Source organism: Mesorhizobium sp. AR07 (assembly GCF_024746815.1).
Taxonomy (GTDB): domain Bacteria; phylum Pseudomonadota; class Alphaproteobacteria; order Rhizobiales; family Rhizobiaceae; genus Mesorhizobium.
Genome location: NZ_CP080525.1, coordinates 5,702,562 through 5,760,232 on the forward strand (window position 1 = coordinate 5,702,562; position 57,671 = coordinate 5,760,232).

Sequence of the window (57,671 nt, forward strand, 5' to 3'; positions counted from 1 at the left end):
TACTCTATTGCACGGCTAAAGAACCCGGGTTAAGCGCTGGCCCAGAGCCTCTCGCGACCATGACGCTCGCGGCGACAGCCTGGCCCGCGGCTACCTTTGCGGCCTTGTAGTCGCCCTCCCATGGCAACGTGTTAAAGTCCGGTTGATAGTCACCTTCGCGATAAAGGTTCTCCGCAACGTAAATGCCTTTCACCCCATCCACCACACATGCCCAAGGCGGGTTTCCCGGGCATCGGTAAAGGCCCACTGCTGCCATCAGTGCTTTCTCCGTGAAACGCACCTATCTCACTCTAAGACATCGTCCTACGAACCCTTGCTAGTGTCGCCCTCCGTTCTGATGAAGGCGCCCACGGGCGCTTGGCGTCTTCCGAAGCAATCGGTCTCGTCCCGCTTTGGCACGATTTGATTGGCATCTGAATTGCTCATTCAGACTCGCCAGACTTAAGGCCGGAGCGCAGGCGAAGGAGGGGATGACAATGAGTTTAGCCGAAAACTTGTCTGATGTTGCGTTCACATTCGATTGTCCGGATTGCTCGCATCCGACCGTAAGGAAGGGCTCCGCGCTAAGAACGATCGCGCACTTTAGATGCGAATGGTGCAAGGCAAAAGTGCGGATCACTTATTCGCAGAAGCTAGCGATCTTCGAGAGGCATGGCCGTCTAGCCAATCGATAGCAGTCCACCACATCCTCATCTGGCCGCCGGGGGCCTACGGATGAGCGACGAACCAGCCAGGCTTGCCGAAGGCATGACGGCAGTGCCGCGCGAGCGAGCCCGGATCTAAAACCACGTCTGCGAGCATGGTCTTGTGTAAATGGCTCAGCTCATATGTGCAGCCGAAAAACAAAGTGATTTCTTGCAGCCCTAAATCGTCCAGAATCGAGGCGTTTGTCAGCTAGATTCGAGACGATGGAGAGGTCGATGAAATTGTCGGTTCTTGCCTTGGCCAGCGCGATGTTGTCGCTGACGTTTGGCACTCAGGCAGCGCCGCTGTCGATTGGCGCGCCGGCCCACGATGGTCTCGTCCAACAGGCGCGTGTGACGTGTGCATACCTGACCCGGGACGGCTACTGCGTCCGACCGCACAGGGTGCAGAAACACAGGGGATATCGGCATTATTACCGGCCCCATCGCTACCACCACTATAGGCGGATGTATCGGACCTACGAGCCGCCATACTACGAGCGCTACTATCGCCCGCCGATCATCCGGGTCATTCCCAACTATCCACCGTTTTATGATGATGGCTGGGACTATTGAGAAGTTGAGAGGGGCGGCGCAAACGTCGCCCCGCATCGTTTTAGAGGAGCGTCGCCTCCCCGTGGCCAGCAGCCTCACCATCGCCTAGGTCGCCAAAATAACCCGGCGTCGAACGCTGGTTGGAGTATCTCATGAACATTCGAATTCTTATCGCCGCAGGTTCCCTTGCGTTTGTTAACCCATTCGTGGCTCCGGCAAACGCGCAAGAGACGTTCTATTGTTGATTTCCACTAGGAACTGACCCGGCGTTTCCACCGAGATTTGACCCGCCTTTTATGTATGTTTCGGGTCTGGTGTGGTGGTCAAGTTCCTGTTTTTCTCCTTCGCGTTTTTCGGTTCATGAGCTGAGCTATTCTTGAAGCGGAAGCTGTCGTTTCCGGTTTCGAGGATGTGGCAATGATGCGTCAGTCGGTCGAGCAGCGCGGTCGTCATCTTGGCATCGCCGAAGACGCTGGCCCATTCGCTGAAGCTGAGGTTGGTGGTGATGATGACGCTTGTGCGCTCGTAGAGCTTGCTCAGCAGATGGAAGAGCAATGCGCCACCTGATGCACTGAACGGCAGGTATCCGAGCTCATCGAGAATGACGAGATCGGAATGGACAAGCCGGTTGGCGATCTGTCCTGAGCGACCCTGTGCCTTCTCCTGCTCGAGCGCATTGACCAGCTCGACCGTGGAGAAGAAACGAACCCGCTTGTGATGATGCTCGATCGCCTGGATACCCAAGGCGGTCGCAACGTGGGTTTTTCCAGTGCCGGGTCCGCCGACCAGAACGATGTTGTTGGCTTCGTCGAGGAAGGCGCAACGGTGGAGTTGGCGAACCAGAGCCTCGTTGATCTCGCTACTAGAGAAGTCGAATCCGTTCAGATCACGATAGGCTGGAAAGCGTGCGGTCTTGAGCTGATAGACTGTCGATCGGACCTCGCGTTCTGCCGTCTCGGCCTTGAGGAGTTGCGACAGGATGGGAATGGCGGCTTCGAACGCCGGCGATCCCTGTTCGGTGAGTTCACCGACAGCCTGCGCCATTCCGTGCATCTTCAAGCTTCGCAACATGATGACGATTGCGCCGCTGGCAGGATTATGGCGCATGGCGCACCTCCGAGGTCTTCCTCAAGGCATCGTAGCGTTCGACATTGGCCTTCGGCTCGTTGGTAAGCGTCAAGGCCTGTGGCGCGTCGATCGGCGGCGGCGTGGAGGACTTTCCGTCGACCAGGCGATGCAGCAGGTTCAGCACATGGGTCTTGGTCGGAACGCCGGATTTTAACGCCATGTCGACGGCCGACAGCACGGCCTGTTCGTCGTGCTGAAGCACGAGCGCCAGGATATCGACCATCTCACGGTCGCCACCCGGCTTTTTGAGCAGTTGCTGCTGCAGCATTCTGAAGGCTTCGGGAAGCTCGGTGAACGGTGCGCCATTGCGAAGAGCACCGGGCTTGCGCTGCACGACCGCCAGATAGTGCCGCCAGTCGTAGACTGTCTGTCCCGGCCGATCATGCGATCGGTCGATGATGCGTCGGTGCTCGCAGATGATCAGACCTTCCGCGGCGACAACGACACGGTCCGGATAGACCCGAAGACTCACCGGCCGATTGGCAAAGGATGCCGGAACGCTGTAGCGGTTGCGTTCCAGATGCACGAGGCAGGTCGGGGTAACCCGCTTGGTATATTCGACAAAGCCGTCGAACGGTCGGGACGTCGGCATGAGAGCCTGCACTTCCTCAGCCCAGATATCGGCGATGGTGCCGCGCATTTTGCCATGTGGGGTCTGCGCCCAGAACTCTTGGCATCGAAGCTCCAGCCAGTCATTCAGGGCTTCCAGCGAAGGAAAGCGTGGCACCGGCTGCCACAGTCGATGGCGAGCATCCTGAACATTCTTCTCGACCTGGCCCTTCTCCCAGCCAGACGCTGGATTGCAAAACTCGGGCTCGAACAGGTAGTGGCTGGCCATGGCCATGAAGCGGACATTGACGTCGCGATCCTTGCCACGCCCGACCTTGTCGATGGCGGTCTTCATGTTGTCGTAGATGCCGCGCCCAGGCACGCCACCTAAGACGCGGAAAGCATGGTCGTGGGCGTCGAACAGCATCTCATGCGTCTGCAGAAGGTAAGCTCGAACGGTGAAGGCCCGGCTGTAACTGAGCTTCGTGTGGGCCACCTGTAGCTTGGTGCGTTCATTGCCGATGATCGCCCAGTCTTCCGACCAGTCGAACTGGAAAGCCTCACCCGGATCGAAGGCTAGTGGAACGAAAGTCCCACGCCCCGAAGTCTGTAATTCTCTCTGCAGATCCGCCTTCCACTCCCGAGCAAAAGCAGCAACACGACCATAGGACCCCTCATAGCCGAGGCTCACAAGATCGCATGCAACTGCTTCATCGTGCGTTTCTGCTTGCGGTTCTTTTTGGCTTCCGTCTTCAGCCAGGCTGACAATCGGTCGGCAAAAGGATCAAGCTTGCTAGGCCGCTCGGGAACCATGAACTTCGGCTCCACGCCGCCCAGGCGAAGGTATTTGCGAATGGTATTCCGAGACAGGCCGGTCCTGCGGCAAATCTCCCGGATCGATAAATGCTCTCGAAAATGCCAGCGTCGGATCACGCTCAATAACGCCATGTCGATCACTCCGTAGCCCCCGCTGAAAAACGCGGGGCAAGGTTCAAACATGGGTCAATTCTCGATGGAAATATCCTGTGTTGCCGGGTCAGTTCCTAGTGGAAATCAACAACGTTCTATGGCTACGATTGCACTGATGGCTGCTCAAGCCATCAGGCGGGGTACGATTGGGCGCAAAGGAACGACATCACCGACGAAAGCGATTGCGACGGGAATAGCCGGTCTTTCAACGAGGGCTGCCAGGCGTACGTCGACGAGCAATCGACCGAACCAGTTCAGCGCTATCAACCCAATGATGATGGAGGGGACGAAGACAGCGGCGAATGAGGTTCTGCGAGCCACAACGAAGAGCCCCGCCAGTCGAAGCCAGCGGGGCGAATGTGGGGGTGGTGAGTAAATCGCGGGTCGCGAGTGGGATCGCCGCCGACTACTGCGGTTGCTTTTCGTTCTCAGCGGCGCGGAAACCCGAGGCGGTTGCATCGGACTCGCAGATGTAGGCGCCCTTTTTTGTGTTCCCGTAGTTCCTGCTCCCGGCGAAGTGGAAAATCTTCGACTTCAGGTTCACCCACACCACAATGCCGGCCGGGCAACGAGCTTTCGCCTGCCCCTCGGTCGCGAACTGGTTGGCACCCGTCGGTATGGCGGTTCCAGATGGTGCCGGCGAGTTCTTGGGCCGAGTTGTGGTGGTGACCGGTGCCGTCGTTGTGGCCGGCGCCGGCTTCGAGGGCGTCGGGGTTGTGGTTGTGCTCTGCACACCGGGAATCACTTCGGTTCCGGCGCGGCACGCAGCGACGAAATCCTTCTTGGTTTCGCCAGATCCTTTGATCGCGTCTTTGTTGGCTGCGTACTCGGCATCGCAGGCCTTTGCCGTTTTCACGTTTCCGGCACCAGCCGCGCTGGTGGTCGGCGCCGGAGCCGTTTTCTTGGTGGGAGCCGCTGTAGTAGCCGGCGCTACGCCGCCAGGGATGACCTCAGTGCCCGCGCGGCATGCTGCAATAAAATCCGCTTTCTTCTCACCAGAGCTCTGAATGGCGGGTTTGTTGGCAGCGTATTCGGCATTGCATTCTTTCGCGGTCTTGGTGGCAGCCGTTGCTGCGCTCGGCGCAAGCGCCAGAATGGCCGTAACAGCAGCAATTGAAAACATAGGGGCAAACTGCAATCGCATCGCAAACTCTCCGTTTCATCGGGGTTTGGCCCCCCTAATAAGCTGCCGAAACGCAAAGAGTCAGCTGCTCACCACATTTCATAGCAGTCTGGATTGGGCTGAGCGACTTACGGATTCGTAAACACCTTGAACGGCCGCCGACCGTACATTTCACCAATGGCGAAGTGCCGGACATGGAGTAGCGCTATTCCGCGACACCAGCATCATGATGGACGATTGCGTCCAAGACCGTTTCGTAGACGCTGCCCGTCTCTTCCTCGATTTCAGTGCTGCTGATGCCAATCGCCTTGGCGTCGGCGAACAATTTCTGGATCGCCTCAGCAACGGAGATCAGATCGGCGTTGACGATGCCGGACAGATTGTTGCTCAGCCATTGGTCGAGGAAGTTGATGCCGCGCGTGCTCATATCGGCATAAGCTCGCCGCGGCGGTTAGGTTCCTTGGATTACCAGTTCGGCGGCCAAATCGGCAGCCTTCGCCGAGAGGAGCAAGACGGCGATCAGGAGGCGCATCGAGAGCCCCTCGTCTTGCGAGGCTCCTTGGTCGTCGGATGCGCTGCAAGCCACGCCTCGTCCTCAGCAATGGCTTGGGCGATCTGTTCCGAGCTGATCGGCAGATAGCGGTCTTTCGCCGCCTGCTTCTTCCATTTCACCGAAACCTGATCCGGGGCCGGGGTCAGGATTTGCACTGCTACCGCCGCTCGATACCGTTCCACCCAAAGCTGGTGCCTATCCCCTATGGCGGAATGGATGGCCTCCAAACCGACGAGGGGTCCATGCCAAAAGACCTCTGCCAGGTCGCGGACAGCACGATAAGCTTCGGTCAGCCTCCTCGCCTTCCGCCATTCATTCCAGCGAGCATGACGCATTGTGCTGTTGTACGCGGTGTCCACCAGAATGGCGGCAGGGAGAGGATCAAGGCAAGCCTCAATGAACGCCGATAGTTTCTTCTGTTGCAAGAGGTCAGCCATTGCGCTGCCCTCCCGACTTTTCTTGATGGCCGTTTGCGACGTGCTCGGGGTGGTCGACCAGTGCCGCGGCTTCGCGGATCAAACCCGATCCGAGACCCCACTTGTCGCCAGCCATCTCGTCATAGTTGCCGTAGGTCAGCTTTGCGGCAAAGTCCTTGGCATCGATCGGCGGCAAGGCAGCGATCTGGATCATGAGATCGTCCGTCTTTTGACAGAGGCTTACGAACCCCTCTTCGTCATCCTCGTGTTCTTCCGCATAGCGGTCAGCGGCATCACGCGCCGCGTTCCATTGTTGAAACAGCGTCATGATCGGCGAGGTCGCCGTTGGCGACGGCGTCAGGGCTTCGATCAACTTGATCCGGTCGAAGTTATCCCACTCGAAAAAAGACCGGCAACCGGCCATGTAGGCCGCCTTGCGGCTAACCTCGTCCAGCGTGGCGGGACGGTGCGCCGGCATCGCCTCTTGCGCCGCATCGAGGCGCGCATCGATCCGCTTGGTTGCGGTGCTATCCCAAGTCTCGTCTGGAATGGCATCCCAAGCGGCAAGCGCGGCCAAATGGTGGGCGACGGTGTCTCTACAATATCGGATTTGCGATGATCTTCAGCTTCGGTCCGACGATGCTTGTCGAGCGAGGTTGGTCCAGTTCGAGCGCTGGATCGACGATCAGCATCGTGCTCTGGCTGGCCGCGTTTTCGGTTCCCTTTGGTGGCTTCCTTGCTGATCGAACCAAACGCGGCGATGCCATCCTCGTCGCAGGTTGCGTCGCCTTCGCACTTCTGATGCTTTTTCTGTCGCGAAGCGGACCGGTGCTCCCCTTCGTCATCGCCTTGGGACTCGTCTGCGGCTTGCCCGCGGGCGCTATCATGAGCCTGCCGCCACGTGTGCTGGAGCGTAAGACGCGACCCATCGGAATGGGGTTGTTTTATACCGTGTACTATGCCGGCATGCTGGTTGGCCCAGCGATCGGAGGAAGGATCTCGACGTCGGCCGGCGCAGCGAGCGCCGCCCTCGACTTTGGCGCCATTGTGCTCCTGCTTTGCCCTGTCATCCTGTGGCTGTTCCGCCGTATCGTCGCCAGCCAATTTCGGTCGGCGGTTTCATCGACGTGAGCGTGTGCGTAGAGTTTGGCGGAGCGGCGTTTTGAACAGTAGCGGATTATGTCGGCTCTCGACCAACAAGTAGTCGGGTGCGCAAGTTTCATCATAAATATCAGATAGTTAGCTGATGATGATTTTGACAATTGTCCTTGCAGTTTGCGCGGATGCACAACGGAAGCACAAGAGATCGTACCAATTTCGACGCACCCTCCGTAGAAAAACTGCCATTGACGTCTACTTGAGGATAATGCGGTGACCGATGGTCGCCCTTTTGGGACGGATAGGATGCTTCGGCTCATGAGATTGACGTGGTTGATGATGGTAGCGCTCGAGCGCTCCCACCTTTCCCCACACTCATTGAAGTACCGGTTTCGGCTTTCCTGCCATAGCTGATCGCAGCAAGTCTATCTTAACTGCACTTCTTGGGGCTCAATGCCTTGGTCACCGAAGGTAGAGCATCGTCGCCGATCAGCGGCCGGACTTTCGAGAACCGGAACTGTGCGCTATCTCCGCCAGTCAACTTTCATCCTGATGCAGACATGCGGACCGCCATGGACGGGAACAGTCGGTCCCGCGTCCCGTCCTACGGCCGGCGCTATGCTGACGCTCCTACGGCTGTTCCGTTCACCGCCCGCGACGGGGGCGAATCGTGATACGGTGGAATTGAACGATATTAAGCTAGGATAATTCTTATATTTGCCGACTGCCTCGATCTTCGATGGAAAGACCTTGTAATGATCAAAGTAGGTGACGATTCTGGATGATGAACGGTAATTCTCGGATAGCTCCAGCTCTTTAAGCTCGATCCCTGCCAATGTCCGAATCTCGTTTGCTGTGATGGCGTAACCGCCAAGTGAGTCATAGATCGCTTGGTTGGGATCACCGACGATGAATGTTCTGACTCTGCCTTTGCCCGCCTTAAGAATTGCGGCGATGATCGCGTCTGGATCTCCTTTGTGTCCAAGGCCATACCTTGCTCAACAACGCTATCAAGATGGTCAATGTAAGAAGCCAAACTCCTAGATATAGGACAAACTTATTGAACCGGCTTTGTTCGGCCGTTATGTAGACGAGGACGGGTCTGGTATAATAGGGAACGGTTTGACCGGTTTCAGGATTAGGGAGTTTCGGAAACGTCAAGTAATAGTTATTTATCAGGATGTGCAATAGTAAGACAATAGCGAAGCTCTTTGCCGAAATTTTTAAGATAAATTGTATCAGTTTCATTGTAATGTCACGACGACCGGGAAATTCTCGTAAAAAAAGATTCTGTTCATGGGTCGGTCTGTCAACATGTATGCATAGGGCAAATCGCTCCTCGTACTTGCATTCTGGTAAACGACTGCATGAGAGTAGGTTGAGATTCCACGACGCTCTTTGTGGGTGGCGACATGCTGGACAGAGAGTAGCCTATTCCACCGAGCCGCCTTCGCAGTGAAAGGCAACTTCCGTACCTTGACTTCCTGAGTATATTAGCAATCCCTTGACAATCAAGCGCCCCGCTCCAGACTCCTATCCATGGCGCGGGAGATCAATATCGGAGACAAGGTGGCGGTCATCGCCACTGTGGGCAAGCGCATCGAGGGTCGCGTCACCCTGCACATTCCGACAGCCAATTTCCCCTAGACGACTATGCCCTCCTGAATACCAACGCGCCCGCCTTCGCGATATCGCGAGCGAAGCCAGGCTCGTTGCCAAAGTTCGACGCGGGCTTTCTGCTGAAAGCGGCTTGTCGAGACAAATGCGGAAGAATACCAAGAAAGAAAAAGGGGAGCGCGACATGACGGCCGCCGTCCAAGATCATGGGCAACGTCGCGCCAGGGCGGCGACTGCCCTTGCCTGCATGGGGATCGTTTTCGGCGATATCGGTACGAGTCCCCTTTACGCGCTGCAGGTCGCAATCAATTCGGCTACGCCAGCGGGCAGCGGCCCCGCCCCACAGGCGATCATCGGCATCGTTTCGCTGATCTTCTGGTCGCTCATCGTCGTCATTTCGATCAAATATGCGATCCTGATCATGCGAGCCGACAATCACGGCGAGGGCGGCATTCTCGCGCTGCTTGCACTGGTCAGCCCGCAGCGCGCCAAGCAGAGCCGCGCGCGCGCCCTGATGGTGATGGTTGGCCTCTTCGGCGCGACCCTGCTCTACGGCGACGGCGCAATCACGCCCGCCATGTCCGTGCTCAGCGCGATCGAAGGTCTCAAGGTCTATGCGCCGCAGACGGAACATGTCGTCGTCCCGCTGACCGTCGCGATTCTTGTCGTTCTGTTCTTTGTCCAGAAGAAGGGCACGGGCTGGATCGGCGGCATCTTTGGGCCAATCATGCTGGTCTGGTTCGCGGTTATCGGTCTTCTCGGCATCAGCGGCATCATGGAAGGGCCGGCGATTCTCGCAGCCCTAAGCCCGTGGCCCGCCATCGACTATCTCTGGCACGCCGGGCCGCTGGCCTTCACGGTAATCGGAAGCGCCTTCCTCGCGGTTACGGGCGGTGAAGCGCTCTATGCGGACATGGGCCATTTCGGTCCTTTCCCAATCCGTGTTGCATGGTTTGGTGTGGCGCTGCCGTCGCTGACGCTGAATTATTTCGGGCAAGGTGGGCTGTTGCTGGTTAATCCGTCGGCCATCGAAAATCCCTTCTATCACCTTGCGCCCGCTTGGTCGCACTACGGACTGATTGCACTGGCGACGGCGGCGACGGTCATTGCCTCGCAGGCGATCATAACGGGTGCCTATTCGCTGACGCAGCAGGCGATCCAGCTTGGCTTCCTGCCGCGCATGAACATCATCCATACTGCCGGGCACGAACGTGGGCAGATTTACATCCCGCTGGTCAACTGGACCCTGGCCGCTGCCACGCTCACCGCCGTCCTTGGCTTCCGCTCGTCGGATGCGCTCGCCGGCGCTTATGGCATTGCTGTGTCGCTGCTGATGGTCATCACTACGGTTCTTGCCGCCTTCGTAGCGCTGCATTGGAAGCACAATCTATTGATTGTTCTTGTCGTGAACGGCGGCCTCTTCCTGCTCGAACTCCTCTATTTCGCATCGGCCTCGACGAAGCTGCTGGACGGCGGCTGGTTCCCACTGACGATTTCCCTCGTGATCGCTTTTCTCATGATGACCTGGCGCCGCGGCCAGGAGATTCTGGACAAGGCGCGCCTGGCTGTTCGCCAGACGGTCGCCGACTTCAATGCCGACATCAAAGCGAACCCGCCCTTTCGCATCCCCGGCACCGCAGTCGTGCTCGGCCGCTTGACGAAAGGCATTCCGCTCGCCCTCTCGCACAACCTCAAGCTCAACCATGTGCTGCATGAGAGGGTGCTGCTGGTCGCGATCGAAGTCGCGGAGACGCCGCGCGTGCCCGATGAGGAGCGGGCCGTCATCCGGAAGATTTCCGATGACATTTCCCGTGTCGAGCTTCGCTACGGCTTCATGGAGAATCCAGATGTGCCCGACGGTCTGAGGACGGCGCTCGCACGCGAGCAGATCGACAAATGCGAATTGTCGAAGATCACCTACTACACTGGACACGAGACGATCATCGCCGGGGGACTGACGGACGGGATGGCGCGCTGGCGCGAGCGTCTCTTTGCGCTCATGCACCACAACGCGCAGCGGCCTGGCGCCTATTTCAGCATCCCAGCCGAGCAGGTCATGGAAATCGGGGTCGAATTCAAGATCTGACCGTGACCTGGGCTTAGGAGCGATTGTTCAGAGCCAAGAGATGACGGCTGCCGGTCCCCTGGAGGCAGCACATCCCGGTGTTGCGACACCAATACAGAATTGATCGAACCCGCTCTCGCTAACGTTGGGCTCAATGACGACTTCGATCGGACCTTTAGGACGACGAGAGAGGCACCGTCGACCCGACGCTTAAGCGCCGAGTCTGTCCGCTGTGCACCGGGCATCGTCACCGATCTGTTCGATCTCAGGCTTTGCAACGACTCTACGATTGGCATCCAAGAACTAAATTAGCGACAGTCCGTGATCCTTGAAGTAGCGGCTTAGCAACTCCGGATCCTGCTGCTCGGCCGCGAGCGCGACGTACGTATCAGGGCGAAGAAGATACATCGCATTCTGAGCGAGGCCCTTCTTTGCGTAAGCTTCCTGCCAAGCGAAGGCATGAAGGGCGAGACCTCGACGCGTGCACCAGTCGCCTAGGTCGGCGCTTGAGGTGCCATACACATGGACTTGCCAGCCGATTGTCCCCAATGTCTCGAAGTTGTCGTCGCTCGGCGTCGGCGCCCAGGGCAGGCGGTCGCCGCCGTTGACATCGCCGGCCTTGCCTTCGCTGATCGCGCTGTCGCGGTAGTTTATGACGATCTGGGACACGGCACTGAACAAGTAGTCGCGAACCGCTTCGAATTTGAAGAGCGTGGGCACGAGTACGGGGACAATGCGCGTGCGAATGAAGTCCGCCGCCCATCCTTCGGCCGTCGCGAGTGTAAATCCTCTGTCGGTGGTTGCCACGAGCTTTAGCGCAAAGGCCCGGCGCTCGCTTTCGTAGGTATCCAGGAGAGCGTCCGATGCCTGATCGGCCAGAACGGCTTTCAATTTCCAGGCCAGATTGATGGCGTCGCCAATGCCTGTGTTCATGCCCTGGCCGCCGGCCGGGCTGTGAATGTGCGCGGCATCTCCCAAGAGGAAGATACGGCCTTTGCGGAAATGCTCCGTGACGCGGTGATGGACGCGGTAGGTCGAGAACCAGTTGACCGTTCGAATCTGTACTTTCATGTGCTGGATGGCGCGATCGCTGACATCTTCGAACTTCAGGCTATCGGCCTGCGCCGCCCGCTCGTCGCGGACGGTTCCGATCAGCCGCGCGCGACCTTCGCCTTTCAACGGAAAGACCGCGAGAAAGTCGGCCTCGTCCAGGTCGACGTGCAGCTCGCCGTCCAGCGCTGGACCTGAAGCATCGACGTCGGCGACGTAAAACACCTGTTGGTAGGTACCACCAGGAAAGCCGATGCCCGCTGTCTGCCGGACGATGGAGCGCGCGCCGTCGCACCCGGCGAGGTAATTTGCCTCGCACGGTTCTTCCTGGCCGTCCGCACGGCGCAGGGTTGCAACAATATGATCGCCGGCATCGCTGAAACCGAGAAGCTCGGTGTTTCGTTCGACCGATACGCCGAACGCCTCGAGATGCTCGATAAGCAGGCGCTCATGTTGATCCTGCGGGTAGATGAACGGCCCATAGGGCGTGAGATCTGCGGCGATGGTTCCAAAGGGGACACGTGCCTTCTTCTCACCTTCGACCCATAGGTTGATCCCAGGGACCTTGTGACCTTTTGTCAGGATCTCTTCCGTCAGATCGAGTTGACGGTAAAGTTCGAGCGTTCGCGCCTGTACCGCGAGCGCGCGTGACGTCGTGCCCGGCCCATCCGTCTTGTCGATGACGCGGACTTTCACGCTCTGCTTGGCGAGCCAAAGCGCCAGTACAAGGCCGGTCGGTCCGGCGCCGATAATCAGGACATCGCTACGGCGCATCTTACTCTCCACCATCTTCCGCCAGAAAGAACGCTATCAGGTGGCGGTGAATTAGCTCGATACAGGTCCCCGTCGCCGAAGGCGATGCGCACTCGTTCCCAGTGTGCCCACGCGGATTGTGCTTTCTGTTCTAGGCATATCAAGCAATGTGGGCGGAAATCTTCAGTGCGGTCAATCGACACCAGGCCTGATTGTGTGTCCGCAAGGTGTCAGGGGCTGAACGGGGCGCCACCCGCTTAGTCCTTCCTGAACCCCAACTGAACACCGTCTTCAGCATCGGTTCGAATGGCATCTCCTAAAAAGAAGCCGTTCAACTCGCGGTCCCGTCCGCCAAAGGAGACGCTCTCATGATCCGCATTTCTTTCATCGCAACCGCGCTCGCCGCTCTTGTCGGTATTACCGTCGCCGCCCCGGCCATGGCCAACGACGTGAGCATCGAGCAATATGGCTGGTCGAACTCGGCCGGCGGCGCCCAGAACGGCTTCAAGAACCGTATCCGGGTCTACCAGGACGGCCGCTTCAACACGGTGATCGGCCAGCAGCGCGGCCGCCACAACCTTTCGGCCATCGGCCAGGAAGGGGTCGGCAACTACGGCGCCACCTATCAGAACGGCAACCGCAATGTGGCCGGCGTCGCCCAGTTCGGCTCCAACCACACCACCATCCTGACCCAGGACGGCAACGGCAACATCGCCGCCGGCGTGCAGGTGGGCCATGGCTGCGATGCCAATGTCAGCCAGGGTGGCAGCGGCAACGTCGCCGCTTTCGTCCAGGCCTGCCCGTAGACAGCAGTGCCGGCCGGGTGGCCGCGGAACGATTTCGCGGCCACGGCCACCGAACGCCAAGGAGACGAACCATGCCCCGCATCGTCAAGCATTCCCGCTCCGTCATAACGGCACTCGCCCTGGTCTTAGTCTCGGCCGGCGCGCTGGCGACCATGGCCACCGCCGACCAGTCCGTCGAACCGGTGCGTTGCGAGATCCGCGCCGCGCCGGAAGGCGGCATGGTCTTGCTGGAGGCGCTCGCCCATGCCGACAGAAAGGTGAGCGGCACCTATTCCTTCCATGTCGAAAGCGCCGGCCGGTCCGGCGGCACCAATATCGAGCAGGGCGGCGCCTTCAGCGCCGCGCCCGGCAAGCCTGCGACGCTCGGCACCGTCATGCTGGACGCAAAGGGCGTCGTCTACGACGCCAAGCTCGAGGTCACGGTCGATGGCAAGAGCATCGGCTGCGCCGAGCAGGTCGGCGGCGCGACCTGATCGCATCGCTAGATTTACGAACAGGGCGTCGGCGGTCGGCGCCCTTTTTATGTGCGCCAGGCCGGGAGAAAAATGACTGAACGACAGCTGAACGAAGGATTCCGGCAGCGTTCAGCCACGAGATGAGAAGGTTGGCCATAGGCTGAGGCAGCCGGAAAATGGAGATCAAGATGACCCGCAATATGTTCAAAACCCTTACCGCGGCTCTCGTTGCCGGCGGCATCGGCCAGGCGGCGCTGTCCGCACCGGCTTACGCGGGCGGCTGGGTTTCGGTGACATTTGCTCCTGACAACGCCCGCGACGCCGGCGCCCTGGCGACTGGCCTGCGCGTCTATTCGCTGTATCGCGGCCTGCGCGGCGCCAGCATCCGCCAGGTGGGACACGGCAACGCCGCCGGCATCGGGCAAAACGGCGGCGGCAATCTGGGCATCATCCAGCAGGAGGGTAACGGCCATTCCGCCACCCTGCAGCAGAACGGCAATGACAACGCCTACGGCATTTTCCAGTTCGGCAGAAACACCGACGCCAACGTCGTGCAGACCGGCGATGGCGGCGGCGGCGCCACCTTCAGCTACGGTTGGTAGCAGGCGAAGACCAATCGAGACTCGGGCCCGGAGATCATCGTTGCGCGTCGCCAGCGGCTCGCTTGCCTGTGGCGGCTCAGCGCCGACCTCAAGGGGCCCCCTCGCTATCCAACTTGGAGCATGAAGGTGCACCTGTTGAAGCCCTCGGAATTGCTCGAACGGGGGTTATAGCTTTTGATGATGGCGCCGTTCTTCACCGACGCGAGCATGAAGACGATGAAGCCGGAAGCCGATATGAAAAAGGCCTGGGCCGGCATGGCTAAGGCCGATCAGGACAAGATGATGAAGGAATGCAACGACGCGGCGATGAGCAAGCCTCACGCCCGCCGGAGTTGGTACCGGAGCGCACTACCACCTTTCCTTACATTCTTCAGGAGGGGTTCATTTTGAACCTTTTTGACCGTGAGCGATCTTTCGCTCCGAGCAGGACAGCCGTCAGCTTTTTGGGAGCCAACGTTGAAGTAAGCGAGTTCGTGATATTGTGTGGGTGTGGGCATTGTCGCTTCCGAGATTCGTCATCCAGATCGATCAAGCATCGTGACCGCCATCAACATTCGAGGCGCTATTACACCCTCCGGGCTCACCATTATCGTTATTTATCAATGATTTAGTAGTAATCATTGGCTCGGGTGGCCAAGTCAGGACTGACGAACCTCCGTGCATCTTATTGACTTTATCGACTTATGGCGGGCTCCGGAAGACGGACGATATCGATTTGCCGCACAAAAATGTGGCAAACTCGCAGGAATATTGCTCCTGTCAGCGCTCTAGGCAGACGGTGACGCCCAGCCCTCCGCCGATGCAGAGCGAAGCGAGGCCACGCCTTGCGTTTCGCTTCTGCATCTCGTGCAGCAGGGTGACGACGATGCGGCAACCTGATCCCGCCAGCGGGTGACCCAGCGCGATGGCACCGCCGTTAACGTTGATCAGATCGCTGTCCCAGCCCATCTCGCGGTTGACGGCTATGGCTTGCGCGGCGAAGGCCTCGTTGATTTCCATCAGGTCAAGATCAGACGCGGACCATCCGGCTTTGGCAAGCGCCTTGCGTGATGCCGACACCGGACCGAGCCCCATTTCCATCGGCTCGATACCGGCCGAGGCATAGGCGGCGATGCGCGCCAGCGGCGTCAGGTTAAGCTCGTTCATGCGCTTTTCCGAAACGACCATGACCGCCGCGGCGCCGTCGTTCAGCCCGGATGAATTGCCGGCCGTGATCGTGCCGCCCTGATCGAAGACCGGGCGCAGCCGCGACAGGTCTTCCAGCGTCGAGGCGGGGTTGGGATGTTCGTCGGCAACGACAACGCGCTGCTCGCGCTTGCCCGTGACCGTGACCAGCGCGATCTCGCTGGTGAAGCGATCCGTCGCGATGGCAGCGCCGGCCTTTTCCTGTGAGACCAGCGCGAAGCGATCCTGTTCGTCACGCGTGATCTGGTAGCGCCGTGCCAGGCCTTCGGCGGTCACGCCCATATGTACCTGGTTGGGTGCATCCCACAGGCCGTCGACGATCATCGAATCCCTGATGGCGTGGTCGCCCATCCGGACGCCGCGCCGGATGCCGTAGATCAGGTGCGGGGCCTCCGTCATCGAATCCTGGCCGCCGGCAATGACGATGTCGGCGTCGCCGCAGCGGATCGCCTGGGCGGCGAGATGGATCGACTTCTGGCCGGCGCCACAGACCTTGTTGACGGTCATTGCCGGCACGCCGATGGGAATGCCTGCTTTGAGCGCGGCCTGCCTGGCCGGGTTCTGGCCGGCACCGCCCGTCAACACCTGGCCCATGATGACTTCGCAGATCGCACCCCCTTCGACCTGCGTTTCCTCAGAGCCGAAATGCGAAAGATCGCGTTTGGCGCGCCATAGCCTCTGTATCCGACACGTTGCACGATCTCAAAGAAGAAGCCTTCGGCGTAAGTCGGGCTGTATATCTGGAAATAGTCTCCGTGATCATCCCGATCGTAGAGTATGTTGTTTGCCTTCAGCCGTTCCGTCAGGGCGGGGTCCAGGCCGAACCTAGCTTCCAGATCCTCATAATAGTTCGGGGATATGGCCAGGAATATGAATCCGTTCTGGGAGAGCCGTTTTGCTGTCGCGAATATGTCTTCCGTCCGGAACGCGATATGTTGAATGCCGGACCCGAAATTCTCGGCGATGAAGCGGCCTGCAAGGGTATTATGGTTCTCGGCACCGTTCATTGTCAGCCGGAGGGAACCCTCGCGATTTTCCACGACCTGACTGCGCACGATGCCCGAGGGATCGATAACGTCAACCATAGGAGATTTGTGCGTCTCGACAAGTGAGATGTAGAAAAGCAGGCACGTCGGCAAATCCTCGTACCGCATCGTCTGGGCAATATGGTCTATCGACGTCAATCCGGCTGAAACCGGCTCCGCGTGCTCGTTGGTGGAATGAAACTCGCCGTCCCAGGCACGATCGAGCCCCGATTTCTCGTCCAGGAAACAAAGCAGGCCACCGCCGACGCCGTGCACGGCAGGTATCTCGATTTCACCGAGCCTACCGGGTGTCGAAAATTGTTCGGCGCCGAGTGCCACCGCACGCTTCACGACCGCGGCCGCATCGTCGACAAGCAGGCCCAGGGCGTAGGCGGAGGTGCCATGGACTGCATAGGAGGCGCCTGCGAAGCCTTCTCGGCCGGTATTGATCACAATGTTGATCACGCCCTGTTGGAAGCGTACCGCTGACTTGGTCTTGTGTTTTCCAACCTTTCTGAAACCCAGGCTGCGAATGAGCGCTTCTAGCCGCGCGCCGTCCGCCTCATCGGCTGTGAACTCAATGAACGCCACCCCCTCGACAATGCCCCGCGCCGGCATCGCGGGCACGGACAGGGCTGTTCCTGGCTCCTCGCGTTTGACCTGGTCACCGAGACAGATCAACGAGCGCCGTCCATCGTTGGCGATCGTGGCGGCAGAGCCGCCCCGGAACTGATCATTGAAGATTTCCAACGAGAAATAGCCGTCATAGCCGGTCGATGCGACCGCCTTCATGAAATCGAGCACGGGCAGGTCGCCTTCGCCCGGCATGTTGCGGAAGTGGCGGCTCCAATGGAGCAGATCCATATCGATGAGGGGCGCATCGGCGAGTTGGACAAGGAAAAGTCTTTCCTTCGGGATGGAACGGATCGAGTTGATGTCGATCTTGCGCGAAAGCGTGTGGAAACTGTCGAGGATGAGACCGACACTCGAATGATCGGCGCGGCGCACGATCTCCCAGGCGTCGCGATGGTCGTTTATATGGCGCCCCCAGGCCAGGGCCTCGTAACCCACACGAAGTCCACGCCTTGCCGCCCGATCGCCGAGTTCGTGGAAATCGGCGGCCGCGCGCTCCAGGCCGCCAAGTGCCGCGGGGGACACATTGGAGCACACAAGGATGAGATCGGTGCCGATCTCCTGCATGAGGTCGAATTTTCGTTCTGCACGGTCGAATGTCCGGGAGCGTAATGTTCCCGGCATGCCCTCAAAATCCCGAAACGGCTGAAACAGCGTGACCTGCAGTCCCTGGTCACAAACCATCTTGCCCACCTGACTCGGGCTCTCGTCGGAAATCAGAAAGTCGTTCTCGAATATCTCCACGCCATCGAAGCCGGCCTTGGCTATGACCTTCAGTTTTTCACTCAGATCGCCGCTGATGGATACGGTGGCTATCGAAGTTTTCATTTGTCCAAACCTCCGATTTTCACCGCCAATTTTCGTCTTTGAATTTGGTGCAGATATCTGCAGCAAACGCCTCAGCTGCTATGTCATGCAGCGAACTGTTTGGCTGTGCCCGCGAACGCCTCGGCCCACAGCGCCAAGGCATGTTCGTCGTGCCTGGCCGATACATAGTGGCGGCCATAGGTGCTGTGCATCGACATCACGCCATTGCGCCTGAGTTCCAGGTGGAGCTTCAATGTGAAGCCGGGATCCGAAACTGCGACGGCCTCGATATAATTCGCCGGCTCCTTGTCTCCGCGCCAGACTGTGAAGACCGTCCCGTAGCCGCTGGTGCAGATGGATATGCCCTCGGCGGCGAAGGCGCTCACGGCACGCTCCCTCAATTGATTGCCGGCCTGCAGAACGGCGGCATAGTCCACTGTGTCGACGACGCTCATGGCGGCTTTTACCGCGGCGCAGGCCAGCGGATTGCCGTTATAGGTTCCGGCCCTGTTGACCCGCTGGTCGTCGAAGGCAGCCGTGAGTTCTGGCGAGCAAAGCAAGGCCGCGACGGCGACCCCGTTTCCGATTGCCTTTCCGACGGTTGCCATGTCGGGTTCGACACCAAGCAGGTGGCTTGCCAATCCCGGATGGAGCCGAAACCCCATCAGGACCTCGTCCATGATGACCAGGGCTCCATGCTTTCTGGCGAGAGCAGTTACGTATTGAAGGTAGCCTGCTTCCGCGAGGATGCATCCCGCGTTCGCCATCATGGGCTCCAAAATGATCGCGGCGATGTCAGCGCATTCGGCGAAGAGGAGATCGGCATCTTCCTTGTCGTTGAAGCGAAGAAGCAGCGTATCGCCCTTCGACGGCCTTTCGTTCGACGCCATGGCCGCCTCGCGCGATCCGGCATTGCCGAACGCTACATCGTCGAACCAGCCGTCATAGCCTGCCGCCATCTTGACGATCTTGCGGCGGCCTGTAATCGCCTTCGCCGCGCGGCACGCAAGGTGCACCGCCTCGCTACCCGAGTTCAAGAACACCACCTTGGTGAGATTGCGGGTGTGAGATGCCAGACTGGCCGCGGCTTCCTCCTCGAGGGCGTGGGCGTAGGCCGGCATGGAGCCTCTGTCGATCGCTTCGTGGATCGCCTGCGCAACCTCCGGGTCCGTATGCCCCAGAAATGTCGCTCCGAAGCCCAAAGCGGTGTCGACATAGCGCCTGCCCTGGTCATCCCAGACATAAGGACCCTGTGCCTTTGACACCAGGAAACGCCGCCCATTCACATCGGGTACTATTCGCCCCGCGCTCGAGATACCGCCAACGAGGTGCTGCATGAGTTAAACTCCAAACAGGCGGGGAAGCCACTCGGTGAGCGACGGGAACGCGACCAGCACCGCGACACAGACAATGCTCGCGATCCAGTAGGGCACCAGCCAGACCGAAACCGACCACATGTCGATCTTCGCGACCTTGCACACGACGAAGATGTTTGTGCCGATTGGCGGCGTGAACAGGCCTATGCCCAACGTCATGGTGAACACGATGCCGGTTTGATAGGGCGTGAGCCCCGCCGCGAGCGCGATTGGCACGAGGATAGGCGCCAGGATGATGAGCGCGGGGCCGAGATCCAGCCAGAAGCCCACAACCTTCAGCAATCCCAAAACCAGGATGATGGTGATCAATGGCGAGGTGTGCAGTCCGGTAATCCACGCGGCGGCGTTCGCCGGCACTTGCTCCACGGTCAAGATCCAGCCGAATGGCGTGGCGAGCGCCATGATCATCATGATCACGCCCGTCGTTGCGACGGCGCCGGCCGCAGCGGAATAAAGCGAACGGATCGGAAGTTCCCGATAGACCAGGATACCGACGAAGAACGAGTAGACGACTGCAAGAGCAGACGCTTCAGTCGCCGTGGCAATGCCTCCGATTATGGACCCCAGCACGAGCACCGGCATCAACAGCGCCGGCAATGCACCAATGGCGTCACGGCCGATTTCTCGCCACGACGCCGGTGTCTCGTTGCGCGGGAAATTGTTCCGTCGCGCGACGATGTACGAGGTCACCATGAAGGTTGCGGCGATGAAGGCGCCGGGAACCAATGCGGCGACAAGCAGGCCGCCGATGGATGTGCCCGTCAGAACGCCATACAAGATAAGAATGACGCTTTGCGGTCCTATGATGCCGAGGGTTCCAGATGCCGCGGTCACTGCCGCGGCGAACGCTTTGGGATAGCCCCGTTCCGCCATGGCCGGGATCATGATCGCGCCGACCGCGCCTGTATCGGCGGTGGCCGAACCGCTTATCCCGCCATAGACAAGGGCGGTCGCTACATTCACCAATCCGAGGCCGCCCCGGATGCGCCCGAAAACATGCTCTGCCATCCGCATGATCCGTGCGGTCAACCCGCCTCGGTTCATCAATTCGCCGGCGAACAGAAACAGCGGAATCGCCGCAAGCGTAATGGCATCCGCACCTCGGATCGTCTGCTGTGCGAACCACGCGAACGGCAGACCAAGGTTGCCGAAGTAGATCGTCAGGAGGCTGGCCACGCCCATGCACCAGGCGATCGGGACACCGATTAGAAGCAAGAACGAAAAGCTTATGATGAGGATCGCGATGGTCATTGCGCGTCGCCTTTCCTGGTCGCCGAAAACAACGAGTCCAGGATCCGGGGGGCGCGAGAAGCCGCGATGCAAACCGCGGACACGCCCAGGATCAGCACGGTGACCGTGATCACGCCGGTGGGCATCCGCAGCACCGGAGTAGGCACCAGCCATGAACGTTGCCAAACCGCCCAGCCACTGACGATGAAGGCAATTCCAATCGCCAGCAGCGCGATCGTCCCTATCATGTCAAAGACAGCTTTCAGACGAACTGGAGCGCTGTGGTTCAGCGCTTCGAATGCGACGTTTTCACCCCGCAGTTCTGCGTTGATCACGCCAATGAACGTGATCCAGATGAACGCAATACCCGCGACCTCGAAGGACCACTCAACGCCTCCAAATTCGAGATAGCGGGCGATGACGCCGAGCAGCGTCGAGCCAAACATCACGATGAACGCAACCACACCGATGAATTCGAATGCGAGCATCAGGCGCCCCCACCCGCCGGGTGGGGGTTTCAACGAATCGGGATCCATTGAAATCACCTCAGTTGGAGGTCGCGGCTTGCTTGACCGCGGACACCAGATCAGCGCCCCATTCATTGGAGAACTTGTCGTAGACGGGTTTGACGAGCACGACGAACGGCGCCGTATCCACGGTGGTGACCTTGACGCCTTTCTTCTCGAGCTTCTTCTGCGTTTCGGCGTATGTCGCTGTCAGTTCGCTGCGATACCAGGCAACCGTATCGGAGGCGGATTTTTTCACCGCCGCCTGTTCGTCGGGAGTGAGGGAGTCGAACTTGTCCTTGTTCATGTACCACCAGTTGGCGGTCCAGATATAATTCGAGATCGAAAGGTTCTTCACGACCTCGTACCATTTGGAGTCGTAGTAATCGCGCATCTCGGGTTCGACGGCTGCAACGACGTGCGACTGCAGCGCGGTGTAGACCTGACCGAAGGGAATGGACTCCGCGAGCGCGCCCAGTTCTTTCATCGTAGCCAGAATAACCGGGTTCGGAGGTGTCCTGATCTTGATTCCGGCGAGGTCGGCCGGCGTCACAACCGCCTTGCTGGTGGCGAACTGGCGGAACCCTGAATCCAAAACGCCGAGCATAAGGTAGCCGCGGCCTTCACCAAGGCGTTGCACCTTTTGTCCCTCGTCGCTGTCCAGGAATTTGTGGACATTGTCCGCATCGCGAAACAGGAACGGCAGCGAAAGCACATTCAAGCGTGGGTCGATTGCATCGACAGCTCCGCCAAGGCCGATGTCGATGGCCCCCGCGCCGACGCCATCGGCGATCGGGCCTTCGTCACCCAATTGGGCATTTGGGAAAATCTGGATTTTCACCGATCCCTTTGTCGTGTCGGTGACTTCGGCTGCGAATTTCTCTATCGCCTTGTTGATAAGGCTATCGGGAGACGAAGCATGGGCAAGCCGCAATGTCGTTTCGGCGCTTGCCTGGGCCACCCACAGGCTCGAGACGCAGATGACGCCCCCGATGAGCGAGGCGAGAATCTGGCGCCGTTTCGTGGTCTTCAACATTGGTTCCCCTTTGCGATCTTGTTTATTGCCGCACCGCTAAAATAGCTGCGCCAGCGGACCTGAAAACCGCAGATTTGTTATTGCAGCATAAGCGTCGTTGATACCTGGCAAGCCGCTGATGCAATTCCAGACACCGCTCATCCGGGGCGCGGTCAAAAGGTTCAAATTCAGATTCATGTGCTGCGAACGTCATCATCTGGCATAATCAACCTGCGAACCCTTGGAGCTGGATGAATGCGCAACCTCGACAGCGATGCATTGGCGGCCTTCGTCGCTGTCGCGGAAACAGGCAGTTTTACCGCGGCCGCCGAGCGCCTCGGTCGAACCCAAGCCGCCGTCAGCATGGCAATCGGCAGGTGGGAGGAGCGTCTCGACTTGCGCTTGTTCGATCGAGGCCACCGCCGCGTAACGCTCACTCCGATTGGTGAGCGGCTGTTGGGCTACGCGCGCAGGATTCGCGCGATAGAAGACGAGGCTCTTGCGACGCTCCTCGAAGGCAGAAACGAAAGCCGAGTGCGGTTGGGCATGCCGGACGACTACCTCACTTTGTTTGGCACGGCGCTTATGCAGCGCTTCGTCCCACAGCACCCGACTGTCAGTCTCGATCTTCAGTATGATTTTTCGCACCGTCTCGAATACATGGTCGAAAATCGCGAACTGGACATAGCGATCATCACCCAGAACGCAGGAGATCCCAAAGGCGAGGTCATTCGATTGGAGAAACAAGTCTGGTGTTCCGCGCCGAACAGACGGCCCGAGGAAGCCAGCTGTGTCCAACTCGCGCTTTTCCCTGACGGGTGCCGGGCGCGTCCGCAGATTTTGTCTGCTCTCGAACGGGCGAACCGTCGCTGGCGCATTGTCTATTCGTCTTCCGATATAGCCGGCATTCAGTTGGCGGTTGCTTCCGGCGATCTTTTGACGGTCCTGCCGGAAGCCGCTGTGCCGGCGGAGTGGCGCAAGCTGACGCCTGAGGATGGAATGCCGGACCTCCCACTTCTGCGCCTGGCGATGGTTCTTCCACAACAACCACGCCTGCCGGTCAGGCAACTAGCGACTTTCCTGAGAATGGAGTTTCAAAGCACAGTGGTCGAACCGTTTCCCGGTCGGGTGTCGAAGCTTCAAGGCTTGTCCCACTGACGCTGATGTCACTTGCAGGGAGGAAGGCAAAGAGGACCGCGGCCTCGCCTTCTGATGCAGGAGGGCCATGCCGTCATTTCCGGCGTCGTCGAGCGAAGTTAATCTGCGCGCCAATTTCTCGGCTGGGAGTTCGGCTAACCGATGCCGAAATCGAGGCGATCCGTGCGCTTGACTGCGGTCATCGCCGCGCTGGAACATCCAAAGCGCAATTTGGAGCACTCGATCTGGGGACAGTACCCACGCGCGATATGGAAAAATCCCACGGCAACCTCAAGAGAGCTTTCCATCATCGTGGCGAAGCCGGCCACAACTCTATCCGGTCCGCTAGGACACATCTTCGTCCGAACTGAACGGCGCGCTGCGCTCGTAAACACTCGCCAATTCGACGAACTTGCATGTCTGTGCCGAGATAGACAGTGCTTCACCAATCTCCAGGATATGAAGAGCACGGCGGATTGAAGCGCGGGGCTCGCGCCTTGTCCTTATCGACACGGACATTTCCGCAAGCCCCAAGCCGCGATAATTGTTGAAATGGCCATCCGGGCCTCCAAACCGCCGTTCCGCGCTGGTGAAAGTCTGCCAGCCGGTTTTCCGTCCGACATGGACGTCCCCACCAAACTGATCGGGATCGGGGAGCCGTATCGTCCCTTCCGAGCCGTACAATTCGATATGCGGCAGCGAGTGCGCCTGCACGTCCCAACTTGTTCCGAGCGAGATCTGCGTGCCCGACGCAAAGGAAAGAAGGCACCAGAAGGTGGTGGGAACCTCGACGTCGATTTGGGCTCCCGCTTTCGGCCCGGCCTTCATGATCCGCGTCGCGCGCGGCAGGCTGGACATTGCTGCCACCCGCTTCACTGGGCCGAGCAGCTCGAGCAGCACCGTCAGATAATAGGGAGCAACATCGAGCAACGGCCCGCCGCCTGCCTTGAAGAAGAACTCGGCATTGGGATGCCTGTCCTCCATGCCGGCAGACAGGAAGAAGGCGATGCCGCCCGTCACGCGGCCGATCGTTCCGGTATCCACCAGTCCGCGCGCGAATTGGTGCGAGGCTCCCATGAACGTATCAGGCGCCACCGCTGCGACCAGGCCCCGCGCCTCCGCCTCATTGGCAATGAGAAGCCCTTCCCGTATAGGTCGCGGCAAGCGGCTTTTCTGAATAGACGTGTTTCCCGGCGCGAAGCGCCGCCATGGTGATCGGAAAATGGGCCGCCGGCGGTGTAAGATTGAGGATTATGTCGATATCGGCCCGACGAAGCAGCGTCTCGACCTCGCATCCGTCGATGCCGAATTCGAGGCCTCGCGCCTCGGCCTTGTGAAGATTGCGATCCGCGACTGCCTTGATTTCGTAATCCCGAAAGAGAGAGGCATTCCTCAGATACGCCCCAGAGATTTGCCCGCAGCCGACGATACCGACGCCTGTTCGCATGATCGATTTCTCGCTTTGTTCAGATTGTGTTTGCGATGTGGGTCGCGTTGCGAAACGCCAGCGCCATGATGGTAAGAACCGGGTTATAGCCGCCGTTCGTCGGATGCAGCGAGCCATCGCAGACAAACAGGTTCTCATGTCCCCACACCTTGCCGAAAGCATCAGTGACGGAGTTCTCCGGCCTGTCGCCCATCCGGCAGGTTCCAGCCTGATGCTGCCCTCCCGACAATTGCGGGGAGGGCGGCGCACCCCATGTCTTCAAGGCTCCCGACGCCCGCAGCCATTCATCAGCCTTGCCGTGGATGTAGGCTGCCGTTTTCTTGGTTTCGTCGTGGATCGAGCCGGAGAGTCGGGCCACGCGGCGTCCAAACAGATCACGGCAATGTTCATCCAAAGTGACCCGAGAACCGGGCGAGGGGATCTCTTGTACGGGTCCCTTTATTTGCGTGACACGCCGGAAATTCGTCCTCATGAACCGCTTGGCCTCGAGGCCGTATCGGGGAAGACCGGGCGGCAGCGCTGCCTTCCAGAATATCACCGGCAGCATCACGAAGTCGTCGGCCAGCATCGCGCCCCCGATTACGCCTTCGTTGCCATGATTGTAATCGCACGTCGCGATCGTCACGCCGGGTCCTTTGGAATCCTGGACCGCATGATCGAAGAGACCGAATACGATCGGATAGATGTGGCCCTGGAGATTTCTGCCGACCAGATCTCCGGAATTTCCCAATCCGTGTGGCTCCTTGTCGGTCTTCGACAGCAACAGCAACCTGGCGGTTTCGATTGCGCCCGCGGAGAGCACAACCGTCCTTGCGGAGATGAAATCGCGCTTCAGGTTGCCGTCCGCGTTAAGCGCAACCACATAGACACCGACGACCTTGCCTTCAGCATCGGTGGCGATCCGGTCGACCGTCGTTTGCGCAAGCACTGTGCATCGGCCGGTGGCTACCGCCCTTGGAATCATAGTGTTCTGTGTGCCGTTCTTGGCGTCCGTCGGACACATGAAACCCACGCAGGAACCGCATTGGATACAAGCCTTGCGGCCAAGACGAGGCACGGTGTTGATCAGGAGCGGCGGCACGAACGTGTTCAAGCCAAGCGCGTCCGCGCCTTTCCTGAGAACGTCAGTCCCCGGATTGCCGGGTACTGGCGGCATGGGATAATCGCGATTGCGAATGCCCTCCTGCGGATTTTGTCCGCCTTGCCCGCTCACCCCGATTTCGTGTTCCGCGCGCTCGTACCACGGCTCGAGTTCGCTGTAGTCGAACGGCCAGTCGACGAGAGACGACCGCTCCGGCACCCCGTAGCGCGAAGCCATACGGAAGTCGTCCGGGTGGAATCGCCAAGCAAGGCCCCCATAGACCGTGGTCCCGCTGCCGAGTGCCGACGCGTTGGCGTGGTAGTTCGCCTCATGAGGTCGCACGACATGGGAGTTTCCCTGCGCATCCACGAAAACCCGCGGGTTGCCTTCGATATCCGGTCCAGTGTTATGTCCGTAACGTGAGAGCCGATGGTTCCGCAGGTGATCGCGATATCCGCTATTATCGTAGCGCCGCTCTTTTCCCCGTTCAATCAGCAGCACGGTCTTGCCACCTTCCGCGAGCACACAGGCAACAATCCCTCCCGCCGCGCCGCTGCCGACGACGATCGCGTCAAACGCTGGATTCATGCACATAGCTTTCCGCGAACCATGTCCTGCATATTCGAGGGTGGGCCGTCCGGCCCATCGGGTAGCCCCGGTTCGTACCCGATCATCCGCCATGAAAGCGCGTGGGGATTGGAACCGTTGCCCGGGTTGGAGTAGTAGCCTTCGGCGACCAGTTCACAGAGCGTAGCGAACCAAGGGGCGTGGGCGTGCCGCAGAACAATCTCGTCCTGTTGTCTTGCGGGTGCATCGACAAATGCAACGCCGAATACGGTGTGTGCTTCCCGATCCAGTCTTCTCAAGCCTTCGAAAACGAGAGATCCGGACGGCTCCGTGCCGCTCCTCCAGAGCCCCAGGAGAAACTCGCTTACCCCCGCTTGCCCAGCGGAGGGGAAATCATCCTCGGGTATGATGAAGTCAACAACCCTCGACAGTAAATCCACATCGCGCCGTTGAGGACATATGTCCTTAGTCGCCATATAGAGCGCTCCCGTTTTCGCGGTCGAAGACGTAGATGCTTTTGGGATCGACACACAGGGTAAGCCGGGTCCCCCGTCTTAAGGAAGCATCAGGCGACAGGCGCGCAACGGCCTTCGTGCCGGCGATGATGAAGTGTACCAGGGTATCCATTCCAAGAGGCTCGACAAGCTCTGCAACGGCTTCGATGCGGGTCGATACTTGGCCTCCGTTTGGGCCGAGGGATAAATGTTCGGGCCGGATACCAAGGTCGACCGTCCGTCCAACCGCGTCGGCGAATCTGGAAATGCCTGCAGGCAGTTCGAGACGCGAGCCATCGGACAGGACGCCGATCAGCTGTTTTCCGTGTCGTTCAAGCGCCGCGCTGACGAAATTCATGCCAGGCGACCCGATGAACCCGGCTACGAACTTGCTCGCCGGTTTCAAGTATAGTTCCTGAGGCGGCGCGATCTGCTCTATCTTGCCGGCATTCATGACGACCACCCTGTCGGCAAGCGTCATCGCCTCGATCTGGTCATGGGTGACATAGACCGTTGTGGTCGGCACCGCCTCGTGGATCTGTTTGATCTCCGCGCGCATCTGGACGCGGAGCTTGGCATCCAAGTTCGAGAGCGGCTCGTCGAACAGGAATACCGCCGGATTTCTGATCATGGCGCGCCCCATTGCAACGCGTTGGCGCTGTCCGCCAGAGAGTTGCCTTGGTTTGCGTTTGAGCAGGTGGCCGATGTCCAGGATCCGGGCGGTCTCGATCAGTCTCGTCTGGATTTCACCACGCGGCGTCTTCTTCAAACGCAGCCCGAACGTGATGTTGTCCTCAACCGAAAGATGTGGGTAAAGCGCATAGTTCTGGAAAACCATCGCGATGTCCCGCTCTCCCGGCAGGAGGTCATTGACCCGTCGCTCACCGATTTTTATTTCTCCGTCCGTAATTGTCTCAAGCCCGGCGATCATGCGCAGTGTGGTGGATTTTCCGCATCCGGAAGGGCCGACCAGCACCACGAACTCGTGATCCTTGATCGTGAGGTCGATACCGTGGACGGTTTGAACGCCCCCATAGGCTTTGACGACTTTGTTCAGCTCGATGGCGGCCATAAGGCCCTCCAGTGTTGGGTCTTGGCGGTTATCGATCGCGGACGAGGACGTTATCGCTCTTGAGCCAGAACGGCGCGAAATAGAGCGGTGTCGAGGAAAGCGGCAGGATGTCCGCCCGCAGTTCCACGCCAATCACTTTCTTCATGAAATCGCGGCGCGCGGCGATGCGCTTGAATGTCGTCGGATGCTTGGTCTCAATCTGGGACCTCAACGCTTCGTCGGCAAACACCACGGCATCCTCACAGTTCAAGGCCCAGCCGACGGCGATCGGCGTCGGGATGATATCAACCTGAAAATGCATGCCCGACCGGATGCGGTCCTTCGACCCAGGTCGGATCGGGCTATGTGTCCACTCCTCGTAGCCGCCGAGATGTCCCGGATTGAGAGCCGGCCTGAGGTTCGATATTGTGAGCGTCGATATCACCGTTTCATGGACAGTGCCGCCCTCGACACCGATCGCAGCCGTCTCGTACCAGGAGATCAGGCCTTGAAAATAACCCTTGGCGATCGTGAGAAACTCGTCGTTGGCTACATCGAAGAGACCCGCTCGGGAGGAAAGACCGCCCCAATGTCCGATGGCGGTCGTCACACCGTCGCCACGCTTGAGCTTGCGTCCCGTTGCGCTTCGCAGGCCAATCACGGTTTCACCCTTGCTCGCCGACGCGAACATGGTGTGGACGTTCAGCGGGTCTCCAGCATATCCCATGCGCGAGACGGCATCGAACTCGCTGTCACCCTCCCGAACTCCGGAAACGATCCTCCATGTCGCAAGCGAGCTGCGTGTTGCAGCCCATTCGAACGCAGCGATCTGATCAGCATCGATGGTGACGGCGACGCCGTTTTCCGGGTGCATCAGAACATGGGTCGCGTCCCGCAGCCTGCCTGAAGGGCCGACCGCTCGCTGAAGCGCCTGTACGTAGACCGCGGGGACGAAATAGGCTGTTTCAGAAGCTTCGTCTTCAAATGGCTCGAGATACTTCCAGCCCACCAGCCCTACGGTGTCGCCTGCCTTGATTCCAGCGTCGCCCAGACGGTCGGAAAAGCGCGGGAAACGAGAGCGATCCTGCGCCATGAGACTCAGGGTCTGGCTCAAAAGCACCGTCACTCCGGGCAAGCGCGCGAGCGGAGCGTAGCTTTCGGACTCGTTGCCGGTGAGCAGTACGCGCTTGTTGTTCGGCCCAAGAAGAAGGAAGGCTTCTTCGAAGCGCGGCTCGAAACCCGTCAGGAAAGCGATGTTGCCGAAATGCTCCCGATCGGCATAAACCGCCAGCCAGTCGCACCCGGCTTTGTCACAGGCAGCGCGGACACGAGCATCATATATTTCAACGGCGACGTCCGGCTTTTCACCGGGAACACCGAAGTCCGGCAACCGAACGGATGTGAGGGAAATGGTCATTTGGCATCCTTTTGTTTGTGCCGGCGCGAGAGCTGTTGAAATTGGCTGCGAGGGAGATCAATCGCCGTACATCCGGGCCTGCGCGTCCCATTCGAAATCTTTGTCGAGGGGGTAGGTCGGACGAGGCAACAGGTTCCATTGCAACTGCGTCATGTCCAATTGCGAGGTGCCGTCGCTCAGCAGCAGGATATGGCGAGCCGAGACATCTTCGAGCTGAGGATGGAGATATCCAAGCTTGACGACATATGCCTTGTGCTCGGTTGGACTGATGTCCATTGCAACGAAATGGTGCGGCGTGGTTATGCCGATGGCATTGGCGTGGAATGTTGCAATCACGTTGCCGCTTCGCACCTTGGCCCACGCGCCCTCCTTGGATCGGTATGGCTGGAATCCCGGCAGCACCAACTCTTCTCCGCATGCCTCTACGAGCACGCTGACGCGGCGCGCCATCTTCGGACGGGAAAGATGCTCGGCCCCCAATTCGATCTCCACCGTCGAGCCGACACCGGCCTGGACGAGTTTGCGGACAGTTTCGGGAGCCGTAATGCCGGCGACAACGACATCGTGGACCTGTTCGTCTTCGAGCGCTGCCTGCAAGACGAGGGTCAGATCTCCGGCCGCACCCGCCGTGGTGTTATCCCCCGAATCGGACACGAATACGGGGCGCTGCGGGCACTCGACCGCGAGCCTCAGTCCCTGCCGAACTTCCGCGGTTTCCATCTTGAGATTGAATTCCGCGCGCTTCGCCCATATCGCTTGTGCCAACCGTGTGGCCTGCACGCGCGCCAGCTCGGCGTCGCCGTCGCTTACTGCAATCGCCGATACGGCGGTCCAGGGCCTGTCGTTCCAAGCAAATCCGACAAGGATGTTCGCCTCCATCATGCCCGGCATGCTGTCGTATTCCAGCAAGGAGCCATAGAGGCTTTTCGCGGGCTCCAGGGCTGTGACCGCCGTCTCCCCGGGGATGAGAATTGGTAGGCTCACGACGGATTTCTTGGGCGTGATGCCGGTTCGAATGACCCGGATAAGCTGGTCTGCTGCTCGGTAACCCGTCTGCCTGTCGTCACGATGCGGCGCGGTGCGCAGAACGCTGATGACCGTGGACGCCTCGAGAAGTTCCGGAGTCATGTCGCCATGGAGATCGAGCGACACGCCGATCGGCACATCAGGCCCAAGGACATTCCTGATAGCCTGAATGAAGTCGGTGTCTGCGTCGATGTCCAGCCCCTGGACTTCCAACGCACCATGATTGGCAACGAGCATCCCGTCGAACGGCCCGTGTGCGCTGATGAGCGCGAGCGTCTTTTCCTTGACGTCTTGATATGCCGCCCGCTCCAGCGGCCCGCCGGGCAGCGCAGTGGCCCAGTATAGCGGGACCGCCTCGACGTCACTATCCTTCGCCATGCGCGCGAGCATGCCTCGGACCATCCAGACGTCACCTTCGGACATGTCCCTGCCGGTATAATGTTGTATCGCGTCCCACGTGGTTGGGACCGGAGAGGCGAGCATGATTTCAATGGAGAGGCCGACGATACCTATGCGCATTCTCTGACTTTCGAACTGACTTGGAATTGAACTCACGGAAGGACGTGTGGAGAATCGAGGCCCGTGACCCCGTCGAGGGCGAGTGCGACGCCGCCGAGAAACGGACTGATTGTCGACAAATGCGAGAAAATGACTTTGGTCTGCACTGACATCGAGGGATGTGCCAGCCGTTGCAGGGCGCGTTCGACCGCCGGTCGCAGATAAGGCTCGGCGCTCGCCATATCGCCGCCGAGGCAAACCAATGGCGGATTGAAGATGTTTACGAGACTGGAAATCGCCGAGCCGAGAACCGCGCCAGCATTGTCGAGCACGCCGACAACCACCTCATCATCTGCGCTGGCACGCTCCATGATCTCCTTGAATGAAGATGGCTGATTGCCGGTCAGCCTGCCGATCTCCTCCGCCAGCCCGGGTTCGGAAAGGTAAGGCGAAAGGCAACCCGAGCCTCCGCAGGAACAATAGCGGCCCTGCGGGACAACCTTGATGTGTCCCAGTTCGCCTGCCAATCCGCTGGCGCCGCGGTAGATGTTGCCGTCAAGAAACAAGGCGCCGCCGACGCCTGAGCCCGAAAACAGATAAATAAAATCTCTGACGCCGACGCATTCACCGAACATGTATTCGGCCATCGCGGCCGCCTTGCCGTCATTGCCCGCAAAAACGGGCGCATCCAGTGCGGAGGAGAACATGTCCACTACAGGGACGCCGCGCCATCCAAGGACCGGAGCGTGAAGCAGGACGCCCTCGTTGGTGAGGAGGCCCGGAAGCGAAATGCCGACTCCGAGCGTCTCGCCGTCGCGGCCGCATTCACGGACTATTTCCTTCACCCCCCGAGCGACGAGATCGACGACGCCGCCCAGCTTTCCGTCGAACGCCTGGACCTTGGAGTGTATGGGGATTCCGTCGAGCGCAGCAGCGACATAGCCGATCGTGTCGGCCTCGATCTGCACGCCAACGATCAATCCGCTTTCCGGAGAAATGGTGAGGCCCTCTACAGGTCGACCAGGCTTGTTGCTGGTCGCGACAGGGTTGCGTTCAACCAGGCCCAACTCGCTGAATTGATTGATAATGGAGGAGACAACGGACTTGTCGATGCCCGTCTTGGCGACGATGTCGCGCTGCGAAACGTTCGGCTCGATGCGTATCCTGTGAAAGATCGCATTGGCATTGAAATGCCTGATGTACGACTTGCTCAAGCCTCGCTCCGATGTTTTTCTTGCATTGAGAATAATTCATACGAGGAGGCCGTGTGATTTGTCAATCGACGAACGCCAGCCAATTTTATTCCCGGAGAATTATTGCATGATACCAATATGTTATGCGGATTGCCCTCGCGGCAATGGGCTTCCGCCCGGATATTTTGACCGCAATCTGTTGACGGGTATCATTTTTTGAGGGTAGGTTTTTCTTGTTTACAGAATATATGCCGGGGACAAAACGCTCGGCTCAACAGAGGGTAGAACAATGAGTAAATCGAAATGGATCGGCGTGGCGCTCGGCGTAGTCGCAAGCGCATCAGTGGCTAGGGCCGACGGCGCGAAGGAGCTTTGGCATTATTACGCGGCAGGGTCCGAAAAGGCGGGCATCGAAGCCTTGATCGCGTTTGCCAACAAGCAGAATCCCAACAACCAGATCGTTGGCAAGGTGATCCCGGGCAATGCCGTCGAAATGCGTCGCCAGTTGCAGACCGCATTCATGGGAAACACACCGCCCGCCGCCTATCAGAGCTCGATGGCGTCGGAGCTGAAGACGTTTGTCGACAGCGGCAAGCTTCATGATCTTTCGGAGACCTGGGCAAAGATCAAGGGAGACGAGATTTTTCCGGAGGGCGTGCAGCGCGTCGTCAAGATTGGCGGCAAGCCTTATGGCATTCCTTATGACCTCTCGCTCATCAACAATATCTTCTACAACAAGGCGATATTCACAAAGGCCGGGCTGGAGCCTCCCAAAGATTACAATGGCTTGGTGGCCGCTTGCGACAAGCTGCGCGCGGCAGGGGTGGAGCCTTTGGGCAACGCAGGAGGCCCGTTCTGGAGCCTGTATAATTTTTACGCGCCTCTCGTATCCACTGTCGGCACCGAGGGCTACTACAAGATCGCGAGTGGTGAACTCGGCTTCGATACCCCGGAATTCCGCAAGGCTCTCGACCTTTACCGCAGCACGATGGTGAAGTGTTACGCCAAGAACTGGAGCGGCAAGACCTGGACGCAAACGGCCGACGATGTCGTCAACGGGAATACCGGGATGTTCATGATGGGCGCCTGGGCTGCGGCCTATTTCAAACAGGCGGGCTTCGCCCCTGTTGAGAAGTTCGATGTGTTTCCGGCACCAGGGACAGAGGGCAAGGCGATTTTCCAGATGGATGCCTTTGCGGTTCCGGAAGGACCGGCCGATACGCTTGAAACCGCTGAAAAATTCGTGATCTCCGCTGCGTCTGCGGAAGGTCAGGCAGCATTTGCCGTTCCGAAAGGCTCACTCGCACCAAATGTGACAGTTGATCCGTCGATCTATGATGCCGTGGGTGCCAAGTTCGCGAAGGAGCTGGCGGATGCGTCAAAGGCCAACGCCGTGCTGCCGAACCTGTTTTTCTTGCTGCCCACCAAGGTCGGCACGGAATTGGGCGTCCAAATCGAGAAATTCGCGATCGAGCCCTCCGACGCCAACGAAAACGAGATGATCACGACGCTTGAGGGCTTACGGCAGGAAGCTTTGACGGAGGGATCCTATCAGAAGTGGTGATACCGTGGTCGGGCCGACACATGTCGGCCCGACATCCCGGGACGTTGACGATACGATTTTCTGATTCCGCTTGCCGAGAGAACAATCCGACATGCCGAACTTCCAACTCATGCGCCGGAAGTTTCAGACCGCAGGGGTGACCCACGCAATCTTTCTGTCGCTTCCTGTAACCCTTTTTGCCGTTTTCTATGTCTATCCCATCATTTCCACATTCAATTTGTCGCTTCACAGCTGGGATGGTTTCTCACCCACTCCGAAGTATGTCGGGCTGCAGAACTACGTCGCGCTGCTTCATCAATCGCGCTTCTTTCACGCCCTTTTGAACAACATTTCCTGGCTCGTCTTCCTCATGCTTGGGCCGACGAGCCTCGGCCTGCTCCTGGCCGCTTTGCTCGACAGGGGCATGAAGGGTGAATCGGTGTTCCGGGTCATCTTCTTCCTGCCCTTTACTATCCCGGCCGTGGCCGTGGCCGCGATCTGGCGCTGGATGTATGAGCCGACTAACGGTCTGCTGACGACGATCTTGCGGTCGGTTGGTTTGGGCGGCCTGGCCCAGAACTGGCTTGGCGACCCGTCGATCGTCAACTTCGCGCTTATGGGTTCGATGATGTGGTGGACGACGGGTTTCGCCTTCCTGGTGTTCTTCGCGGGCCTTCGCAACATTCCGGTCGAGTACATAGAGGCCGCGAGGATCGAGGGGGCGACACCCTGGCAGGTCTTCTGGAAGGTCAGCTTCCCGCTTCTATGGCCCTCCACGATCGTCGTCCTCGGTATGGCCGCGGTCGACGCTATGCGCCTGTTCGACATTGTCTGGGCGATGACCAATGGCGGCCCCGCATACGCTTCCGAGGTCCTGGCCACGCAGATGTACGACACCGCGTTCGGTAGGTTCGAGATGGGCCGCGCCAGCGCGATTTCGGTCTACCTTCTGGTGATCGCAGGGTTCATCATCATGCCCTACATCTACCAGCTGGCAAAACGCGTTCAGGACAGCGAGGCGGAATAGATGAACACTGCAACCGCCAAGCGCACGGCTCTACCCTTTTCGATCCTGGTGGCGGCTGCGGCGATCTTTGCCGCTCCCCTGGTGGTTGCGTTCCTGACGTCGCTCAAATCGCCGTCCGAAATAACGCGAGTGATCGCGTTGCCGAACGAACTCTTCTTCCAGAATTACGCCATCGCCTACGAGCGGATGGGGCGAAGCTTCCTGAACTCGATTGCGATTACGGTGCCATCCGTGATCCTGTCGCTGCTGGTGGGGGCGATTTCTGGCTACCCGCTTGCCTATATGCGCGGAGCTGGCGGAAGGGTGGTGTATCTTTTCCTGCTAACTGGCATGCTCGTTCCCTTCCAGATCGTCCAAATTCCCTTGTTTTTTCTGATCAGGGCGATTGGTCTTTACGACACTATTCCCGGCATGTGGCTGGTCCACACCGCCTACAGTGTTCCGTTCTGCACCTTCTTCATGCGGAATTTCTTCGCGTCGGTACCCAGGTCGATGTATGAGGCAGCACTCATCGACGGCTGCACCCCGGCGGCTTACTTCTGGCGACTTCTTCTGCCGGCGTCGGGATCAGGTCTCGCGGCCCTCGCGATCATCCAGAGTCGCGCCATCTGGAACGACCTCCTCTTTGCCATTACCTTGACAACGAGCGACGAGGCCAGACCTGTCACGGTCACTATCGCCGGTTTCGCCAGCAGCCTGCAGGTTGAATACGGTCCGCTCATGGCAGCGACGCTTATCTCGCTTCTGCCAGTGATGCTCGCCTACCTGCTCTTCCAGAAGGCCTTCGTGCGCGGTTTGCTTGGGGGAGCTGGGAAATAGTCGGATCCGGATCCATCATTTCTTCGCGAGGTGATCGGCTCGGTGGGAGTGTGAACGCTTCTGCACGTGCAAGGGGACCTTCTATTCGGCGCGCGCAGTCGGGGGCGTCTCCAGTTGGTCCGTTATGGCCTGCCAACGGTCGGCGAAAATGGCCGTATGCGGTCTTGATCTGGACGCCGACAGGAAGTTCTGGGCATTCATTCTCGCCATTGCTGCCCCAATTGACCCAACCGGACTGGCGCCGTTGGACGATCTGGAAACCCTGAGGCGGAGGCCACAGCCGTGCCCGTGCCGTCGACGTCTTCGTCCTCGGGATCTCCGCGCGGTTTCGCGTGCTCCGGGACGATCTCGGCGATGCCGACGCATTGAAGCATTGGATCGCCGCCGCCATCCAGCGACTTGTGGACGCTGCATAGACACGATCGTGCTCGTCTCGGCGCCTGCGCATATCTTCGATGAGCTACTGCTGGAGCGGGCTGCCAAGGATTGGCGCAAGGTTGCACGGGTCATCGCCGAGACCATGGGACACAATATGGACCCGTATATCCAGGTCGGTGACTTGATGTTGCTGACCCGTATCGTGGCCCTTGTCGATCAGGGAGCCACGAAACTCGCCGTAAGGCACGGTCTTGATATTTCGATGGACAGGTGTGTCCCCGGGCTGAAATGCTGGGCAGATGGTTCACAAAAACGTTGCTCTGGTTCTCGGTGGTGGTGGGGCTGCCGGAAATGCATGGTTGATCGGCATCATCGCCGGCCTGGCTGAAGCTGGTCTCGATATGACAGAGGTCGCCGATTTGGTGGTCGGCACCTCGGCCGGTGCCACCGCGGCAGCGCAGATGCGCAGCGGCATACCGCCGGCCGAACTGCTGGCCTCGGTGCTGTCTGCACCGGTTCAACCGGTCGGACAGAGCCGGCAGGGCGCGCCCTCCCTGCCGATGGCCACGGTGTTCGAGCGGATGAGGGCCATCGGCGCCGCGGCCACCTCGGCAGCCGATCTACGACGTGCGATGGGCGCGTTCGGGTTGGAGAGCGACCCCATACTCGGACCCGCGGCGGCGGAACAGCGGCGCGCCATGGTCGCCGCCAGGTTGCCTCGCCCTGAATGGCCGGACAGGCCGATGATCGTGGTGGCCATTGACGCGCATACCGGCGAGCTGGCTGCGTTCCACCGCGATTCCGGCGTCGACCTGGTGGACGCAGTCACCGCGAGCACCGCAATGCCTGGTCTGGCGCCCACGCACAGCATCAACGGTGCCCGCTACATCAACGGTGGCGTGCGCTCCGCCGAAAACGCCGACCTTGCCTCGGGCTATGCGAACGTCGTGGTGCTCTCGCCGTTTGGCGGGCGGAGCGGGTCACTACCGGAAGGGCAGTTCGAGGGCCTGCGCAGATTACCGGGCGCGGACCTGGAGAGCCAGGTCGAGGGCCTGCGCAAGCAGGGCAGCCGCGTCGAGGTGATCACGCCGGACGCCGATTCCCGAGCCGCAATGGGCACGAACCAGATGGATCTGGCGACCCGTATTCCCTCCGCCCGTGCCGGTTTCGCCCAAGGCAAGCGGGAAGCGGCCCGCGTAGAACTCCTCTGACGATTGCACGCCGACACCAAGCGCTACTCTATACGCGCTGGCACTCGCTTTTTTAGGGTCGACCGCAACATGGCGGGGGGCCCGAATGGGTTGTTGGCTGGAGGGCGGCGTCCGAGGCTGCTGCCACCGTGCGAAGGACGGCGAAGTGGCGAGGGCGCCGATCGGGGAGTTCAAGGCAATTACCAAATATCTCTGAGCAAAGGGGTATGACTGAGGACTACCATCTGGAAGGGATGTCCATCGTCCGCGCCGCCAAAGCAGGCATTCCGGTACTCAGTCTTGCGGCTCTGGGCATCGTTTTCGGTGATATCGGAACCAGCCCCTCTTTACACCTTCAAGACCGTCCTTGACCTGATCGACGGCAAGCCCGACGCAACCTGCGCAGGTGGCATGAGCCCGGTTCCGTCACTGCTGGCCGGGCGGTATCGTCCGCGCCGCTGATGGCCGCCTCGGAATGGTCGGGCGTTGGCTTGAGTGGCCTTAAAGAATTCTGTTGGGTCTCGCCACCGGAGTTGCCCACGGATCGCGATAGATTATGATGACACCCTGTCTTTGATCCGGTGCTTCTGGGAGGAACGATCGGGCATGAAATATGTTTTGCTGATCATACCCTGCGTTCTGAGCGTTTGGGTTCCGCTGTACAACAGCATCGAGCCGACCCTTGCGGGCATTCCCTTCTTTTTCTGGTTTCTGCTGGTCTTGATTCCGGTCTCGTCGATCTTCATGTGGGCTGCATCGAGGATCGGAGGGGACGACGCGTGATCGATCATCTCAATTGGACCGCGACGGTCGTCTTTGTCTTCTTCTTTGCGGTGGTAACGGTCATTGGCTTCGTCGCTGCCCGCTGGAAATCCGGCAATCTCGACGAGTTGCACGAATGGGGCCTTGGTGGCCGGCGGTTTGGCGCGTGGATCACCTGGTTCCTGCTCGGCGGCGACCTCTACACGGCCTATACCGTCATCGCGGTGCCTGCGGTCGTATATGCGATCGGTTCTTACGGCTTCTTTGCCGTGCCCTACACGATCCTGATCTATCCTTTCGTCTTCCTGACGATGCCGCGCTTGTGGAACGTGGCGCGCGAGAAGGGTTACATCACCGGGGCCGATTTCATCTTCGGGCGTTACCGCAACAAGGGGCTGGAGCTCGCGGTCGCCTTCACCGGCATCCTCGCCACCATGCCCTATATCGCGCTGCAACTCGTCGGCATGGAGAAGGTCATCCAGGCGCTGGGTTTCCAGGGCCAGGGTATGATGTCGCATCTGCCGTTGACCATCGCCTTCGTCATCCTGGCGCTCTACACATACAAGAGCGGCCTGCGCGCGCCCGCCATGATCGCCTTCGTCAAGGACATCATGATCTACATCTTCGTCATCGCCGCGGTGGTGATCATCCCGGCCAAGCTCGGTGGCTATGGCGCGGTCTTCGATGCGGCTGCCAAGGCATATGCCGGCAAACCCAACCAGGGTCTGACCCTCTCGCCGGCGCAAATCGGACCATTCATCACGCTCGCCATTGGATCGGCGATGGCATTGTTTATGTACCCGCATTCGCTGACCGGCGTGCTGTCGGCATCGGGGCCCAAGGCGATCCGGCGCAATGCCATGACACTGCCGGCCTATTCGCTTCTGCTTGGGCTTATCGCGCTGATGGGTTTGATGGCCCATGCAGCGGGCATCGAAGTCGCCAATCCGCAGGACGCGATCCCTCAATTGCTGCTGAAAATGTTCCCGGACTGGTTCGCGGGCTTCTGCTTCGCCGCAATTGCCATCGGCGCCCTGGTGCCGGCCGCGGTGATGTCGATCGGCGCGGCGAACACTTTCACGCGCAATGTCTGGCGGCCTTTCGTCAATCCCGCCATCTCGCCCCTGCAGGAATCGCAGCTCGCCAAGCTGATGTCGCTGATCGTGAAGGTCGGTGCCCTGGCGGTGATCATCCTCATGCCGACAAAGTTCGCGCTCGACCTGCAATTGCTCGGCGGCGTCTGGATGATCCAGATATTCCCGGCCGTGATCTTTGGCCTCTACACGCGCTGGTACAGTGGCGAGGCGCTGCTGGCAGGCTGGGTCGTCGGCTTCGGCCTGGGGTCCTATCTGTCCTGGGGGGCCACAGCTTGGGTGCCGACATCGACCATTCTCGGATACGGCGCCTATAACGGCGTCATCGCCGTGATCGCCAACATTGTTGTCGCGACCGCACTGTCGTTCGTGTTTCGCACGAAGGTTGAAGGCGATATCGCCAACGCTGATTTCCTGGATGCTCGCAGCACAGCCTGACGTCGAAGGGCCGGCTGCCGAGCCAGATCCAACAATCAATCCGAAATCGGTCGGCAAATTCCAGTTTGACCGGCGTAGGGTCGGTTGCCAGCGCCTTCGCTCAGGATCAATTCACCGCGTTGCGGTTGTTGCCGGATTCAAAAGCTGCATCGCCTCGTAGGTTGATCGATACCCAGATGTTGGGATTCTGCTGCGACTGGCGCTTGAGAAAGTAATAGCCAGTGGCATCCCATGAGCGAATGCTGTTGACGAGGTTGTCGAGGATGAAATCGCCCTTGTCGGTCTTCACCGTGAGGATGGCATGGCCTTCGCCGTGCAGGTCGTAAACAACCGTCATCAGCAAAGTCTGCCGTGGGAATCCGGCGTCGAGCAATAGTTTGCGCTTGAACAGCGCGTAGATCTTGCAATCGCTCATTTCGGCCAGGTCAAAATAGACTGAATTACCTCGCAAAAGATCATGCTCAAACAAGACGATAGGGCCAGTAGACACCAGACCGCTTCCGGCGCTCGAAAGCATCGAGAGCGATGACATTCGTTTCGCCGGGGGAGGGCCTGGTCGAAGGGGCGCGCTGCCCTGCTGGACAGGCGGCTTGGGGTCAGGACGTGTGATCGAAATGGCGCCCGGGACTGGCAAGCGGGGCGGCTTTGCCGCCCCAGGATCAGAACTTGACGCCGAGATTGGCCTTGAAGCTCTGGTCGATTGCCGCGCCGCCGAACTGGCTGGTGTAGGAGACCCCGAGCGTCGCGCTGGGCGTGAGGGTGAAGTCCAGTCCCGCTTCGACGATCGCGCTGTCCTTGGCGATCGGAACGCCGGCCACGGTGAAGGCGCCGCCGCCGGCGAAGGCGAGCGACGATAGCGGCGTGGTGTCACCGAAAGCGTGGCGCCAGCCAACCATGCCGCGCACCGTGGCGCTGATATCGCGCACTGTAAAGTCCGCGCCCGCCCTGAGACCCACGGTGGTGAAGGTCGTTTCGGTGGTCGAGCCGGCACTGGCCAGCGCTGCCCTGCCACCTTGCTCCGAAAAGCCGTCGGCCTTGACGTTGACATGGGCAAGTCCGCCGAACGGCTCGAGGGAAACGCCGCCGATATTCAGGCCGTAGCCGAGTTCCCCGAAGACCTGTGCGGTGCCGGCATGGTATTTCGCCGCAAGGCTGTCGGAAAAGCCCGGGAAGACGACGTCGCGGCTGGTCTCGATGTCATGCCAGCTGTAGGCGGCGCCGCCACGCAGGCTGAATACCCCCCACCGGCCGCCGCCGAACAGGCCGACATGGTAGCTTGAGCTGCTGCCCGAGGAAGCCCGGTCGGTTGCATCGAAGGAAGTTTGGCTGTAGCCGCCGATAACGCCAAGGCGCCAGTTGTCGCCGATGGGCGTATCGGCGCCAACGACGAAGCCACCGGTGCTGCGGCTGAATGTTGCCGCGTTGCCGTCGCTGTCGGTATCGCCCCAGGAGCCGTAGGCCTGGCTCCAGACGGCGAGACGGTCGGTCGCGGCCTCGGCGAGCACAGGGCCGCCCGGACCGTAGGCCATCACCGGGACAGAAGTCGCGCCGGCCTCGCCGAAGGCCGCCCGGATACGGGCGTTGGCGGCGTCGGCCAGGAAGCGGCTGTCCTCGACCAGCATGCCGTTCACCGATGCATGGACCTCGCCCGACAGCGCGTCGAAGGCCTTGCGGGCAGTGTCCTCGTCGAGGCTGGTGACGGCGTTGTAGAGCGCGTTGCCGGTACCGAGCTGTTCGGCGCCGCCGGCGGCGGCGATCTGGTTTCGGGTGCGCCCGACGTCGCCAAATGAAACATCGTTGCGGGCGAGCGAAAGGCTGATCGCATTGGCGGTGTAGGAAAGCGTCGGCGTCAGGAAGGCGAAATTGGAGGTCACCGACGCAAACTGGCCGGCAATGCCCGAGGCCGCCGTCAAGATGGTGTATTGCGGTGTCGTTGCGTAGTCTCCTGTCGCCGCAAGCACCTGCACGGTGCCGCCGGAAAGCGTTACCTTGCCCGAGACGGCAAGCCTGTCCGACTTGCCGGTCGCATCGGCCTCGACCTGATAGATGGAGCCGGCGGCAAAGCTCGCATCGCCCGCGACATTGAGCGTGCCGATGGAGTTGCCGGGGGCGACCGTCGAGCCGCTGAGCGCCGTTACCTTGCCGACCGTGCCGGTGCCGCCAAGGCTTGCGCCCGATTGCAGCGTGACGGCCGAATTGGCAAGCGAACCATTGACGGAAAGTCGCCCGGCGTTGACGGTGGTTTGGCCCGAAAGCAGGCTGGTGCCGGTGAGGTTGAGCCTGCCTGTGCCGGTCTTGGTGAAGGAGCCGGTGCCGTTGATGGCGTTGGCGAAAGTGGCGTCCACCGCCTGGTCGATGATGAGGGCGGCGTCGTCGAGGATGGCGCCGCTGCCGAAGCTCGATGCGGAACCGGCCAGCGTCCCCGCCGCAATCGTCGTGCCGCCAGCATAGCTATTGGCGCCGGTGAGCACGGTCTTGCCGGTTCCGATCTGCTTGAGCGAACCGCTGCCGGAGATCGCGCCGGTGAAGGTCAGCGTGTCGGAGCGGTTGAAGGCAAGCACGCCGCTATTGGCGACATCGCCGACGATCGAACCTTGCCCGCCGCCATTGCCCAGTTGCAGCGTGCCTTGCGAGATTGTGGTGCCTTGGGCGTAAGTGCTGGTGCCGGTGAGGCTGAGCGTGCCTGTGCCGGTCTTGGTGAAGGAGCCGGTGCCGTTGATGGCGTTGGCGAAAGTGGCGTCCGTCGCCTGGTCGATAATGAGGGCGGCGTCGTCGAGGATGGCGCCGCTGCCGAAGCTCGATGCGGAACCGGCCAGCGTCCCCGCCGCAATCGTCGTGCTGCCAGCATAGCTGTTGGCGCCGGTGAGCACGGTCTTGCCGGTTCCGATCTGCTTGAGCGAACCGCTGCCGGAGATCGCGCCGGTAAAGGTCAGCGTGTCGGAGCGGTTGAAGGCAAGCACGCCGCCATTGGCGACGTCGCCGACGATCGAGCCCTGCGCGCTGCCATTGCCCAGTTGCAGCGTGCCTTGCGAGATTGTGGTGCCTTGGGCGTAGGTGCTGGTGCCGGTGAGGCTGAGCGTACCCATGCCGGTCTTGGCGAAGGAGCCGGTGCCGTTGATGGCGTTGGCGAAAGTGGCGTCCGTCGCCTGGTCGATAATGAGGGCGGCGTCGTCGAGGATGGCGCCGCTGCCGAAGCTCGATGCGGAACCGGCCAGCGTCCCCGCCGCAATCGTCGTGCCGCCAGCATAGCTATTGGCGCCGGTGAGCACGGTCTTGCCGGTTCCGATCTGCTTGAGCGAACCGCTGCCGGAGATCGCGCCGGTGAAGGTCAGCGTGTCGGAGCGGTTGAAGGCAAGCACGCCGCTATTGGCGACATCGCCGACGATCGAACCTTGCCCGCCGCCATTGCCCAGTTGCAGCGTGCCTTGCGAGATTGTGGTGCCTTGGGCGTAAGTGCTGGCGCCGGTCAGCGTCAGCGTCGCGGCGCCGGTCTTGGTCAGCTTGCCTTTGCCGGAGATCATGCCCGAAGCGGTGAGATCGGCGTCGGTGGCGAACGTACCGCCTGCCGTGCGCAGGTCGATGTCGCGCGCCGTGGACATCGCTGCTGTATTGCGCAGCGTGCCGCCGTCAAAGGCAAGCCCGCCGGCCGCGGCGCCAAGATTGGCATTGGACGAGATCGCCAGGGTGCCGCCCTTGATGAGCGTGCCGCCGGTATAGGTGTTTTCACCGGTCAATGTGAGGGTCCCATGGTCATCCTTGACGAGGGTGCCGGCGCCGGTGAGCTCGGAGGCGATCGTGGCTTTGGTGGTGGCGCTCGATTGGGTGCCGTCGCCGACACGAATGATCGTCTGCGGGGCACCAAGCGCGATCGCGTCGCCTTCGATGCGATAGCCGTCGGTTGCGAATTGCATGCCGGTCACGGCAATCGTGCCCTGGCCGCCATCGACCGTCACAGTGCCTGCCTGGCCTTGGAAAATGGCGTATCCCGGCTGCGGTGTCATCGGCGTGTTGAAAGCGCCGTCCTGCCCGGTCCAGTTTCCGCCGGCAACACTCCACACGCCGTCGCCGCCGTCGACAGCGCCGTTGTTGACGTTTCCAGGCGCGCCGCCATCCCAGAAGTTCAGTGCGGCTCCCCCGGTGTTGACTAGGTTGACCTGCGTGGCCACCGCAGTCTGCACGCTCAAGTCGCCAGCCGACAATGTGGAGGGAACGGTGCCGATGGCAAGTCCGTTGTCGGCCAGCGTGCCGCCATAGTTGAACAGACGATAGATGCCGGCGCCGAAGTCGTTGCCGGCGCTGATATTGAGCGTGCCGTCGAGTGTCAGGTCGCCGTTCACGTCGACGCGATTGCCGGTCAAGCCAAGCTGGTAGTCGAGATAAGCGCCTGCCGACAGTGACAGCGAGCCCAGGGTCAGCGGGCCCGGGCCAGATCCGGGCGCAAGATGCCCGCCGTCGGCGATCGCCACCGCGCCGTCAATGGTGCCCGAGCCACCGAGCGTTGCCCCGCTGTCGATAGTGACGGCGGTGTCGGCGAGCTTGCCGTCGACCAGCAACCGCCCCGCCTTGACCGATGTCGTTCCGGTGTAGGTATTGGTGCCGGTGACGGCGAACGTGCCGGTTCCTTGTTTGACGAGGCCGCCGCCGCCGGAGATGACGCCGGAGAAGCTGGTATCGCTGGCATTGCCAGTCGTCAGCGTGCCGGCGCCAAGCGTAACGCTGCCGCCACCGCCAAGCGAGCCGATGGTCTGGTCGAAGCCATTGAGGTCGAGCTTCGCACCCGAACTGACCGTGAAGTTGCTAAGTGGGGCAAACACGCCCGCCGCGCCGGCTTGCAGCGTGCCGACATCGACCTTGGTGGCGCCGGTGTAGGTGCTGGATGCCTGCGTGAAGGCACCCGAGCTCTGCTTCGCCAGTCTGAGGTTGCCCGAGCCCGTCTTGCCCAGCGTGAAGATGCCAGAGCCCGTCTTCGTCAGGCCGCCGGTGCCGTTGATGTCGCCGGCAAATGTCGACGACGTGCCGTCGCCACCCAATGTCAGCGTTCCGGCGCCGAGCACGACACTGCCGGCGCCTGTAAGCGAGCCGATGGTCTGATCGTAGCCGCCGAGGTCGAGTCTTGCGCCCGGAACCATGCTGAAGGCGCTGCCTGAGGCAAAGCTGTTTGCCGCACTGGCCTTCAAGGTGCCGGCATCGACCTCCGTCGTTCCGCCATAGCTGTTGGTGCCGCTGAGCGTGAATATGCCTGATCCGCTCTTCGTCAGGCCGCCAGTGCCGGAAATGCCGCCGGAGAATGCCGTCGAGCCGGCGTCGCCGGTGCTCAATCGGCCGGCGCCAAGGACCACGTCGCCGGCACCCGCCAGCGAGGCGATGGTCTGGTTGAAGCCGCCGAGGTCGAGCTTGGCGCCCGAAGCCACCGTCACGGCGCTTCGCGAATCGAATGCACCCGAACCGCCGGCCCGCAGCGTTCCGTCGCTGACGGTGGTCGCGCCGCCATGGTTCATGCGGTCGACGATCAGCACTCCGGCGCCCTTCTTTTCGACGGCGTGCGGTACGCCGCCGCCGCTAAGGATGATCCCGGCCTGCCGGGCAGAGCCTTGCTTGACCCAGAGTTCGGTATTGTCCTGCTGGAGCGTCATGATGTTGGCAAGATCGACGTTCGCGCCATAATCGAGCGCACCGCTATACATCATCAGGTAGCCGGTGCCGATCGCCGAACTGTTTTCGACCCGCAACGTGCCGGCCTGCACATTGACGATGCCGTCATAGGCGCTGTTGTCGCCCGACAGCGCCAGCACGCCCGCGCCATATTTGTGAAACGTTCCCGAGCCACTGATGTCGCCGGCAAACACGATGTCGTCCGACCGGTCGAATGCCAGGCTGCCGGCATTCGCCACATTGCCGGCGAGGGAACCATGTGTCGCTCCGTCGCCGACCACCAGCACACTGCCGCTGTCGATCGTCGTTCCGCCCGTATGGCTGAGGTCGCCGCTCGTCGACAGCGTACCGCCACCGGTCACGGTGAGCGTTCCCGAGCCGGAAAGATCGCCGGTGAAGGAACCGTAGAAATCCGATCGGTTGAAGACCAGCGCGCTGTTGTTGACGATGTTGCCGGCGATCGAGCCGGTGCTTGCGCCGTCGCCGACCTGCAAGGTACCGGCGTTGATCGTGGTGCCGCCGGTATAGGTGTTGGCGCCGGCAAGGATGCTCGTGCCGGTACCGTTCTGCTCCACCCGCCCAGTGCCCGAGATCGCGCCGCCCAGCGTCAGGTTGCTGTCCGAGCGGTTGAACGTCAGCACGCCTTGGTTGACGATATCGCCGGCGACCGAGCCGGCGGCGCCGCCGTTGCCGAGCTGCAGCGTGCCCGCCGAAATCGTGGTCAAACCGGAATAGGTGTTGTCGCCGGCCAGCACCAGCGTGCCGGAGCCAAGCTTGTCGAGGCCGAACATGCCGGCGCTCGCCAGCACCGACGAGACGGTCGCCGTCACGCCGGCGTCGGTAGTGATGAAACTGGCGCCGGCATTGCCGTGGGCATCGCCGGACAGGTCCAGCGCTCCGCCTGAAAGTTCGTAGCCGTCGGTCGAAAACTGCAACCCCTGGAAGCCGATGGCGCCCGATACCGTCACCGTGCCGGCGGTGCCGGCGAACACGCCGACCTCGCCGCGCCAGCTGTCATTGATGCCGGCCTCGCCGGGTGCGCCGGTCCAGTTGGAGGTGCCGGCACTCCATTGGCCGGTGCCGCCGTCGACGCTGCCGTTGCCGGCGACATCGGTGCCGTCCCAGAACTGCAGCAGCTGACCGCCATTGCGCTGCAGCAGGTTGACCTGGTTGGCAGCGGCGGTGGTAACGATGGCGTCTGTGGGAACCGCATCGAAGGATCCGGTGGTGGTGCCCGAAACGTTGAACAGCCGGTAGTAGCCGGTCACCGCGCTGGGCGCTTCCAGCGTGCCGCCCAGCGTCAGGTTGCCGTTGACGTTGACGAGGTCGTTGGTGGAGCCTCCGGCAACGCCGGGCGTGCCGAGTTCGAACAGGCTGGTCGAGCCGGCATTGAGAGTGAGATTGCCAGCCACGGTGAGTGTGCCGGGGCTGTTGCCGGCGAAGAGCGTGCCGTTGACGATGGTGGAGGCGATGGTGCCGCTGCCGCCGATGGCGGCGCCGGCGTCAACCGTGACGCCGGAGGACGAGGCGATCGATCCGTTGACGATGAGCTTGCCGGCGGAGACGGTGGTGGCGCCGGTGTAGTCGCTGCTGGCGGCAGTCAGGATGGTGGTGCCCGTGCCGCTATGGCCCAGTGCCCCGCTGCCGGAAATCCTGTTGCCGACGATGACCGTGTCGCTGCGGTTGAAGTCGAGCTTGCCGCTGTTGGCGACATCGCCGTCGGCGAGCGCTCCCGCCGTACCGCCGTCGCCGACCTGCAAGGTGCCATTGCTGATCGTGGTGGCGCCGAAATAGGTATTGGCGCCGGCGAGGGCCACCGTGCCCGCGCCGGCCTTGGTGAGCCCGCCCGTTCCGCTCAGCACGCCGCTATAGGTCAGCGTGTTTCCCGCCGATGCCGACAATGTGCCGCCACCGGCGGCGAGGGTAGCGTCATTGCTGGCGGCGAAACTGGCCGTCGCCAGCAGGGTGCCGCCATCGAAGCTCAGCGCGCCGCTGCCAAGGTTGGCATCGGCGGAGACCGACAGCGTGCCGCCGTTGATGTTGGTGCCACCGGAATAGGTGTTGACGCCGGTCAGGACGGTCGTTCCGGCGCCGGTCTTGGTCAATACACCGGCGCCCGCGATCGCCGCGCCGATCGTGCCGTTCGACAGGTTGAAGGCGGTGGCGGCGGTGATCGTTCCCGTGCCGGTGACGCTGCCACCGGTGAGCGTGAAGGTGTCGACGCCGAGGTTGTAGCCGGCGGCGACATTGACGGTCGCGGTCCCGCTGTTGGTCAGCGTGCCGATGCCGGTCATGTCGCCGCCGGTCAGCGACAGCGTGCCGTTGTTCTGGTTGCTGATGTCGCCGGTGACGGCGACGGCGCCGCCGAGAACCTTGATCTGCCCGTCATTGACGATGCTGCTTATTCCCGACGACAGTGTCGCCGTGCCCGTCGGGCCGTTGAAATTGATCGTGCCGCCGCCTTGGTTGTTGACGGCGCCGGCGTCGATGACGCTGCCGTTGACGCCGACATTGATGACCGTGTTGTTGTTGAGCGTGTTGCCGGTGCCCCGCAACGTCGCGCCGGCGCCGATATTGATCATACCAGCGCCGTTGTTGATCGTCTGGGCGCTGAGCGTGCGCCCGGCGCTGATCGAGGTCGTGCCGAAATTGTTGAAGGCCGTGATGCCGGTCGCATCATCGGCCGCGGTCGATCCGGTTACCGACACGGTGACGCCGCCATCGACCTGGATCGTGCCGTTGAACGTGCCCGCCAGCGTCGTGGCGCCGCCGAGTTCGATCGCGCCGATATTGCTGCCGGCGAGCGCCTTGATGCTGTTGGTGCCGCCGGTGATGATGATGGCGGTCGAAGGGGCGCCGTTCAAGCCGCCGCCGCCGCCCAGGGCGCCACCGGCGATCGTGCCGCTGTTGATGATCGTCAGGTTCTGGCCGATGATGCCGAAGCCGCCGGCCTGCGGCCGGTAAGGTTGGTAGTTCTGGAAATCGGTGCCGCCGCCGCCGCCCTTGATTGTGCCTGTATTGGTGATCGTCAGCCCGGCCGAGCCGGTTGCGGTGATGCCGTTGCCGCCTCTGCCGCCGGTTCCGTTGCCGGAAGGGTCGGTGAACGGATTGATCGCTCCGCTTGAGCTTCCGCCGCCGCCGCCGGTGCCGCCGGTGATTGTGCTGGAATTGATGAGGTTGGCGCCGGTCGTGGCGATGATGCCGGAACCGCCGCCACCGCCGCCGCCGCCGCCACCATAAGAGTAAGACGGCACGGAATTGTAATTTCCGATACCGCCGTAGCCGCCTTTGCCGCCGGTAATGGCGCTGCTGTTGTTCAGATCGGCGCCGAGGGTCAGACCGGCGCCGCCGGCGCCGCCACCACCGCCGCCGGCGCCGGCGGCATAGCCGCCGCCGCCGCTGCCGCCACCATCCGAGCCGCCGCCGACACCGCCGCGGGCCCCTTGACCAGAGGTAGTTCCGCCGCCGCCGCCGGGCGCGGTCGCGCTGCCATCTCCGTAGCCGCCGCCGCCCGAACCGCCACCTGCCGTGTAGCCATTCGGTGCGTCCCTGCCATTCCCGCCATTGCCGCCGATGACCTGAGCCATCGCCGGCTGATGCGTCGCCGCCAGCGCCAGCGGCGTGACGAGCGCGGTGCCGGCAAGCAGCATCGCGCGGTAGCGCTTATGCCGGGGCTTGAGCGGCGATGTGGGCTGTGCGCCGGCGCGGCGTGTCCCCGTCGGCGACACCGGCTCGCCATTGGCATGAACTTCGTGTCCGCTACCGCAAATGCTGCTCACTCAGTCTTCCCCGTCTTCGCGAACCGGCGGCAGCCGGTGCACAAAGCTCCGCCGCCGCCGAAAACAGCCATGCCGTCGGTCGCAGTTCACATCGGTTTCAAAATTCGGCGCCGGCACGCCCATTCCCCGAGCACCGGACGAGCGGGACCCTATGTCCGCCCAAAACCGCGGTCAATTCTCAGGAACTGACTATTATTGGGAGGAGTTTTGCCCGTTTTTGCAGATGCTTAGCCGAGGTCGGGGTCAAGGCAGGCGTCGAACGCGGCTCGACGGCGCGGGCCGCATCGCCTTCGTCGACGTCGAAAATCTGCCGTTCACCGGCACCGGCCGCAAAAGAGTTTCCATCTCTGGCCATCAATGGCTTTTGATGAGTGGCGCGTGGGCTGCCGGTGAAGTTTTAGCGGTGATTTGCAACGATAGCGAAATTCCTTATCTTGAAAGACGCTTACGCTCTTCGATGAAATGGTGCGGCAACCGCGTCGTAAGCTAGAAACCTGTGAGATGGCATTCGAACACGACCAAAAGCCCGATACTCCTCCCGATCGCACATCCCCGCAGGGCCTCGAGAACTACTTTGCCGGCCGTACCCTGATCAGCGGTGACGGCCCAGCCTGGACGGATATGTTCGTGCAGGTCTTCTCGCGCCTGCGCGAACAAGCGCCTTTCCTGGTGCCGGCGGTGGCCGAGCCGTTGATCGTGTGGGTGATATCAGGGGGTGCGCTGGTCGAGGAACGCGATCTGGGTGGAGAATGGATGGCGAACCGGGTGGCCGTGGGGGATTTTTTCCTCACCCGCTCCGTGACGCCATATGAGTTGCGCTGGCGTGCGGAGGGCGACGAACCGTTCCAGGTCATGCATCTCTATCTGTCGGTCCCATTGTTTGAACGGGTGGCGCAGGAGATATCGGGCAAGGCCACGGTCGGCCTGCGCGATATCTCCGACGGCCGGGATGAACAACTGTCTCACTTGCTGGCCCTCATTCACCGCGAGCTCACCGCGGAAGGCGCCGGCAGCGCGCTTTTTATCCAGGGGTTGGCGCAAAGCCTGGCCGTTCATTTGATCCGGCATTACACGTCGGGAGCAGGCGAACGGCGCCGACAAAACGCTCTTCCGGGCGCAAAACTGCGCCGGGCGATGGCCTTCATGGAGGCGCATCTGGACGAGCCGTTTGACCTGGCCCAGGTGGCGCGAGGCGTAGGCATCAGCGAGTTCCACTTCAGCCGCTTGTTCAAGAAGGCCATGGGACTTTCGCCGTCTCATCAGTTCATTCGCCAGCGCGTCGCCAAGGCCCAGAGATTGTTGCAGGAGACCGATACCAGCATCATCGAGATCCTATGAGTCTGGACAGCGGCCTGCTTTGATACGGCGGGAAGTGTTGTCCCGGCCAGAATAGAGCAAGATCCCGACAGTTCGCGCAGGTCGCCGCGCGAAGGCTCCGACGCCTCCGACTAAATTCCTCCTTGTCCAACACGCCCCCCGGTTCAACCGAAGGGTCCCAACAAGGAGCAGAACAATGACCAGCATTTCTGGAAAAATCGCACTGGTTACGGGTGCATCGAGTGGCATAGGTGCTGCCACTGCCTTGAAACTTGCGGAGGCCGGCGCCAAGGTCGGTATCGCAGCACGGCGAACGGACAAGCTCGAAGCTCTCAAGAGCGAAATCGCCTCGAAGGGCGGTGAGGCCCTGGTGATCGAGATGGATGTGGTTGATGCGGCCGCAGTCGAGGCTGGCGTGAAGAAGCTGGTCGACGCCTATGGCTCCATCGACATTCTCGTCAACAATGCAGGGCTGATGCCGCTTTCCGACCTCGATCAACTCAAGACCAACGAATGGCACCGCATGGTCGATGTCAATTTGAAGGGCCTGCTGAACGTCACCGCCGCCGTGCTGCCCCGGATGGTCAAGCAGCATTCCGGTCATATCTTCAACGTCCTCGATCGCCGGCCGCAAGGTCTTCAAGGGCCTGTCGGTCTATTGTGCCACGAAGCACGCGGTGGCTGCCTTCTCTGACGGCCTGCGCATGGAGGTCGGCCAGAAGCACAACATCCGGGTCACCTGCATCCAGCCAGGGGCCGTCGCCACCGAGCTTTACGACCACATCACCGACGCCGGCTATCGGCAGCAGATGGACGATCTCGCCAAGCAGATGACGTTCCTGCAGGGCTCGGACATCGGCGACACCATCGTTTTTGCCGCGCAGGCACCCTCGCATGTGGATGTGGCCGAGCTGTTCGTCATGCCGGTCGAGCAGGGCTGGTAATTGAAATCAGAGACCTTCCGCCTCTCCGTCCTTGGGCGGGGAGGCCACCCTCAACAGGAGTTCAAGATGAAAGAGATACCTGCTTCTCAGGCCTATCACCTCCTCGAACCGGGTCCGATTGTTCTGGTAACGACGAGCTATAAGGGCAAGCCGAATGTGATGACCATGGGTTTCCACATGATGATCCAGCATGAGCCGCCGCTGATCGGCTGCATCGTCGGCCCCTGGGACCACAGCCATCGGGCGATGAGAGAAACCGGCGAATGCGTCATCGCGATTCCAACAATCGATCTGGCCGAAACTGTCGTCGACATCGGCAATTGCTCCGGCGCTTCCGTGGACAAGTTTCAGCGATTCGGGCTGAAGCAGCGCCCGGCAAGCGATGTTAAGGCCCCGCTGATTGGCGATTGCCTTGCCAACATCGAGTGCAAGGTCGCCGACACCAGCCTTGTAGACACCTACGGCCTCTTCATCCTCGAGGCGAAACGGATCTGGGTCGATGAAGCACGAACGGAACGCCGAACCCTGCATCATCGTGGTGACGGCGTTTCACCATCGACGGTGACACGCTCGATCTCAGCAACCGCATGACGAAGTGGCGGCAACTCCCATAAGCTACCCACACGTCGGCAACGATGCCTCTTGGGGATTTGCTCAGATGAACAACCTGAAGAGTCAGCCTTCCTGACAGACGGAACGCATCCCTAGGTCGGCTTGTGAATCACCGCAGATGGCGACATTCGCCACAACCTGGGGCGCCCATCACCCGCTGGTGGGCATGGCGCAAATTCCTTTCCCCGCCGCTGTCGATGTTGCAGATACGGCGTAGGTTTCATGCGTTCATCGTCTGGAGCCGTTCACGGAACTGATCGGCCATCCAGTCGATGAACACGCGCAGGCGCGGCGATAGCTGGCGGGTGTGCGAATAAAGCACGTGGACCGGCAAAGGCGAGGGGGGAAAGTCGGCGAGCACTTCGACAAGGGCTCCGCTGGCCAGTTCCGAAACGACGCGGTATCGCGGCACCTGGATCAGCCCAAGGCCCAGGCATGCGGAGGCGACATTGGTCTCGGGGCCAGTCACGGTCACATTGGCGGGTAAGGTCAATTGGCGGGTCTTTGCGCCGACGGCAAAGACGAGAGGTATAATCTCGGCGGAGTCTGGAGCGAGCAAGCCGACCATTTCGTGCCCCTCCAGATCGTCGGGCGTTTGCGGCGTGCCAAAGCGGTCGAGGTAGTCAGGGCTGGCGAAGGTGCCCCTTTCCAGCGTCGCCAGACGCCGCCGTATCAACGGGCTGTCGGCCAGTTCGCCGGCGCGCAGCAGGCAGTCGAACCCTTCGCGGATCATGTCCAGCGGCTGGTGCATCTCGCTGATGTGCAGGCGAATGTCCGGATACATCGCGCGGAAGCGAGGCAGGCCTGGCAGCAGGAAATACCGCGCCTGGGTGCCATGCATGTCGACGCGAACCAGACCCGATGGCTTGGCGCCGACAAAGGCGCCCTCGGCGTCTTCCAGGTCGGCGATCAGGCCGACGCAACGCTGATAGTAGGCTTCGCCATCCAGTGTCGGGCTGACCTGGCGCGTCGTGCGCTGCAGCAACCGCACGCCCAGCCGTGCCTCCAGACCCTTCACCGCATCTGTGACCGATGAGCGGGGCAGGCCGAGATCGTCGGCAGCCTTGGTAAAGCTGCGCCGCTCGACGATGCGGATGAAGACGCGCATGGCATCGAAGCGATCCATTGTCCGAACTCCCGAATTATGATGTCGGATTATGGCCGATTATCCGCCGGAAAAGAAGGTGCATCTTGATCCCATCAGCCGCCGATCACCGGTGGCCATCACCAAGGAGAGAGATCATGACCACCCAGACCAACAAAGTAGCCATCGTCACCGGCGCCTCGGGCGGTATCGGCGCCGCAGTCGCCGAACGCCTTGCCAGGGACGGCTTCACCGTCGTGGTGAACTATGCCGGCAATGCCGCCTCGGCCGAGGCTGTGGTCGCCAGGATCGAAGCGGCCGGCGGCCGGGCCGTCGCGGCGAAGGCCGACATCTCGGATGTCGCCGCGGTCGTCCGCATGTTCGACTCGGCCGAGACCGCCTTCGGCGGCGTCGACGTGCTGATCAACAACGCCGGCATCATGAGCCTGGCGGCAATCAAGGACAGCGACGATGCCCTGTTCGATCGCCACATCGCGGTCAACCTGAAGGGTACCTTCAACACGCTGCGCGAGGCGGCTCGTCGCCTGCGCGATGGCGGCCGGATCGTCAACTTCTCGTCCAGTGTCACCAGCATGCTGCAGCCGAGCTACGGCGTCTATGCCGCTACCAAAGCCGCGGTCGAAGCCATGACCAGCGTCCTCGCCAAGGAACTGCGCGGCCGCAACATCACGGTCAACGCCATCGCGCCGGGGCCGACGGCAACCAGGCTTTTCCTCGACGGCAAGCCGCAGGAGGTGATCGACCGTCTGTCGAAGATGGCGCCACTCGAACGTCTCGGCCAGCCCGATGACATCGCCAATGCCGTCGCCTTCCTCGCCGGCCCGGACGGCGCCTGGATCAACGGCCAGACCCTGCGCGCCAATGGCGGGATCATCTGATCCGGACCTGTCCATCACCCTCAGACATACCCGACCCACCTCAAACCCAAAACCTCAAGCAAGGAGATTTCATCATGTCCAAGTCCATCATCCTCGTCACCGGCGCTTCCTCGGGCTTCGGCCTCATGACCGCCAAGGCCCTGGCCGAGGCTGGCCATACCGTCTACGCCTCGATGCGCGAGACCACGGGCCGCAATGCACCGCAAGTCGCTGCGGTCGCCGCCTGGGCGGCCGAACAGAAGGCGGATATGCGCACCGTCGAACTGGACGTGCAGTCCGATGCGTCGGCCGATGCCGGCATCGGCCACATCATCGCCGATGTGGGCCGATTGGACGTCATCGTCCACAATGCCGGCCACATGGTGTTCGGCCCGGCCGAAGCCTTCACGCCTGAGCAACTGATCCAGCAGTATGACGTCAATGTGCTGGGCGCCCAGCGGGTCAACCGGGCAGCATTGCCCCATCTGCGCCGCCAGCACAAAGGCCTGCTGGTCTGGGTCGGTTCTTCCTCGACGCGTGGCGGCACCCCGCCATTCCTGGCGCCATATTTCGCGGCCAAGGCGGCGATGGACGCGCTTGCCGTGTCCTACTCCACCGAGCTTGCACTGTGGGGCATCGAGACGACCATCATGGTTCCCGGCGCTTTCACCAAGGGCACCAATCACTTCGCGCATTCGGGCAAGCCGTCCGACGCGGCGCGGGTCGCGGAGTATGAAGCAGGCCCCTATGCCGGCATCGCCGACAAGGCGCTGAAGGGGTTGGCTGGCCTCGAACCCGCCGACGCCGATCCGGCGGAAGTGGCGCGCGCGATCGTCCGCGTCGTGGATGCGCCGTTCGGCAAGCGGCCGTTCCGGGTTCACGTCGATCCGTCACAGGATGGCGCGGAGATCGTCAACGGCGTCGCCGACCGCATGCGCCGCGAAATGTACCGCAATATCGACCTGGAAAGCCTGCTCCACCCGGCGATCATCGCCTGAGTTTGAGCCCGCCCTCCCTCGCGATTGCGCGGGAGGGCGTATCGCCGTTTCCATTTCTGCTGGGGGTTACCGTGACCCCCGAATTTTTCACTCCCACCTACAAGCTGACCCTCGAGGTCGCGCAGCGGATGACCGCGCCCCTGAGCTGAATTCCTTCAGCCTCGCCCGGGTGAGGGGACCTTCTATTCGGAGCGCACAGTCGGGGGCGTCTCCAATTGATCCGCTATGGCCTGCCAACGGTCGGCGAAATGGCCGTATGCGGTCTTGATCTGGACACCGACAGGAAGTTCTGGGCATTCATTCTCGCCATTGCTGCCCCAATTGACCCAACCGGACTGGCGCCGTTGGACGATCTGGAAAGCCCCTGACGGTTCCGATGTCCACCAGATCATGGCACGGCCAGTGGCCTCGTCGAATTCCACTGTCTTGTCGGCTGGACCGGGGAAGATCGTTTCGTGCTCGACGACCGACACGTCGATCGGCTGAGCTGTCAGAATCCAATGCCGGTCCGTGTGGTCGGCCTTGACATGCGCCGCGGCGCGCACCCGCGCGAGCCGCTCACGCAGTTCATCTTCACCGAGCACACCTTCCCACTTGCAGAACAGGCGCCAGTAGAGGTCCCAGTGGGCGGATTCGATATCGCTTAGATGCGAACGGAATTCCTCGAACTTCCGGCTCTGGTTGGCAGAGTTGGTCACCGTGTCGGCGACCAACGCGACGAGTTCCCCAGCGTAGGGGTCGCCCGCACGGTATCGCGTTCCGCCATAGGCGGCGAAACGGTTGAACACAAGCTCGCCCTTACCGCCCTCGAACTCGTCGCCGACAGTGATCTTGTTGGTGACGGAGCGGCCGTTGATGACGGTCTGGAAGGGGTCGACCCTATAGCAGCGTTGGAAAAAGGGTGTCCCGTAGGTGAAGATCCAGTCGATCGAGAACCGCTTGCCCCTGAGTTCGTCCAGCAGGCCGTCCGGGATCGTGCCGTGCATCCGGTAATGGTGCATAATCGGACCGCTCTCCAGTGTCTCAATCTCCACGGTCGTGTGCTCGGGAGGGTTGATGAGGCCGTTCTCCGGGGTGAAGAAAGGCCCATAGAATCCGCCGATGGCGTTGTTGCCGGAGGGCAGCAGCTCGAAATCGTCGGCCAATGACCGAAAGTGGCGGATTCCCCACTTGGATGAACCGAGACCTTGCGCTGTACCTGAGCAGAGCTCGAGGTCGAATGCACCCGTATTAAGGCGCGCGAAGCAGTCTGCTTCTCTGCCCTTGAGAACAATGATGCCGGGAATGTCAGCAGAAGCAGGGTCGCATGGCTCGTCCAGCGTCAGTCGCAGACGGTCGCTGAAGCTTACGGTCGCCGTGAAACGCGTTTCGCCTGGCTTGGCGTCCCGCGTCAGCCGCTGGCACAATACCCGGTTGCCGGCGTCGTCTCGGGCCCACCAGAGTGCCCGCGGCAGGTCCGCTGCGACGGAAAAGATGATCGGCTCGTGGTCGCGCCGGCCTGCCAGAGGATCTGCAATGGTGACGGCAAGGGTCATGGAGGTCCCTCCAGGAGAGAGTGGTGAGTTGGGGAGAGCGCTGCCGCGTCATGCGGGCTGGGGCGCCGCGGCGGTTTATTGGCTTGATGCACCGGGTGGCGTGTTGCTGCGAAAGCGGAAGAGCCCCGGCCGCTGCTTCAGGCTGTCGATAGCGACGGCCAGGATGATGACCACACCCTTGATCAGCAACTGAGTGAAGAAGGGCACGTTGAGCAGGATCAAGCCGGTACCCAGCACACCAAGGATCACCGATCCTATGAGCGTTCCAACAATTCGGCCGCGGCCTCCGGCCAGACTGGTGCCGCCGAGCACGACCGCCGCGATGCGCGTCGAGTTCGTAGCCGGTGCCGGCGGTGGGCTGGGCCGAGATGACCCGGGCGGCGAAGATGACGCCGGCCAGGCCGGCGCAGCCGCCAGCCAGGACATAGACGGACGTGATGACCCGCCTGACGCGTACGCCGGCGAGCTTGGCCGCCTCCGCATTGCCGCCCACGGCATAGACATGGCGGCCATAGCGCGTCCGCTCCAGGGTGAACCAGACGGTCAGGTAGACGATCGCCATCACGATGACCGGCACAGGGATGCCCCAGAGATATCCATTGCCGATGTCCTTGAAGTTCAAGGAACTCGAAACGATCGGCTGGCCTGCGGTGATGGTGTAGGCAAGGCCGCGCAGGAAGGTCATCGTCCCCAGGGTGACGATGAATGGCGCGAGCGATAGGTAAGCGGTCAGGGCTCCGTTGACCAGGCCGCAGGCCGCGCCGACGGCAATGCCGACACAGACAGCGGCGGGGGCGGGCACGCCCGCCATGGCGGCGATGACGGAGACCACACCGGAAACGGCAACGATCGATCCAACGGAAAGGTCGATGCCGCCGGTTAGGATGACGAGCGTCATACCTGCCGCCAGGATGGCGTTCACCGAGATGGCGCGCGCAATGTTGAGCAGGTTGTCGACACGGTTGAAGTTCGGAGCGATGGCCGACATCAGGATTACCAGCGCGACCAGCACCATGAGAATGCCTATGCGGTCCCACCATTTGGCGAAATCGAAGGGCGCGCGATCCGGAGCGGTCGGCGTTGCCTGAGTGGTGTCGTCACGAGCCGTGTTCACGGTTGCACTCCTGTGTTTCCGCGACGGCTCGCGGTGCCCGTCGCATGAAGCATCACTTCTTCTTCCGATGTTTCCTCCGAAACCAATTCTGACACGATCCTGCCCTCGCGCATGACCAGCAGGCGATCGCTTATCCCGATCGCCTCCGGCAGATCCGACGACATGATCAGGAGCGCCTTTCCGGCGCGGGCCAGTTGGTCGATCTCCTCGTAGATCTCGCGCTTTGCACCGATGTCGACACCGCGGGTAGGCTCGTCGAGGATCAGCACCCTGGAATCGCGAAGCAGCCATCGGGCGAGTGCCGCCTTCTGCTGATTTCCCCCAGACAGAGCCTTCACAGGCAGCGAGATTGCGTTGAGCCGGAGTTTGAGCCGCTTCATCTGCTCCATGACGGCGT

Annotated in this window: 46 protein-coding genes and 5 pseudogenes (1 of these 51 only partly in view); 22 read left to right on the forward strand and 29 right to left on the reverse strand. The window is 61.1% G+C overall.

From position 1 onward, the window contains the following. Nucleotides 1-920 precede the first annotated feature (920 nt). Nucleotides 921-1,259 carry a hypothetical protein gene (locus BPNPMPFG_RS28375; RefSeq protein WP_258591880.1) on the forward strand — a complete coding sequence of 113 codons (339 nt, stop codon included), beginning with the start codon at nucleotides 921-923 and terminating at the stop codon, nucleotides 1,257-1,259. Between the two features lie 273 nt (nucleotides 1,260-1,532). Here BPNPMPFG_RS28375 and istB read toward each other — a convergent pair whose 3' ends face one another. From istB to BPNPMPFG_RS28405, 6 genes and pseudogenes are all read right to left on the reverse strand, one after another. After that, nucleotides 1,533-2,345 carry an IS21-like element helper ATPase IstB gene (gene istB, locus BPNPMPFG_RS28380; RefSeq protein WP_258591881.1) on the reverse strand — a complete coding sequence of 271 codons (813 nt, stop codon included), beginning with the start codon at nucleotides 2,343-2,345 and terminating at the stop codon, nucleotides 1,533-1,535. Then, nucleotides 2,335-3,863: pseudogene (gene istA / locus BPNPMPFG_RS28385) on the reverse strand (IS21 family transposase). Before istA ends, istB begins: the two are co-directional and overlap by 11 nt. A 427-nt stretch (nucleotides 3,864-4,290) precedes the next feature. Then, complete coding sequence (locus BPNPMPFG_RS28390) at nucleotides 4,291-5,028, reverse strand: hypothetical protein (protein ID WP_258591882.1); 738 nt, start codon at nucleotides 5,026-5,028, stop codon at nucleotides 4,291-4,293. Between the two features lie 184 nt (nucleotides 5,029-5,212). Further along, nucleotides 5,213-5,434: a DUF768 domain-containing protein gene (locus tag BPNPMPFG_RS28395; RefSeq protein WP_258591883.1), complete on the reverse strand. Its 222-nt coding sequence runs from the start codon at nucleotides 5,432-5,434 to the stop codon at nucleotides 5,213-5,215. A gap of 92 nt (nucleotides 5,435-5,526) precedes the next feature. Then, nucleotides 5,527-5,997: a hypothetical protein gene (locus tag BPNPMPFG_RS28400; RefSeq protein WP_258591884.1), complete on the reverse strand. Its 471-nt coding sequence runs from the start codon at nucleotides 5,995-5,997 to the stop codon at nucleotides 5,527-5,529. Then, nucleotides 5,990-6,553, reverse strand: a complete 564-nt coding sequence (locus tag BPNPMPFG_RS28405; protein WP_258591885.1) for a hypothetical protein — start codon at nucleotides 6,551-6,553, stop codon at nucleotides 5,990-5,992. Before BPNPMPFG_RS28405 ends, BPNPMPFG_RS28400 begins: the two co-directional genes overlap by 8 nt. Before the next feature lie 38 nt (nucleotides 6,554-6,591). Between BPNPMPFG_RS28405 and BPNPMPFG_RS28410 the strand changes: the two genes are divergently transcribed. Together BPNPMPFG_RS28410 and BPNPMPFG_RS28415 are read left to right on the forward strand one after the other, a co-directional pair. Then, nucleotides 6,592-7,107, forward strand: a complete 516-nt coding sequence (locus tag BPNPMPFG_RS28410) for an MFS transporter (RefSeq protein WP_258591886.1) — start codon at nucleotides 6,592-6,594, stop codon at nucleotides 7,105-7,107. A 1,768-nt stretch (nucleotides 7,108-8,875) separates the two neighbouring features. Further along, complete coding sequence (locus BPNPMPFG_RS28415) at nucleotides 8,876-10,777, forward strand: potassium transporter Kup (protein ID WP_258591887.1); 1,902 nt, start codon at nucleotides 8,876-8,878, stop codon at nucleotides 10,775-10,777. Between the two features lie 282 nt (nucleotides 10,778-11,059). On the opposite strand, the gene BPNPMPFG_RS28420 is transcribed toward BPNPMPFG_RS28415, so the two are convergent. Further along, complete coding sequence (locus BPNPMPFG_RS28420) at nucleotides 11,060-12,580, reverse strand: FAD-dependent oxidoreductase (protein WP_258591888.1); 1,521 nt, start codon at nucleotides 12,578-12,580, stop codon at nucleotides 11,060-11,062. Between the two features lie 347 nt (nucleotides 12,581-12,927). Between BPNPMPFG_RS28420 and BPNPMPFG_RS28425 the strand changes: the two genes are divergently transcribed. The 4 genes from BPNPMPFG_RS28425 to BPNPMPFG_RS28440 all read left to right on the forward strand — a co-directional run bounded on the left by BPNPMPFG_RS28425 (nucleotide 12,928) and on the right by BPNPMPFG_RS28440 (nucleotide 14,812). Beyond that, entirely contained in the window at nucleotides 12,928-13,365 is a 438-nt protein-coding gene (locus BPNPMPFG_RS28425) for a curlin (protein ID WP_258591889.1), read from the forward strand. 71 nt (nucleotides 13,366-13,436) lie between these two features. Next, nucleotides 13,437-13,838 carry a curli-like amyloid fiber formation chaperone CsgH gene (csgH, locus tag BPNPMPFG_RS28430; protein ID WP_258591890.1) on the forward strand — a complete coding sequence of 134 codons (402 nt, stop codon included), beginning with the start codon at nucleotides 13,437-13,439 and terminating at the stop codon, nucleotides 13,836-13,838. A gap of 170 nt (nucleotides 13,839-14,008) precedes the next feature. Next, on the forward strand, nucleotides 14,009-14,422 hold the full coding sequence (locus BPNPMPFG_RS28435) for a curlin (RefSeq protein ID WP_258591891.1): 414 nt from the start codon (nucleotides 14,009-14,011) through the stop codon (nucleotides 14,420-14,422). Nucleotides 14,423-14,599: 177 nt separating this feature from the next. Further along, nucleotides 14,600-14,812 (forward strand): hypothetical protein, encoded by a 213-nt coding sequence (locus tag BPNPMPFG_RS28440; protein WP_258591892.1) that lies wholly within the window; start codon nucleotides 14,600-14,602, stop codon nucleotides 14,810-14,812. 369 nt (nucleotides 14,813-15,181) lie between these two features. Here BPNPMPFG_RS28440 and BPNPMPFG_RS28445 read toward each other — a convergent pair whose 3' ends face one another. The 6 genes from BPNPMPFG_RS28445 to BPNPMPFG_RS28470 all read right to left on the reverse strand — a co-directional run bounded on the left by BPNPMPFG_RS28445 (nucleotide 15,182) and on the right by BPNPMPFG_RS28470 (nucleotide 22,220). Continuing rightward, complete coding sequence (locus BPNPMPFG_RS28445; protein WP_258591893.1) at nucleotides 15,182-16,201, reverse strand: acetyl-CoA C-acetyltransferase; 1,020 nt, start codon at nucleotides 16,199-16,201, stop codon at nucleotides 15,182-15,184. Beyond that, nucleotides 16,186-18,093, reverse strand: coding sequence for a bifunctional sugar phosphate isomerase/epimerase/4-hydroxyphenylpyruvate dioxygenase family protein (locus BPNPMPFG_RS28450; protein ID WP_258591894.1), 1,908 nt, complete (start codon nucleotides 18,091-18,093; stop codon nucleotides 16,186-16,188). The genes BPNPMPFG_RS28445 and BPNPMPFG_RS28450 overlap by 16 nt, the downstream gene beginning before the upstream one ends. 83 nt (nucleotides 18,094-18,176) lie before the next feature. Further along, entirely contained in the window at nucleotides 18,177-19,409 is a 1,233-nt protein-coding gene (locus BPNPMPFG_RS28455) for an aminotransferase class III-fold pyridoxal phosphate-dependent enzyme (RefSeq protein WP_258591895.1), read from the reverse strand. A 3-nt stretch (nucleotides 19,410-19,412) separates the two neighbouring features. Beyond that, entirely contained in the window at nucleotides 19,413-20,699 is a 1,287-nt protein-coding gene (locus BPNPMPFG_RS28460) for a TRAP transporter large permease (RefSeq protein ID WP_258591896.1), read from the reverse strand. Further along, entirely contained in the window at nucleotides 20,696-21,166 is a 471-nt protein-coding gene (locus BPNPMPFG_RS28465) for a TRAP transporter small permease (protein ID WP_258591897.1), read from the reverse strand. The genes BPNPMPFG_RS28460 and BPNPMPFG_RS28465 overlap by 4 nt, the downstream gene beginning before the upstream one ends. A 58-nt stretch (nucleotides 21,167-21,224) precedes the next feature. Beyond that, nucleotides 21,225-22,220, reverse strand: a complete 996-nt coding sequence (locus BPNPMPFG_RS28470; RefSeq protein ID WP_258591898.1) for a TRAP transporter substrate-binding protein — start codon at nucleotides 22,218-22,220, stop codon at nucleotides 21,225-21,227. Between the two features lie 234 nt (nucleotides 22,221-22,454). Between BPNPMPFG_RS28470 and BPNPMPFG_RS28475 the strand changes: the two genes are divergently transcribed. Beyond that, entirely contained in the window at nucleotides 22,455-23,357 is a 903-nt protein-coding gene (locus BPNPMPFG_RS28475) for a LysR family transcriptional regulator (RefSeq protein WP_258591899.1), read from the forward strand. 134 nt (nucleotides 23,358-23,491) lie between these two features. On the opposite strand, the gene BPNPMPFG_RS28480 is transcribed toward BPNPMPFG_RS28475, so the two are convergent. From BPNPMPFG_RS28480 to BPNPMPFG_RS28515, 9 genes are all read right to left on the reverse strand, one after another. Further along, a complete protein-coding gene (locus BPNPMPFG_RS28480) occupies nucleotides 23,492-23,665 on the reverse strand; it encodes a hypothetical protein (RefSeq protein ID WP_258591900.1) in 174 nt (57 codons plus the stop codon). Between the two features lie 16 nt (nucleotides 23,666-23,681). Then, a complete protein-coding gene (locus BPNPMPFG_RS28485; RefSeq protein ID WP_258591901.1) occupies nucleotides 23,682-24,356 on the reverse strand; it encodes a Gfo/Idh/MocA family protein in 675 nt (224 codons plus the stop codon). Between the two features lie 103 nt (nucleotides 24,357-24,459). Next, nucleotides 24,460-24,783 carry a Gfo/Idh/MocA family protein gene (locus BPNPMPFG_RS28490; RefSeq protein ID WP_258591902.1) on the reverse strand — a complete coding sequence of 108 codons (324 nt, stop codon included), beginning with the start codon at nucleotides 24,781-24,783 and terminating at the stop codon, nucleotides 24,460-24,462. 19 nt (nucleotides 24,784-24,802) lie between these two features. Further along, the gene (locus tag BPNPMPFG_RS28495) at nucleotides 24,803-26,452 is read right to left on the reverse strand and encodes a GMC family oxidoreductase (RefSeq protein WP_258591903.1); all 1,650 of its coding nucleotides are present in this window, start codon (nucleotides 26,450-26,452) and stop codon (nucleotides 24,803-24,805) included. Then, complete coding sequence (locus tag BPNPMPFG_RS43230) at nucleotides 26,449-26,907, reverse strand: gluconate 2-dehydrogenase subunit 3 family protein (protein WP_413776811.1); 459 nt, start codon at nucleotides 26,905-26,907, stop codon at nucleotides 26,449-26,451. The genes BPNPMPFG_RS28495 and BPNPMPFG_RS43230 overlap by 4 nt, the downstream gene beginning before the upstream one ends. Further along, the gene (locus BPNPMPFG_RS28500) at nucleotides 26,897-27,997 is read right to left on the reverse strand and encodes an ABC transporter ATP-binding protein (protein ID WP_258591904.1); all 1,101 of its coding nucleotides are present in this window, start codon (nucleotides 27,995-27,997) and stop codon (nucleotides 26,897-26,899) included. Before BPNPMPFG_RS28500 ends, BPNPMPFG_RS43230 begins: the two co-directional genes overlap by 11 nt. 28 nt (nucleotides 27,998-28,025) lie before the next feature. Next, a complete protein-coding gene (locus BPNPMPFG_RS28505; RefSeq protein ID WP_258591905.1) occupies nucleotides 28,026-29,393 on the reverse strand; it encodes a M24 family metallopeptidase in 1,368 nt (455 codons plus the stop codon). Nucleotides 29,394-29,450: 57 nt separating this feature from the next. Beyond that, nucleotides 29,451-30,938, reverse strand: a complete 1,488-nt coding sequence (locus BPNPMPFG_RS28510) for a M81 family metallopeptidase (protein WP_258591906.1) — start codon at nucleotides 30,936-30,938, stop codon at nucleotides 29,451-29,453. Nucleotides 30,939-30,970: 32 nt separating this feature from the next. Further along, nucleotides 30,971-32,131, reverse strand: a complete 1,161-nt coding sequence (locus BPNPMPFG_RS28515; protein WP_258591907.1) for an ROK family transcriptional regulator — start codon at nucleotides 32,129-32,131, stop codon at nucleotides 30,971-30,973. Between the two features lie 268 nt (nucleotides 32,132-32,399). Between BPNPMPFG_RS28515 and BPNPMPFG_RS28520 the strand changes: the two genes are divergently transcribed. The 8 genes from BPNPMPFG_RS28520 (at nucleotide 32,400) to mctP (ending at nucleotide 39,361) form a co-directional block, all read left to right on the forward strand. Then, nucleotides 32,400-33,674 carry an ABC transporter substrate-binding protein gene (locus tag BPNPMPFG_RS28520; protein ID WP_258591908.1) on the forward strand — a complete coding sequence of 425 codons (1,275 nt, stop codon included), beginning with the start codon at nucleotides 32,400-32,402 and terminating at the stop codon, nucleotides 33,672-33,674. A 91-nt stretch (nucleotides 33,675-33,765) separates the two neighbouring features. Then, entirely contained in the window at nucleotides 33,766-34,680 is a 915-nt protein-coding gene (locus tag BPNPMPFG_RS28525) for a carbohydrate ABC transporter permease (RefSeq protein WP_258591909.1), read from the forward strand. After that, nucleotides 34,681-35,499, forward strand: coding sequence for a carbohydrate ABC transporter permease (locus BPNPMPFG_RS28530; RefSeq protein WP_258591910.1), 819 nt, complete (start codon nucleotides 34,681-34,683; stop codon nucleotides 35,497-35,499). A 148-nt stretch (nucleotides 35,500-35,647) separates the two neighbouring features. Beyond that, complete coding sequence (locus tag BPNPMPFG_RS43235) at nucleotides 35,648-36,265, forward strand: DUF3658 domain-containing protein (protein ID WP_413776812.1); 618 nt, start codon at nucleotides 35,648-35,650, stop codon at nucleotides 36,263-36,265. Continuing rightward, nucleotides 36,237-37,088 (forward strand): patatin-like phospholipase family protein, encoded by an 852-nt coding sequence (locus BPNPMPFG_RS28535; protein ID WP_258591911.1) that lies wholly within the window; start codon nucleotides 36,237-36,239, stop codon nucleotides 37,086-37,088. Before BPNPMPFG_RS43235 ends, BPNPMPFG_RS28535 begins: the two co-directional genes overlap by 29 nt. Nucleotides 37,089-37,294: 206 nt before the next feature. Further along, nucleotides 37,295-37,438 carry a hypothetical protein gene (locus BPNPMPFG_RS28540; RefSeq protein ID WP_258591912.1) on the forward strand — a complete coding sequence of 48 codons (144 nt, stop codon included), beginning with the start codon at nucleotides 37,295-37,297 and terminating at the stop codon, nucleotides 37,436-37,438. A gap of 235 nt (nucleotides 37,439-37,673) precedes the next feature. Further along, nucleotides 37,674-37,850 (forward strand): DUF3311 domain-containing protein, encoded by a 177-nt coding sequence (locus BPNPMPFG_RS28545; protein ID WP_149907987.1) that lies wholly within the window; start codon nucleotides 37,674-37,676, stop codon nucleotides 37,848-37,850. Continuing rightward, nucleotides 37,847-39,361, forward strand: a complete 1,515-nt coding sequence (gene mctP, locus BPNPMPFG_RS28550; protein ID WP_258591913.1) for a monocarboxylate uptake permease MctP — start codon at nucleotides 37,847-37,849, stop codon at nucleotides 39,359-39,361. The genes BPNPMPFG_RS28545 and mctP overlap by 4 nt, the downstream gene beginning before the upstream one ends. A gap of 106 nt (nucleotides 39,362-39,467) precedes the next feature. On the opposite strand, the pseudogene BPNPMPFG_RS28555 reads toward mctP, so the two are convergent. Together BPNPMPFG_RS28555 and BPNPMPFG_RS28560 are read right to left on the reverse strand one after the other, a co-directional pair. Then, nucleotides 39,468-39,770 (reverse strand): annotated as a pseudogene (locus BPNPMPFG_RS28555) (transglutaminase-like cysteine peptidase); the annotation flags it as partial. 250 nt (nucleotides 39,771-40,020) lie between these two features. Beyond that, the gene (locus BPNPMPFG_RS28560; protein WP_263013309.1) at nucleotides 40,021-48,792 is read right to left on the reverse strand and encodes an autotransporter-associated beta strand repeat-containing protein; all 8,772 of its coding nucleotides are present in this window, start codon (nucleotides 48,790-48,792) and stop codon (nucleotides 40,021-40,023) included. A gap of 151 nt (nucleotides 48,793-48,943) precedes the next feature. Between BPNPMPFG_RS28560 and BPNPMPFG_RS28565 the strand changes: the two genes are divergently transcribed. From BPNPMPFG_RS28565 to BPNPMPFG_RS28580, 4 genes and pseudogenes are all read left to right on the forward strand, one after another. Next, on the forward strand, nucleotides 48,944-49,282 hold the full coding sequence (locus BPNPMPFG_RS28565; RefSeq protein WP_258591914.1) for a hypothetical protein: 339 nt from the start codon (nucleotides 48,944-48,946) through the stop codon (nucleotides 49,280-49,282). 11 nt (nucleotides 49,283-49,293) lie between these two features. Continuing rightward, a complete protein-coding gene (locus BPNPMPFG_RS28570; protein WP_258591915.1) occupies nucleotides 49,294-50,130 on the forward strand; it encodes an AraC family transcriptional regulator in 837 nt (278 codons plus the stop codon). A gap of 175 nt (nucleotides 50,131-50,305) precedes the next feature. Beyond that, a pseudogene (locus BPNPMPFG_RS28575) lies at nucleotides 50,306-51,053 on the forward strand (SDR family oxidoreductase). A 66-nt stretch (nucleotides 51,054-51,119) separates the two neighbouring features. Next, nucleotides 51,120-51,667, forward strand: a pseudogene (locus BPNPMPFG_RS28580) (flavin reductase family protein). Between the two features lie 218 nt (nucleotides 51,668-51,885). Here the strand turns inward: BPNPMPFG_RS28580 and BPNPMPFG_RS28585 are convergent. After that, a complete protein-coding gene (locus BPNPMPFG_RS28585) occupies nucleotides 51,886-52,791 on the reverse strand; it encodes a LysR family transcriptional regulator (protein WP_258591916.1) in 906 nt (301 codons plus the stop codon). Between the two features lie 116 nt (nucleotides 52,792-52,907). Between BPNPMPFG_RS28585 and BPNPMPFG_RS28590 the strand changes: the two genes are divergently transcribed. Further along, a complete protein-coding gene (locus BPNPMPFG_RS28590) occupies nucleotides 52,908-53,648 on the forward strand; it encodes an SDR family oxidoreductase (protein ID WP_258591917.1) in 741 nt (246 codons plus the stop codon). Nucleotides 53,649-53,722: 74 nt separating this feature from the next. After that, nucleotides 53,723-54,625, forward strand: a complete 903-nt coding sequence (locus tag BPNPMPFG_RS28595) for an SDR family oxidoreductase (RefSeq protein ID WP_258591918.1) — start codon at nucleotides 53,723-53,725, stop codon at nucleotides 54,623-54,625. Between the two features lie 182 nt (nucleotides 54,626-54,807). On the opposite strand, the gene BPNPMPFG_RS28600 is transcribed toward BPNPMPFG_RS28595, so the two are convergent. From BPNPMPFG_RS28600 to BPNPMPFG_RS28615, 4 genes and pseudogenes are all read right to left on the reverse strand, one after another. Next, entirely contained in the window at nucleotides 54,808-56,160 is a 1,353-nt protein-coding gene (locus BPNPMPFG_RS28600; RefSeq protein ID WP_258591919.1) for a hypothetical protein, read from the reverse strand. A 75-nt stretch (nucleotides 56,161-56,235) separates the two neighbouring features. Then, a complete protein-coding gene (locus BPNPMPFG_RS28605; protein WP_258597098.1) occupies nucleotides 56,236-56,472 on the reverse strand; it encodes a hypothetical protein in 237 nt (78 codons plus the stop codon). A 73-nt stretch (nucleotides 56,473-56,545) separates the two neighbouring features. After that, a pseudogene (locus tag BPNPMPFG_RS28610) lies at nucleotides 56,546-57,175 on the reverse strand (ABC transporter permease subunit); the annotation flags it as partial. 95 nt (nucleotides 57,176-57,270) lie between these two features. Continuing rightward, nucleotides 57,271-57,671 carry the 3' portion of a sugar ABC transporter ATP-binding protein gene (locus BPNPMPFG_RS28615; protein ID WP_258591920.1) on the reverse strand. Its footprint extends 1,159 nt past the window's final position, so only the last 401 of its 1,560 coding nucleotides appear in the window; its start codon lies beyond the right edge, outside the window; its stop codon occupies nucleotides 57,271-57,273.

Bases quoted from the DNA above. Each gene is read 5' to 3' on its own strand.
- BPNPMPFG_RS28440 (WP_258591892.1), top strand. From the start codon at position 14,600: ATGATGGCGCCGTTCTTCACCGACGCGAGCATGAAGACGATGAAGCCG.
- BPNPMPFG_RS28375 (WP_258591880.1), top strand. From the start codon at position 921: ATGAAATTGTCGGTTCTTGCCTTGGCCAGCGCGATGTTGTCGCTGACG.
- BPNPMPFG_RS28465 (WP_258591897.1), bottom strand. From the start codon at position 21,166: ATGCTCGCATTCGAATTCATCGGTGTGGTTGCGTTCATCGTGATGTTT.
- istB (WP_258591881.1), bottom strand. From the start codon at position 2,345: ATGCGCCATAATCCTGCCAGCGGCGCAATCGTCATCATGTTGCGAAGC.
- BPNPMPFG_RS28425 (WP_258591889.1), top strand. From the start codon at position 12,928: ATGATCCGCATTTCTTTCATCGCAACCGCGCTCGCCGCTCTTGTCGGT.
- BPNPMPFG_RS28445 (WP_258591893.1), bottom strand. From the start codon at position 16,201: ATGGGCCAGGTGTTGACGGGCGGTGCCGGCCAGAACCCGGCCAGGCAG.
- BPNPMPFG_RS28435 (WP_258591891.1), top strand. From the start codon at position 14,009: ATGACCCGCAATATGTTCAAAACCCTTACCGCGGCTCTCGTTGCCGGC.
- BPNPMPFG_RS28415 (WP_258591887.1), top strand. From the start codon at position 8,876: ATGACGGCCGCCGTCCAAGATCATGGGCAACGTCGCGCCAGGGCGGCG.
- BPNPMPFG_RS28545 (WP_149907987.1), top strand. From the start codon at position 37,674: ATGAAATATGTTTTGCTGATCATACCCTGCGTTCTGAGCGTTTGGGTT.
- BPNPMPFG_RS28570 (WP_258591915.1), top strand. From the start codon at position 49,294: ATGGCATTCGAACACGACCAAAAGCCCGATACTCCTCCCGATCGCACA.
- BPNPMPFG_RS28595 (WP_258591918.1), top strand. From the start codon at position 53,723: ATGTCCAAGTCCATCATCCTCGTCACCGGCGCTTCCTCGGGCTTCGGC.
- BPNPMPFG_RS43235 (WP_413776812.1), top strand. From the start codon at position 35,648: ATGGCCGTATGCGGTCTTGATCTGGACGCCGACAGGAAGTTCTGGGCA.
- BPNPMPFG_RS28460 (WP_258591896.1), bottom strand. From the start codon at position 20,699: ATGACCATCGCGATCCTCATCATAAGCTTTTCGTTCTTGCTTCTAATC.
- BPNPMPFG_RS28470 (WP_258591898.1), bottom strand. From the start codon at position 22,220: ATGTTGAAGACCACGAAACGGCGCCAGATTCTCGCCTCGCTCATCGGG.
- BPNPMPFG_RS28590 (WP_258591917.1), top strand. From the start codon at position 52,908: ATGACCACCCAGACCAACAAAGTAGCCATCGTCACCGGCGCCTCGGGC.
- BPNPMPFG_RS43230 (WP_413776811.1), bottom strand. From the start codon at position 26,907: ATGGCGACTAAGGACATATGTCCTCAACGGCGCGATGTGGATTTACTG.
- BPNPMPFG_RS28455 (WP_258591895.1), bottom strand. From the start codon at position 19,409: ATGCAGCACCTCGTTGGCGGTATCTCGAGCGCGGGGCGAATAGTACCC.
- BPNPMPFG_RS28475 (WP_258591899.1), top strand. From the start codon at position 22,455: ATGCGCAACCTCGACAGCGATGCATTGGCGGCCTTCGTCGCTGTCGCG.
- BPNPMPFG_RS28525 (WP_258591909.1), top strand. From the start codon at position 33,766: ATGCCGAACTTCCAACTCATGCGCCGGAAGTTTCAGACCGCAGGGGTG.
- BPNPMPFG_RS28410 (WP_258591886.1), top strand. From the start codon at position 6,592: ATGATCTTCAGCTTCGGTCCGACGATGCTTGTCGAGCGAGGTTGGTCC.
- csgH (WP_258591890.1), top strand. From the start codon at position 13,437: ATGCCCCGCATCGTCAAGCATTCCCGCTCCGTCATAACGGCACTCGCC.
- BPNPMPFG_RS28565 (WP_258591914.1), top strand. From the start codon at position 48,944: ATGTCCGCCCAAAACCGCGGTCAATTCTCAGGAACTGACTATTATTGG.
- BPNPMPFG_RS28450 (WP_258591894.1), bottom strand. From the start codon at position 18,093: ATGAAAACTTCGATAGCCACCGTATCCATCAGCGGCGATCTGAGTGAA.
- BPNPMPFG_RS28395 (WP_258591883.1), bottom strand. From the start codon at position 5,434: ATGAGCACGCGCGGCATCAACTTCCTCGACCAATGGCTGAGCAACAAT.
- BPNPMPFG_RS28505 (WP_258591905.1), bottom strand. From the start codon at position 29,393: ATGACCATTTCCCTCACATCCGTTCGGTTGCCGGACTTCGGTGTTCCC.
- BPNPMPFG_RS28585 (WP_258591916.1), bottom strand. From the start codon at position 52,791: ATGGATCGCTTCGATGCCATGCGCGTCTTCATCCGCATCGTCGAGCGG.
- BPNPMPFG_RS28500 (WP_258591904.1), bottom strand. From the start codon at position 27,997: ATGGCCGCCATCGAGCTGAACAAAGTCGTCAAAGCCTATGGGGGCGTT.
- BPNPMPFG_RS28540 (WP_258591912.1), top strand. From the start codon at position 37,295: ATGACTGAGGACTACCATCTGGAAGGGATGTCCATCGTCCGCGCCGCC.
- BPNPMPFG_RS28510 (WP_258591906.1), bottom strand. From the start codon at position 30,938: ATGCGCATAGGTATCGTCGGCCTCTCCATTGAAATCATGCTCGCCTCT.
- BPNPMPFG_RS28530 (WP_258591910.1), top strand. From the start codon at position 34,681: ATGAACACTGCAACCGCCAAGCGCACGGCTCTACCCTTTTCGATCCTG.
- BPNPMPFG_RS28420 (WP_258591888.1), bottom strand. From the start codon at position 12,580: ATGCGCCGTAGCGATGTCCTGATTATCGGCGCCGGACCGACCGGCCTT.
- BPNPMPFG_RS28600 (WP_258591919.1), bottom strand. From the start codon at position 56,160: ATGACCCTTGCCGTCACCATTGCAGATCCTCTGGCAGGCCGGCGCGAC.
- BPNPMPFG_RS28520 (WP_258591908.1), top strand. From the start codon at position 32,400: ATGAGTAAATCGAAATGGATCGGCGTGGCGCTCGGCGTAGTCGCAAGC.
- BPNPMPFG_RS28495 (WP_258591903.1), bottom strand. From the start codon at position 26,452: ATGAATCCAGCGTTTGACGCGATCGTCGTCGGCAGCGGCGCGGCGGGA.
- BPNPMPFG_RS28490 (WP_258591902.1), bottom strand. From the start codon at position 24,783: ATGCGAACAGGCGTCGGTATCGTCGGCTGCGGGCAAATCTCTGGGGCG.
- BPNPMPFG_RS28390 (WP_258591882.1), bottom strand. From the start codon at position 5,028: ATGCGATTGCAGTTTGCCCCTATGTTTTCAATTGCTGCTGTTACGGCC.
- BPNPMPFG_RS28400 (WP_258591884.1), bottom strand. From the start codon at position 5,997: ATGGCTGACCTCTTGCAACAGAAGAAACTATCGGCGTTCATTGAGGCT.